The organism is Amycolatopsis heterodermiae (assembly GCF_034929455.1).
Classification (GTDB): domain Bacteria; phylum Actinomycetota; class Actinomycetes; order Mycobacteriales; family Pseudonocardiaceae; genus Amycolatopsis; species Amycolatopsis heterodermiae.
In genome coordinates this window covers 571,989-629,659 of record NZ_JAYFSI010000003.1, presented here as the reverse complement: position 1 = coordinate 629,659, position 57,671 = coordinate 571,989, and the positions used below count along the sequence as shown (strand labels likewise).

At 72.6% G+C, this 57,671-nt stretch carries 45 protein-coding genes (2 of these 45 cut by a window edge); 29 read left to right on the top strand and 16 right to left on the bottom strand.

The window, feature by feature from the left end; genetic code table 11:
* The 5 genes from VA596_RS18680 to VA596_RS18660 all read left to right on the top strand — a co-directional run.
* Window positions 1-1,276 carry the 3' portion of a glutaminase domain-containing protein gene (locus tag VA596_RS18680; protein WP_323328809.1) on the top strand. It extends 1,271 nt beyond the left edge of the window, so 1,276 of the gene's 2,547 nt are visible here — the last part of the coding sequence; its start codon lies off the left edge, out of view; its stop codon occupies window positions 1,274-1,276.
* Between the two features lie 449 nt (window positions 1,277-1,725).
* The gene (locus VA596_RS18675; RefSeq protein ID WP_323328808.1) at window positions 1,726-2,874 is read left to right on the top strand and encodes a type III PLP-dependent enzyme; all 1,149 of its coding nucleotides are present in this window, start codon (window positions 1,726-1,728) and stop codon (window positions 2,872-2,874) included.
* Window positions 2,867-3,226 (top strand): adenosylmethionine decarboxylase, encoded by a 360-nt coding sequence (speD, locus tag VA596_RS18670; protein WP_323328806.1) that lies wholly within the window; start codon window positions 2,867-2,869, stop codon window positions 3,224-3,226. The genes VA596_RS18675 and speD overlap by 8 nt, the downstream gene beginning before the upstream one ends.
* Window positions 3,226-4,095: a spermidine synthase gene (locus VA596_RS18665; protein ID WP_323328804.1), complete on the top strand. Its 870-nt coding sequence runs from the start codon at window positions 3,226-3,228 to the stop codon at window positions 4,093-4,095. Before speD ends, VA596_RS18665 begins: the two co-directional genes overlap by 1 nt.
* Window positions 4,096-4,279: 184 nt before the next feature.
* Window positions 4,280-4,906, top strand: a complete 627-nt coding sequence (locus VA596_RS18660) for a DUF4360 domain-containing protein (RefSeq protein WP_323328802.1) — start codon at window positions 4,280-4,282, stop codon at window positions 4,904-4,906.
* 62 nt (window positions 4,907-4,968) lie between these two features.
* On the opposite strand, the gene VA596_RS18655 is transcribed toward VA596_RS18660, so the two are convergent.
* Both VA596_RS18655 and VA596_RS18650 read right to left on the bottom strand, forming a co-directional pair.
* Window positions 4,969-5,406, bottom strand: a complete 438-nt coding sequence (locus tag VA596_RS18655; RefSeq protein WP_323328800.1) for a hypothetical protein — start codon at window positions 5,404-5,406, stop codon at window positions 4,969-4,971.
* Between the two features lie 320 nt (window positions 5,407-5,726).
* Window positions 5,727-6,170, bottom strand: a complete 444-nt coding sequence (locus VA596_RS18650) for a MarR family winged helix-turn-helix transcriptional regulator (RefSeq protein ID WP_323328799.1) — start codon at window positions 6,168-6,170, stop codon at window positions 5,727-5,729.
* Window positions 6,171-6,244: 74 nt separating this feature from the next.
* On the opposite strand from VA596_RS18650, the gene VA596_RS18645 reads away from it, so the two are divergent.
* Window positions 6,245-8,305, top strand: a complete 2,061-nt coding sequence (locus VA596_RS18645) for an MMPL family transporter (RefSeq protein WP_323328797.1) — start codon at window positions 6,245-6,247, stop codon at window positions 8,303-8,305.
* Between the two features lie 42 nt (window positions 8,306-8,347).
* Window positions 8,348-9,877, top strand: a complete 1,530-nt coding sequence (locus VA596_RS18640; RefSeq protein WP_323328795.1) for a carboxylesterase/lipase family protein — start codon at window positions 8,348-8,350, stop codon at window positions 9,875-9,877.
* On the opposite strand, the gene VA596_RS18635 is transcribed toward VA596_RS18640, so the two are convergent.
* Window positions 9,858-10,241 (bottom strand): MerR family transcriptional regulator, encoded by a 384-nt coding sequence (locus VA596_RS18635; protein ID WP_323328793.1) that lies wholly within the window; start codon window positions 10,239-10,241, stop codon window positions 9,858-9,860. The genes VA596_RS18640 and VA596_RS18635 overlap by 20 nt on opposite strands.
* Window positions 10,242-10,295: 54 nt before the next feature.
* Between VA596_RS18635 and VA596_RS18630 the strand changes: the two genes are divergently transcribed.
* Window positions 10,296-11,090: an MBL fold metallo-hydrolase gene (locus VA596_RS18630; RefSeq protein ID WP_323328791.1), complete on the top strand. Its 795-nt coding sequence runs from the start codon at window positions 10,296-10,298 to the stop codon at window positions 11,088-11,090.
* Here the strand turns inward: VA596_RS18630 and VA596_RS18625 are convergent.
* From VA596_RS18625 to VA596_RS18595, 7 genes are all read right to left on the bottom strand, one after another.
* Window positions 11,087-11,440, bottom strand: coding sequence for an STAS domain-containing protein (locus tag VA596_RS18625; RefSeq protein WP_323328789.1), 354 nt, complete (start codon window positions 11,438-11,440; stop codon window positions 11,087-11,089). The genes VA596_RS18630 and VA596_RS18625 overlap by 4 nt on opposite strands.
* Window positions 11,437-12,513: a cobalamin B12-binding domain-containing protein gene (locus tag VA596_RS18620; protein WP_323328787.1), complete on the bottom strand. Its 1,077-nt coding sequence runs from the start codon at window positions 12,511-12,513 to the stop codon at window positions 11,437-11,439. Before VA596_RS18620 ends, VA596_RS18625 begins: the two co-directional genes overlap by 4 nt.
* Window positions 12,510-14,138 (bottom strand): PP2C family protein-serine/threonine phosphatase, encoded by a 1,629-nt coding sequence (locus VA596_RS18615; protein WP_323328785.1) that lies wholly within the window; start codon window positions 14,136-14,138, stop codon window positions 12,510-12,512. Before VA596_RS18615 ends, VA596_RS18620 begins: the two co-directional genes overlap by 4 nt.
* Complete coding sequence (locus tag VA596_RS18610; protein WP_323328783.1) at window positions 14,131-14,520, bottom strand: ATP-binding protein; 390 nt, start codon at window positions 14,518-14,520, stop codon at window positions 14,131-14,133. The genes VA596_RS18615 and VA596_RS18610 overlap by 8 nt, the downstream gene beginning before the upstream one ends.
* A gap of 89 nt (window positions 14,521-14,609) precedes the next feature.
* Window positions 14,610-14,996: an STAS domain-containing protein gene (locus VA596_RS18605; protein WP_323328781.1), complete on the bottom strand. Its 387-nt coding sequence runs from the start codon at window positions 14,994-14,996 to the stop codon at window positions 14,610-14,612.
* Window positions 14,997-15,100: 104 nt separating this feature from the next.
* The gene (locus tag VA596_RS18600; RefSeq protein WP_323328779.1) at window positions 15,101-16,276 is read right to left on the bottom strand and encodes a VanZ family protein; all 1,176 of its coding nucleotides are present in this window, start codon (window positions 16,274-16,276) and stop codon (window positions 15,101-15,103) included.
* Window positions 16,277-16,351: 75 nt separating this feature from the next.
* Window positions 16,352-16,546 (bottom strand): antitoxin, encoded by a 195-nt coding sequence (locus VA596_RS18595; RefSeq protein WP_247052111.1) that lies wholly within the window; start codon window positions 16,544-16,546, stop codon window positions 16,352-16,354.
* Between the two features lie 205 nt (window positions 16,547-16,751).
* On the opposite strand from VA596_RS18595, the gene VA596_RS18590 reads away from it, so the two are divergent.
* From VA596_RS18590 to VA596_RS18580, 3 genes are all read left to right on the top strand, one after another.
* A complete protein-coding gene (locus VA596_RS18590) occupies window positions 16,752-17,150 on the top strand; it encodes a PPOX class F420-dependent oxidoreductase (protein WP_323328775.1) in 399 nt (132 codons plus the stop codon).
* A 118-nt stretch (window positions 17,151-17,268) separates the two neighbouring features.
* Window positions 17,269-18,978: an alkaline phosphatase family protein gene (locus tag VA596_RS18585; protein WP_323328772.1), complete on the top strand. Its 1,710-nt coding sequence runs from the start codon at window positions 17,269-17,271 to the stop codon at window positions 18,976-18,978.
* A gap of 190 nt (window positions 18,979-19,168) precedes the next feature.
* On the top strand, window positions 19,169-19,498 hold the full coding sequence (locus VA596_RS18580) for a hypothetical protein (protein ID WP_323328770.1): 330 nt from the start codon (window positions 19,169-19,171) through the stop codon (window positions 19,496-19,498).
* A 67-nt stretch (window positions 19,499-19,565) separates the two neighbouring features.
* Here VA596_RS18580 and VA596_RS18575 read toward each other — a convergent pair whose 3' ends face one another.
* Window positions 19,566-20,654, bottom strand: coding sequence for a mandelate racemase/muconate lactonizing enzyme family protein (locus tag VA596_RS18575; RefSeq protein ID WP_323328768.1), 1,089 nt, complete (start codon window positions 20,652-20,654; stop codon window positions 19,566-19,568).
* Between the two features lie 746 nt (window positions 20,655-21,400).
* Here VA596_RS18575 and VA596_RS18570 point away from each other — a divergent pair.
* Window positions 21,401-22,528 (top strand): S1 family peptidase, encoded by a 1,128-nt coding sequence (locus tag VA596_RS18570; protein ID WP_323328766.1) that lies wholly within the window; start codon window positions 21,401-21,403, stop codon window positions 22,526-22,528.
* 40 nt (window positions 22,529-22,568) lie between these two features.
* Window positions 22,569-23,072, top strand: a complete 504-nt coding sequence (gene tsaA, locus VA596_RS18565) for a tRNA (N6-threonylcarbamoyladenosine(37)-N6)-methyltransferase TrmO (RefSeq protein ID WP_323328764.1) — start codon at window positions 22,569-22,571, stop codon at window positions 23,070-23,072.
* On the opposite strand, the gene VA596_RS18560 is transcribed toward tsaA, so the two are convergent.
* On the bottom strand, window positions 23,069-23,659 hold the full coding sequence (locus VA596_RS18560) for a TetR/AcrR family transcriptional regulator (protein ID WP_323328762.1): 591 nt from the start codon (window positions 23,657-23,659) through the stop codon (window positions 23,069-23,071). The two genes, tsaA and VA596_RS18560, sit on opposite strands and share 4 nt — an antisense overlap.
* Window positions 23,660-23,663: 4 nt before the next feature.
* Entirely contained in the window at window positions 23,664-24,530 is an 867-nt protein-coding gene (locus VA596_RS18555; RefSeq protein WP_323328760.1) for an alpha/beta fold hydrolase, read from the bottom strand.
* Between the two features lie 155 nt (window positions 24,531-24,685).
* On the opposite strand from VA596_RS18555, the gene VA596_RS18550 reads away from it, so the two are divergent.
* On the top strand, window positions 24,686-25,510 hold the full coding sequence (locus tag VA596_RS18550) for a D-Ala-D-Ala carboxypeptidase family metallohydrolase (RefSeq protein ID WP_323328758.1): 825 nt from the start codon (window positions 24,686-24,688) through the stop codon (window positions 25,508-25,510).
* A 304-nt stretch (window positions 25,511-25,814) separates the two neighbouring features.
* Complete coding sequence (locus VA596_RS18545; RefSeq protein WP_323328756.1) at window positions 25,815-26,330, top strand: VOC family protein; 516 nt, start codon at window positions 25,815-25,817, stop codon at window positions 26,328-26,330.
* 1 nt (window position 26,331) lies between these two features.
* Here the strand turns inward: VA596_RS18545 and VA596_RS18540 are convergent, their stop codons facing one another.
* Entirely contained in the window at window positions 26,332-26,772 is a 441-nt protein-coding gene (locus VA596_RS18540) for a DoxX family protein (protein ID WP_323328755.1), read from the bottom strand.
* 245 nt (window positions 26,773-27,017) lie between these two features.
* Window positions 27,018-27,596, bottom strand: coding sequence for a hypothetical protein (locus VA596_RS18535; RefSeq protein WP_323328753.1), 579 nt, complete (start codon window positions 27,594-27,596; stop codon window positions 27,018-27,020).
* Window positions 27,597-27,724: 128 nt separating this feature from the next.
* Between VA596_RS18535 and VA596_RS18530 the strand changes: the two genes are divergently transcribed.
* From VA596_RS18530 to rimO, 14 genes are all read left to right on the top strand, one after another.
* Window positions 27,725-28,483 (top strand): ATP-binding protein, encoded by a 759-nt coding sequence (locus VA596_RS18530; protein WP_323328752.1) that lies wholly within the window; start codon window positions 27,725-27,727, stop codon window positions 28,481-28,483.
* A gap of 72 nt (window positions 28,484-28,555) precedes the next feature.
* Complete coding sequence (locus VA596_RS18525; protein WP_323328750.1) at window positions 28,556-29,824, top strand: PucR family transcriptional regulator; 1,269 nt, start codon at window positions 28,556-28,558, stop codon at window positions 29,822-29,824.
* Window positions 29,825-29,911: 87 nt separating this feature from the next.
* Window positions 29,912-30,163 carry a hypothetical protein gene (locus VA596_RS18520; protein ID WP_323328749.1) on the top strand — a complete coding sequence of 84 codons (252 nt, stop codon included), beginning with the start codon at window positions 29,912-29,914 and terminating at the stop codon, window positions 30,161-30,163.
* 405 nt (window positions 30,164-30,568) lie between these two features.
* Window positions 30,569-34,000: an AMP-binding protein gene (locus tag VA596_RS18515; RefSeq protein WP_323328748.1), complete on the top strand. Its 3,432-nt coding sequence runs from the start codon at window positions 30,569-30,571 to the stop codon at window positions 33,998-34,000.
* A 60-nt stretch (window positions 34,001-34,060) separates the two neighbouring features.
* Window positions 34,061-37,822 (top strand): amino acid adenylation domain-containing protein, encoded by a 3,762-nt coding sequence (locus VA596_RS18510; RefSeq protein ID WP_323328746.1) that lies wholly within the window; start codon window positions 34,061-34,063, stop codon window positions 37,820-37,822.
* Window positions 37,819-43,113 carry a type I polyketide synthase gene (locus VA596_RS18505; protein ID WP_323328744.1) on the top strand — a complete coding sequence of 1,765 codons (5,295 nt, stop codon included), beginning with the start codon at window positions 37,819-37,821 and terminating at the stop codon, window positions 43,111-43,113. Before VA596_RS18510 ends, VA596_RS18505 begins: the two co-directional genes overlap by 4 nt.
* Before the next feature lie 10 nt (window positions 43,114-43,123).
* A complete protein-coding gene (locus VA596_RS18500; RefSeq protein ID WP_323328742.1) occupies window positions 43,124-46,102 on the top strand; it encodes a non-ribosomal peptide synthetase in 2,979 nt (992 codons plus the stop codon).
* Entirely contained in the window at window positions 46,099-51,498 is a 5,400-nt protein-coding gene (locus VA596_RS18495) for a non-ribosomal peptide synthetase/MFS transporter (RefSeq protein ID WP_323328740.1), read from the top strand. Before VA596_RS18500 ends, VA596_RS18495 begins: the two co-directional genes overlap by 4 nt.
* Complete coding sequence (locus VA596_RS18490; protein WP_323328737.1) at window positions 51,495-52,757, top strand: ATP-grasp domain-containing protein; 1,263 nt, start codon at window positions 51,495-51,497, stop codon at window positions 52,755-52,757. Before VA596_RS18495 ends, VA596_RS18490 begins: the two co-directional genes overlap by 4 nt.
* A complete protein-coding gene (locus VA596_RS18485) occupies window positions 52,754-54,022 on the top strand; it encodes an ATP-grasp domain-containing protein (RefSeq protein ID WP_323328735.1) in 1,269 nt (422 codons plus the stop codon). The genes VA596_RS18490 and VA596_RS18485 overlap by 4 nt, the downstream gene beginning before the upstream one ends.
* On the top strand, window positions 54,019-54,957 hold the full coding sequence (locus VA596_RS18480; RefSeq protein WP_323328734.1) for a TauD/TfdA family dioxygenase: 939 nt from the start codon (window positions 54,019-54,021) through the stop codon (window positions 54,955-54,957). The genes VA596_RS18485 and VA596_RS18480 overlap by 4 nt, the downstream gene beginning before the upstream one ends.
* Entirely contained in the window at window positions 54,954-55,586 is a 633-nt protein-coding gene (locus VA596_RS18475) for an NAD(P)H-dependent oxidoreductase (protein ID WP_323328732.1), read from the top strand. The genes VA596_RS18480 and VA596_RS18475 overlap by 4 nt, the downstream gene beginning before the upstream one ends.
* Before the next feature lie 89 nt (window positions 55,587-55,675).
* The gene (locus tag VA596_RS18470) at window positions 55,676-55,987 is read left to right on the top strand and encodes a hypothetical protein (protein WP_323328730.1); all 312 of its coding nucleotides are present in this window, start codon (window positions 55,676-55,678) and stop codon (window positions 55,985-55,987) included.
* Window positions 55,988-55,989: 2 nt separating this feature from the next.
* Entirely contained in the window at window positions 55,990-57,345 is a 1,356-nt protein-coding gene (gene rimO, locus VA596_RS18465; RefSeq protein WP_410171895.1) for a 30S ribosomal protein S12 methylthiotransferase RimO, read from the top strand.
* A 1-nt stretch (window position 57,346) separates the two neighbouring features.
* Here the strand turns inward: rimO and VA596_RS18460 are convergent, their stop codons facing one another.
* Window positions 57,347-57,671, bottom strand: partial view of an Hsp70 family protein gene (locus VA596_RS18460; protein WP_323328728.1) — the end only. It continues 1,556 nt past the right edge of the window; the window shows 325 of its 1,881 coding nt (coding positions 1,557-1,881); the start codon falls outside the window, past its right edge; its stop codon occupies window positions 57,347-57,349.

The window sequence follows — 57,671 nt, the reverse complement described above, 5'->3', positions numbered from 1 at the left end:
GCCGCTGCTCGACTACCCCGAGCACGGCGGCTGGCCGATGCAGTTCGCCGAGCACGACGTCGGCACCCACTACCCGGACGCGACCGGGCACAACGACGGCAACGAGGAGAGCATGCCGGTCGAGGAGTCGGCCAACATGCTGATCATGGCCGCCGCGCTGGTGCAGCGGCTGCCGGCGGCGGAGGCGAGCGCGTTCGCCACCACCCACTACCGGATCCTGCGGCAGTGGGCCGAGTACCTCGTCGGCAACACCCTCGACCCGGGCTTCCAGAACCAGACCGACGACTTCACCGGGTTCATCGCGCACAGCGCCAACCTCGCGCTCAAGGGCATCATCGGCGTCGGCGCGATGGGCGTCATCGCGAGCGCCACCGGCAACACCGCCGACGCCCAGCGGTACCGGTCGGTCTCGCGCAGCTACGTCAGCCAGTGGGTGACGCTCGCGCAGGACACGTCCAACCAGCACCTGAAGCTCGCCTACGACCAGCCCGGCACGTGGAGCCTGAAGTACAACGGCTTCGCCGACCGCGTGCTCGGCCTCGACCTGGTCCCGGTCGGCGTCGCGGCGCAGGAAGCGGCCTGGTACCAGGCCCGCGCGACCGCCCACGGCGTGCTGCTCGACCCGCGCAACAACTACACGAAGGCCGACTGGGAGCTGTGGACGGCGGCCTGGCTCACCGACCAGCCGAACATCCGGAACACCCTGGTCGAGGGCGTCTACAGCTTCGCGAACACGACGCCGCAGCGCGTGCCGTTCACCGACTGGTACGTCGTCGCCGACGCCACCCAGCGCGGCTTCCAGGCCCGCCCGGTCGCCGGGGGCTACCTGGCCCTGCTGACCCGCCCGGCCGCGTCGACGACGGTCTGGCGCAAGCTCCAGAACCAGCGCTCGGGCAAGGTCCTCGCCGTGTCGAACATGTCCCTGGCCGACACCGCCGAGGTCACGCAGTGGTCGGACAACGGCAGCGCCGACCACCTCTGGGCAGTGGTCGACAACGGCGACGGCACGGTCCGGATCGTCAACCGCAACAGCGGCAAGATCCTCGCGGTGCACGACCAGAGCCTCGACAACGGCGCGCACGTGCAGCAGTACCAGGACAACGGCACCCCGGACCACAACTGGCGAATCGTCGACGCGGGGGGTGGCTGGTCGAAGATCGTCAACGTCCGCAGCGGCAAGGTCATGGCGGTGGACCAGCAGTCCACCGCAGACGGCGCACAGGTGACCCAGTGGGACGACAACGGCACCCCGGACCACCTGTGGCGCTTCGTCTGAGGGCGCGATGAGGTGCTGAGCGGGCGAGCGCTCCCCGGCGAGGTGTCTGGCGGGTCGATGAGGTGGAGGGGTCGGTGACCGAGCGCTGGGCCCGCCCGCGACGGGTCGTTTGAGGGCGCGGTGAGGTGTTGGGCGGGGGTATCCGGCAGGTCCGAGGGTGGATGAGGTCGGGCCCGAGGTCCGGCGGACGGCCGAGCCGCCTGTGGCGGTTGGTTTGGGGGCGCGAGGAGGTGCGGATGAGCGCGCGTGGCTGGCGGGTCAGTGAGGAGGAAGTGGCCGGGCCCGGGGACGGATCGCTGGGCCGGCTGTGGGGGTTGGGTTGAGGGCGCGGTGAGGTACTGTGCGCGCCCAGCGGGTTCACGAGGAGGTAAGTGGCCGGCCCGAGGTGCGGGATCGACCGCTGGGCCTCCTGTGGTGGTTCGGCTGGTGTCGTTTGCGAGACTGGCGCTGTGTGCGCCGACTTCAGCCGGGTTCGCCGGTTTCTCGATGAGCGGGATCCGCCTACCCCGTGCCTTGTCGTCGACACCGGCGTTGTGGCCGCGCGGGCGGCGGGGTTCCGTGCGGCGTTTCCCGGTGCGCTGATTCGGTATGCGGTCAAGGCCAACCCCGCCCCGCCGGTGCTTAATGCGCTCGTGGCGGCCGGGATCGGCTTTGACGTCGCTGGGCCTGCCGAGCTTGCGCGGTGCCTTGAGCGCGGCGCCGACCCGGTGGACCTTGCCTACGGCAACCCGATCAAGAAACCCCGTGACATCGCCTACGCGCACGAGTGCGGTGTCCGCGAGTTCACCTCCGACGCCGTGGACGACGTCGACAACCTGGCCCGCTACGCGCCGGGCGCGGCGGTGTCGATCCGCGTGGTGCTCGACGCGCCCGACTCCGTGACGCCGTTCGGCCGCAAGTTCGGCTGCGAGCCGGCCGAGGCTCTCGACCTCGTGCTGCACGCGGCCGGGGTGGGGCTGCGGCCCGGTATCGCCTTTCACGTCGGGTCGCAGCAGCCTGACCTCGCCGCGTGGGAGATCGGGATCGCCACGGCCGCCAAGCTGTTCGCCGAGGCCGCGGCCCAGGGCGTGCCGATGACGCGGCTCAACCTGGGTGGCGGCTTTGCGACGGCCCACCGCACCGACGTCCCGGCGCTGGACGCCTACGCGGCGACGATCGAGTCGGCTCTCGACACGCACTTCCCCGACGGGCGGCCCGAGCTGCTGCTCGAGCCGGGCCGGGTGCTCGTCGCCGACGCCGGGCTGCTGCGTACCGAGGTCGTCCTGGTCGCCCGCCGCGGTGAGCGGCGCTGGGTGTACCTCGACGTCGGCCGGTACAACGGGCTCGCCGAGGCCGAGAACGAGGCGATCACCTACCGGGTCGAGCCGGTCGAGCCGCACGACGGGCCTGCCGGGCCGGTGGTGCTCGCCGGGCCGACCTGTGACGGCGACGACGTGCTCTACCAGCGGACGCCGTACGAGCTGCCGCTGTCGCTGCGCGCCGGCGACCGGCTCGACCTGCCCGGGACCGGCGCCTACACGGCGTCCTACGCCTCGGTCGAGTTCAACGGGATCGAGCCGCTGCGCACCTACTGCCTGGGGAGGTGGGGAGATGCCTGAAATCGGCCGGTTCACCGGGCGGCACGTCCTGGCCGAGCTGCACGGCGTCGACCCGGGCCTGCTCGACGACGCCCCGAAGCTGGGGGAGCTGCTGCGCGCGGCGGTGACCGAGGCGGGCGCGACGGTCGTCGACGTCGTGGCCAAGAGCTTCGCGCCGCAGGGCGCCACCGTGATCGCGCTGCTTGCCGAATCCCACGCCTCGGTGCACACGTACCCCGAGCACGGGTCGCTGTTCGCCGACGTGTTCACCTGCGGCGAGCGCGCCGATCCCGAGCACGCGGTGCGGCTGCTGGCCAAGGCGCTGGACGCCGCATCGGTCCACCTGTCCGTCCTGCGCCGGGGAGAACCCTGATGACCGCGATCCACGAACCGCTCGGCCCCGGCCTCACCCGCGTGTGGGAGGTCGAAGACGTCCTGTTCCGCGCCCGCACGGCCTACCAGGACGTGCTGATCGGGCGCACCGCGCAGGGCGTTTCCCTGTTCTGCGACGGCGAGCGCCAGAGCACCGAGGCGAGCCAGCTGGTGTACCACGAGGCGCTGATGGTCCCGGCGCTCCTGCTCGCCGACCACGTGCGCCGGGTGCTCGTGATCGGCTCGAGCGAAGGCGTCGTCTGCGAATTGGCCCTGGACGCGGGTGCCGAGGTCGTCGACCACGTCGACATCGACGAACAGGCCGTGCGCGCCTGCGCCGAGCACCTGCCCTACGGCTACACGCCGGCCGCCCTCGCCGAAGCCGAGCGCGGTGACGGGCCGGTCCGGCTGTCCTATGAGGACGGCTGGGCGTTCCTTGCCGCCGCCGAAGAGCGCGGTGACACCTACGACGTCGTCGTGATCGACCTGCCGGACGAGAACGACGACGCCGAGGCGCAGCACAACCGCCTGTACGGCAAGGACTTCCTCGGACGCTGCGCGCGGCTGCTGGCGCCCGGCGGGGTGGTGACCTGCCAGGCGGGCTGCCCGACGTTGTGGCGCAACGAAACGCTGCTCGCGTCGTGGCGGCGGTTCCGCGAGGTGTTCGGAACCGTGCTGTACTTCGGGTCCGACGAGCACGAGTGGGCCTTCCTGTCCGGGCGGGCAGACCGCGTCGACGAGCCGGGCGCGCTGGTGGCGCGGCGGTTCGGGGAGCGGGGGAGCGGGGCCGTGACACTGGACGCCGAAACGTTGCTCGCGTCCGCGACACCGCCGTATTCGCTCCGGCGCAATACTGGTCCAGTCCAGTAGAACGCACCGATTCTTCGAATAATCAACTATTACTCCGTGATAATACGGGAAATCCATTTCCCGTACTGTCATCGGCCGTGTTACTCCGTTCAGTGGCCCTCGAACAGTTTGCGGTCGCGCTACGATCCCTTCCGCGAGCGATCATCGTGATCACAAGGCATCGTGGCCCATTTGGAGGAGCGTCATGCTCGGTATGTCGGTCGTCGCCGTAACAATTCTGTCCCTGCTCGCCGCACCCGCCGATTCGTCGGTGAATCCGGCGCCGACCGAAAAGATCACGCTCGACATCAAGACCATCAACGGCTCGGGCTGCCCGGCCGGCACGGCGACCGCGTCGGCGGACGTCGCCTCCGACAACACCTCCTTCACGGTGCGGTACTCGAACTTCACCGCCAAGGCCGGCGGCGGCGCCTCCGCTCTCGACGCCAGGAAGAACTGCCAGATCAACGTGCTCGTGCATGTGCCGCAAGGGTTCACGTACGCGATCGCGGAGGTGGACTACCGCGGGTTCGCGCACATCGAGAGCGGGGCGAGCGCGCTGGAGCAGGCGAACTACTACTTCGCCGGGACGTCACCGACCGCGCGGGTGCGCCACACCTTCCCCGGCCCCTTCCACGGCCAGTGGCACGCGACCGACACCACCGACGTCGCCGCGCTGGTGTTCGCGCCGTGCGGTGAGGACCGCAACCTCAACATCAACGCGGAACTGCGGGCGGACGCCGGAACGTCCACGGGGTCCACTTTCATCGAAATGGACTCCGAACACGCGAGTGTCGACACGGTTTACCACTTCGCCTGGAAGAACTGCTGAGGCGTATTCGGGGTGGCCCGCTCACCGGCACCCGGGTGCCGGTGAGCGGGCTTTTCGCCGGTTCAGACGTGGGTGACCAGCAGGGTCACTCCCGCTTCGCCGCCGCAGTCGACGAAAACGGGTCCGACGCCGTTCCCGATCCGTTCGGAAAGCGTGGCCTTGGCCTCGAATTCGTCCGGCCCGGACTTGACGATCCGGACGTTCTCCAGCACCGGGTGCTCGGGGAAGCCCCCGATCACGGACTTCAGGCCGGTGCCGCCCCCGCAGTTCCCGGTGATGGTCACCTCTTCGCCGCGCCGGGTGGTGGGGTTCGGGCTCACCTGCACGGTGGCGCGCGCCCCCTTCGGCGGCTGCTGCTGTGCTTCGGTCATGGATTTCCCCTCCGTGGTTCCCGGATCGGCCGACGCCCCGCCGGCGATCCCGATGCTGGTGGCCGTGACCAGCCCGGCCGCAAGGGCCAGGCCGGGCAGGGTGCGCTGCGGCTTCGTGGTGGTGCGCATGGTGATCTCCTCCCTCGACCCGGCGTCCACCGGATCTGTCCCGTAAGACAGCGAGGGCGGGCTCCGCGGTTCTCGGCGAGGTGTGGATCACTCGAAAGGGTGAACGGCGCGCACAGGTAAGGCCTGGCACTTCCGCAGGGAAAGTGCCAGGCCGCAAGGGAAAACGGTCAGTTGGCCGCCGGTGGTCGTTCGGTTTCCGCGGTGGGCACGAGGGTGCATCGTCGCTCGAACCGCTCCATCAGCACGGTTGCGATCAACAGGGCCACTGGGGTGCTCACCGCGATCCACATGCCTGAAGAGCTACCCAGCCGCGCGCGGTCTCAACCGCCCGCCGACAGACCATCGATCAATGAGAGCAGCCGCGCGCGGAAGGCGTCGTCGTCCCCGAGGCCACCGAGCAGGCCCGGGTCCTCGCGTTCGGCGCGCACCGCGCGGTCGAGCACCGCACGGCCGCTCGCGGTCATCCGCGTGACGTGACGGCGGCCGTCGGCCGGGTCCGGCGTGCGGGTGACGAAACCGGCCTTGGTGAGCCGGCCGAGGGTGCGGCTCATCGTCTGGTCGGTCACCTGGCAGCGCTGGGCCAGCGTCCGCTGGGGGAGCGGCCCGCCGCGCAGGGTGTGCAGCGCGATCAGGCCCGCGTGGGTGAGGTCCAGTCCGGCGAGCACGGCGACCCAGCGCTGCTCGACGAGCCGCGCGGCCACGGCCAGGAGCCGGCCGGTCGGCCACGTGCTCAGGTCCGGTTCGGGGGCTGTGCTCACCGTCACTCCGTGCCGTCGTGCAGAATGTTCAGCCTGCTGAACAATTGGGCGTGTTCGCGCTCGAAGGGACTTTAGCGACCATGAACGAGACCGCCCCACGCCGTCTTCGCTGGCTGATCCCGGCCCTCCTGGTGATCGCCTGGCTCGCGATCGGCGGGTTCGGCGGGCCGTTCGCCGGGAAGCTCAGCGAAGTCGCGAAGAACGACAACGCCGCCTTCCTGCCGTCCTCGGCCGAAGCCACCGAGGTGTCCGACGAGCAGAAGGCGTTCACGCCGCGCCAGGTGCTGCCCGCCACCGTCGTCGCCGAGCGCACGAGCGGCCTGACCAGCGAAGACCGCCGGTTCCTCGAGGCCAAGGCTCAGGAGCTGGGCACCGTGCAAGGCGTCGTGGGGCCGCTGGGGAAGCCCCAGAACGCCCCGCGCGACGACCAGGCCGTGCAGCTGGCCGTGCCGATCCTCGCCGACGGCAACCCCGCCGACGTCGTCAAAGAGGTCCGGGCCCGGCTCACCGGCGCGCCGGACGGCCTGACGGTGCTGGTCACCGGCCCGGCCGGGCAGATCGCCGACCTGGTCAAGGCGTTCGGCGGGATCGACGGCATCCTGCTGCTCGTCGCCGGGGGCGTGGTCGCCCTGATCCTCATCGTGGTCTACCGCAGCCCGCTGCTGCCGTTCCTGGTGCTGCTCTCGGCGGTGTTCGCGCTCGGGCTCGCCAGCCTCGTCGTCTACCTGCTGGCCAAGAACGACGTCCTCGCGCTCAACGGCCAGAGCCAGGGCATCCTCTCGATCCTCGTGTTCGGCGCGGCAACCGACTACGCCCTGCTGACGGTCGCGCGGTTCCGCGAGCAGCTGAGGGACACGCCGAGCCGGTTCGACGCGCTGAAGATCGCCTGGCGCGCCACGCTCGAGCCGATCGCCGCGTCGGCGGGCACCGTCGTGCTCGGCGTGCTGTGCCTGCTGTTCAGCGACCTCAACTCGAACAAGGGCCTCGGCCCGGTCGCGGCGATCGGCATCGGCGCCGCCCTGCTCGCGTCCACCACGTTCCTGCCCGCCGTGCTCGCGCTCTGCGGCCGTGGCGCGTTCTGGCCGTTCAAGCCCGCGCTCGGCTCGCCGCACCCGGAGACGGCCGGGATCTGGGGCCGGGTGGCCGGCCTGGTCGGCCGGCGGCCGCGCGCGGTCTGGGTGGTGACGGCGCTCGTGCTCGGCATCGGCGTCGCGTTCCTGCCGCAGCTCAAGGCGTCCGGCACCGCCCAGTCGGACGTCTTCCTCACCCAGGTCGAGTCCGGGACCGGGCAGGACGTCCTCGGCCGGCACTTCCCCGGCGGCCTCGGCGCGCCCGCGATCACCATCGCCGACGCCGGCGCGCTGCCGGCCGTGCTGGCGGCGTCCCAAGTGGACGGTGTGGCCCAGTCGCTCCCGTTGCCCGGTCCCGACGGGAAACCCAAGGTCGTGGGCGGCCGGGTGCAGATCCTGTCCGTGCTGAACGATCCGGCGGACTCCGAAGCCGCGGTGGCGACCGTCGGCCGGCTGCGTGACGCCGTCCACGCGGTGCCCGGTGCGGCCGCGAAGGTCGGCGGCCCGACGGCGATCCAGCTGGACACGCAGCAGACGTCGGTGCGCGACCGGGAGCTGATCATCCCGATCGTGCTGCTGGTGATCTTCCTCGTGCTGGCCCTGCTGCTGCGGTCCCTGCTCGCGCCGCTGCTGCTGATCGCGACGGTGGTGCTGTCGTTCGCCGCGACCATGGGCGTGTCCGCGCTGGTGTTCAACCACATCTTCGGCTTCCCGGGCGCGGACCCGGTGGTGCCGTTGTTCGGGTTCGTGTTCCTGGTGGCGCTGGGGATCGACTACAACATCTTCCTGATGACGCGCGTACGGGAAGAAGCGCTGACCCGTGGCACCCGCGACGGCACCTTGCGCGGGTTGTCGTTGACCGGCGGGGTGATCACGTCGGCCGGCGTCGTCCTGGCCGCGACGTTCTCGGCGCTGTCGGTGATCCCGATCCTGTTCCTCGCCCAGATCGCCTTCATCGTCGCGTTCGGCGTGCTGCTGGACACGTTCCTCGTGCGCTCGCTGCTGGTCCCGGCCCTCACCGTGGACGTCGGCCGCCGCATCTGGTGGCCGTCGAAGCTGGCCCGGCGGTAAATCGCTGGCGCGGGTTCCGGTCGAGCGAGGACCATCCCTGCGATGACCGCTGTCACGTCCCGCCCCGAGGTCCGCACGCCGGCCGGAACCCTGCGCGGCAGCAGGGAAGCCGGTCTCGCGGTCTTCCGGGGCATCCCGTTCGCCGAGCCGCCGGTCGGACCCTTACGGTTCGCCGCACCACAACCGGTGCGGAGCTGGGACGGCGTGCGGGAGGCCGTGTCGTACGGCCCGCCGCCCCCGCAGGCCGGGGCGTTCGGCATGGACGAACTCGCGCAGGACGCACCGGGCGACGACTGGCTGACGGTCAACGTCTGGTCGCCCGAACCCGGTCCCGCCGCCGGGCTGCCGGTCATGGTGTGGATCCAGGGCGGTGCCTACGGAATCGGCACGGCCAGCCTTCCGGAGTACGACGGCGCCCGCCTCGCGCGCGACGGCGGGGTCGTCGTGGTCACCTTCAACTACCGCGTCGGTATCGAGGGTTTCGCACAGCTCGAAGGGGCGCCGGCCAACCGTGGCCTGCTCGACCAGGTCGCCGCGCTGCGGTGGGTGCACGACAACATCCAGGCCTTCGGCGGCGACCCCAGCCGCGTGACCGTCTTCGGCGAGTCGGCGGGCGGCGGCTCGGTCGCGGCCCTGCTGGCGATGCCACGGGCGGCCGGGCTCTTCCGCCGGGCCATCGCGCAGAGCGTGCCGGGCACGTTCTTCTCCCCGGAACTCGCCGCCGACATCGCCGCTGCCTGCGCCGCCGAGCTGGGGCTGCGTCCTGCGGTGGCCGACCTGTCCGACGTCGACCCGGCCCTGCTGGCCGCCGCCGGGGACGCCGTCACCGCGGGGATCGGCGGGCGGACGGACGACTGGGGCCAGGCCGCGCACCGGTCGATCCCGTTCGCGCCCGTCGTCGACGGCGACGTCCTGCCGGGCACGCCCTGGCAGGCTCTCGCCGGCCGGGACGTCGAACTCCTCGCCGGCCACACCCGCGACGAACAGCGCCTGTTCACCGCGCTCGAAGGCATCCTCGGCCAGGTGACGCCGGAGCAGGCGGCGACTGCTCTGGAGGTGTTCGCGCCCGGCCCGGACGGCGCGCGCCGGTACCGGGAAGCCTTCCCGGACGCGAGCCCGGACCGGCTGTACGAGCTGGTCCACTCGGACTGGCTGTTCCGGATGCCGAGCCTGCACCTCGCCGAGGCGCACGTCGCGGCCGGCGGGCGCACCCACTTCTACGAGCTGACCTGGCCCGCACCGGGGATGGGTGGCGGGTTCGGTGCTTGCCACGGCCTCGACGTGCCGCTGGTCTTCGGCAACCTGGACCGGGGTCAGCCCGCTGCGCTGATCGGGCAGGACACCGCCGAAGCGGAAGTGCTGTCGGCCCGGATGCGCGCGGCGTGGACGGCGTTCGCCACCCACGGCGACCCCGGCTGGCCCGCGTACGACACCACCCGGCGCCTCACGCAGCTCTTCGACACCTCGCCGGCGGTCACCGCCTACCCGGAGGAGGCTTCCCGCCTGATCTGGCAGGACCACGCCTTTCCCACGCTGTCCCTATTGAATCGGCTCAGCCGATCGTCACCTTGAAGTCGGGGCAGTCGACCAGCGGCACGTGGTCGCAGTGCGCCGCGTGCCGCAGGCTGTCGCGCATCCGCGTGAGGCGGTCGATGGCGCCGTCGAGCTCGTCCGCCTTCGACGCCATCCGCTCGCGCAGCGCCGCGTCGCTCGGGGTCGCCACCAGGAACCGGGCGATCTCGGCGATCGTGAACCCGGCCCCGCGGGCGCAGGCGACGAGGTCGAGCCGCCGCAGGACGTCCGGGTGGTAGGTGCGCCGCAGGCCGTTGCGGCCCGCCGGTTCGACCAGCCCGCGCTTCTCGTAGAACCGCAACGCCGAGGGCGCCAGCCCGGCGCGTTCGGCGACCTCGGCGATGTCGAGCAGGGCTTCGGTCATCCGGACCTCCCAGGGGCTTGACTTGAATCGTACTTCAAGTCAGAGGCTGTTCCCATGAAGATCCACCACCTCAACTGCGGGTCCGTGCGGCAGATCGAAGCCCCCGGGCTCCCGGCCGCCCCGGCCGTCAACCACTGCCTGCTCGCGGAGACCGAGCGCGACGGCCTCGTCCTCGTCGAGACCGGACTCGGCCTCGACGACGTCCGTGATCCCGGGACCACCCTGGGCGCCGACTGGGTCACCATGGCCCAGCCCGCGCTCGCCGAAGACGAGACGGCGATCCGGCAGGTCGCCCGGCTCGGGTTCGACCCGGCCGACGTGCGGCACGTCGTCGTCACCCACCTCGACGTCGACCACTGCGGTGGCCTGCCCGACTTCCCCGGCGCCCGGGTGCACGTGCTGCGCGCGGAGCTGGACGCCGCGATCGCCGAAGCGCCGAGCTTCCGCTACCGGCCCGCGCACTGGGCGCACGGCCCGGACTGGGCGGCCTACGACGTGCCGGGCGCGGACGACTGGTTCGGCTTCGCGTCCGTGCCGCTGACCGGCCTGCCGCCGGAGATCCGGCTGGTGCCGCTCGGCGGGCACACCGCGGGCCACGCCGGGGTCGCGGTGCACGACGGCGCCCGCTGGCTGCTGCACTGCGGCGACGCCTACTACTACCACCGGGAGCTCGACCTCACGCCGGAGCCGCATCCCGTGCTCGACGTCGTCCAGACCCGCTCCGAAATCCACCACGACCTGCGGCTGGGGACACAGGCACGGCTGCGGGAACTCGTGCGGCGTCACGGTGACGAGGTGACGGTCTTCAGCGCCCACGACCCGTGGGAGCTGGCCGGGCTGCAGGCCTAGGAGTCGGCCCGCGCGCGGGAGGCCGGGGCCTCGCCGGTCAGGTACGTGAAGGTGCCGGTGAGGGCCAGCAGCCGGTCGAGAGCGGGCCGGCGGTTGTCCAGGTGCAGCCGGCGGCCGGCGTCGGTGACCAGGGCGTGCACCCGCAGCAGCGCGGACAGGCCGGAGGAGTCGCAGAACTCGAGACCGTCGCAGTCGAGCCGGACGTCCTCGACGCCGGGTGCGTCCGCCAGCCGGTCGCCGACCAGCCGGGGCAGCTGCGCGGCCGTCGTGTACTCGAGCTCGCCCTCGATCACGACCTGGGCGGTGCCGGCCTGCGGCGACGTCCAGGTGCAGGTCAGTGCGGTGCTCATGCGGACAGCCCCGATCCGGCGGCGTGGTCCGCCAAGTGCGTGCGCGCGGTGCCGAGCAGCCCGGTGGCCCGCGGGAAGTCGCGGAGTTCCGCCTCGAGCAGGTCGAGCGCGGGCACGAGCGACGCGGCCGGGACACCGCGCGCGGTGAGGATGTCGGCCGTCCAGGTCAGGAAGCCGGTGAACAGCTCGCCGTCACCGACGTAGAGGGCGGTCGCGAGGAACTCGACGATGTGCGCGATGTCCTCGGCCGTGTGCTGGCGCTGCAGGTCGGTGTAGGCCCGCATCGCCGGGATCCGCTCTTCCAGCCCGGCCAGGACGGCCTTCACGAGCTGGCCGGACGTGCGCGTGACCAGCGTGTACTCCTGGTCGGCCAGGTGCGGCAGGTCGTCGAGCGGCTGGTGCCCGGTCTGCGGCCGGGGGAGCGGCCGGGCCAGCCGGTCGGCGGCCGAGCGGGCGTCCGGGGCCCAGGCCTCGGCGCCGAGCAGCCGCGCGTACCGGCCGTCCGGCCCGAACGCGGCGCCGCCGGCGATCACCGGGGTGGCCGCGGCCTGGCACGCGGTGATCGTCGCGTGCGCCGTCGGCAGCCGGGTGGCGATCGAGCTGGACAGCGCGACCGCGTCCGGCCCGGTGCGGTGCAGGTGGGCGACCAGGTGCGGGGCCGGGACCTGCGCGCCCAGGTAGTCGACGTGGAACCCGCGCAGCCGCAGGACCTCGGCGAGCAGGCGGGCGGGCATCGCGTGCCACTCCCCGTCGACGCAGGCGACGGTGACCCGGCCGAGGTGCGGCTCGGGTCGCTTCAGGACGTAGCCGAAGGTGGCGATGACGCGGTCGTTGATCGCCGTCGCCGCGTGCTCCTGCGCGACGGTCAGCCGGTTGGCCGCCCACTCCTGGCCGACCTTCCGCTGCACCGCGCCGATCACGTCGAGCAGCACGCTCTCGGGGTCCAGGCCCTGGCCCAGCGCCTGGACCACGACGTCGCCCGCGGTGTACTCGTCGCCGGTGGTGACGGCGTCCCAGAGCCGGCCGGCGTTCTCGGCGATCCCGGCCGGGCCGGTGCGGGTCGAGGCGCTCACGCGGTGTACCTCCCGCGGCCGTGCCCGCCGACCGCGGCGAGGTGCTGCCCGCGCGGGGCGGTGATCGCCAGCACCGCCATGTCGTCGTGGTCGCCGCGCCCGATCCACTGCGACGCGACCATCTGCACCCGTTCGACGACGGCGTCGGCCGGCATGTTCGCGCACTCGGAGAGGATCCGCCGGAGCCGGTCCTCCCCGAACATGGTGTCGCCGAGCGGGCCGCCCTTGGCCTCGATGATGCCGTCGGTGAACATCAGGCAGGTCTCGCCGGGGTTAAGGGTCACGTCCGCGCTGACCGACTCGATCTCGGGCAGCACGCCGATCAGGCTGCCGCGGGTGTCGGCCTCCTCGACCCGGCCGTCCGCTCGGACGACGAGGGGTGGCGGGTGACCCGCGCAGGTGACGCGCAGCCGTACCGTGGCGCCCTCGCGGCGCGCGGAGGCCAGCACCAGCGTGACGTACCGGGTGTCGTGGCCGCCGGCGATGGTGCGGTTCAGCAGGCCGAGCAGCCGGTGGTGGTCGTCGGCCGTCGGCAGCAGCGCCCGCAGCGTCGTGCGGATCTTGCCGGTCAGCACGGCGGCGTCGAGGCCCTTGCCGCAGACGTCGCCGAGCACGGCCAGCGACTCCCCGCCGTCACCGTCGACCGCGGAGTGCACGTCGTAGAAGTCGCCGCCGATCCGCTCGCCGTCGAGGGCCGGGCGGTACCGGCCGGCGAACTCGACCCCGCCGAGCTGCTCGAGGGTCGGCGGGAGCAGCTCCCGCATCAGCGTGTCGGTGATGGACGCCTGCAGCGCGAACACCCGCGCCGCCGACATCGCCGCACCCGCCCGGGCGGCGAACAGGCGGGCGAAGAGCTCTTCCTGCTCGCTGAACGTGCGCCGGTCGCCGCCACGCAGCAGGACCAGGGCACCGGCGGGCACGCCGTGGCCGGGCAGCGGCGTCACGACGATGGAGCCGACCGGGCCGAACTCGCCCGGCAGCACCCAGCGAGGCGCGGAGTCCGGGTCGAGCCAGCGCGACGGCACGGGCGGGAAGCCCTGCAGCGCCTCGCCGAGCCCGGGCAGCTCGTCCGGGTCGATCTCCAGCCGGCCGCGTGTCGGCTCGCCGCCGCGCACGCAGGTGACGGCGGGGTAGAGCCCGCCCGTCGCGGGCGCCAGCACCAGCGCGGCGTCGGCCAGGTGCTCCGCGGCCAGCCGGGCGGCGACCTCCATGCAGCGTTCGAGGTTGAGCGAGCCCAGCAGCGCGGCGGAGGCCTCACTGAGGAACGCCGTCCGCTCCTGCTCGTGGGCCAGGGCGTCCTGGGCGGCACGGATGTCGGTCTCGTCGACCAGCCACCACGTCACGGCGTCGCCGTGCGGGACCGGGTGCGCGGCGATGAACCGCTCGCCGACCTCACCGCGGGTGATCTCGCTCGTGCGGCGCTCGTCCGCCTCGGCCAGCCAGTCCGCGACCGCGCCGGCCAGCGGGCGGCCGGGGGCCGCGTCCGGGAAGAGCAGGCGGGCGGCCTCGTTGAGGGCGCGGATCACGCCGGCGCCGTCGGCCACGATCGCCGCGGCGGGCGCGGCGTCCCAGCCCCGGTCGCCGGTGAGCGGGGTGGCGGGGGCGGTCTCGACGCGCTCAGCCATGGGCACCGGGATCGGTCGCCAGCTCGGCCCACAGGGTCTTGCCGCCGGGGCGGCGCAGCTGGCCCCAGGCCGCCGCGCAGCGCTCGACCAGCAGCAGCCCGCGGCCGCCCTGGTCGGACGGCGTCCGGCGCCGGGCCACCTCGCCGCCGGCGTCGTCGACCTCGATCCGCAGCTTGGCCACGCCGGGCAGCAGGCGCACGTGGTAGGGCGCGCGGCCGTGGCGCAGGGCGTTCGAGGTCAGCTCGTCGACCACCATGACCGCGGTGGTGACGACGCTCGCCGGGAAGCCGCCGAGGACGGACCGCACCCAGCCGCGGACCTTGGCCAGTTCGGTCAGCTCGGAGGTGATGCCGAGTTCGTGCCGGGCCGGACGCAAGGTCATGTCCGCCTCCTCCGTGCCGGGTCCCGCGGGGATGTCGTCTCCTCCGGGGTGCCCCGAACCGGGCTCACCCACACGGGTACTGGAGGTGGTCATGGCGCACCGTCCACCGCGGCGCGCGCCGCGTCGACCGTCGGGTGCAGCGGCATGACGTCGCCGAGGCCCAGCAGCTCGATCGGCCGGACGACGGCGTGGACGTCGCTCGCGACGGCCAGGCGGCCGCCCGCCTCCTTCAGCCGGGTGCCCAGGCGGAGCAGGATCTGCAGGCAGCTGGAGTCGCAGTACTCGACGCCGGTCATGTCCAGCACGACTCCGCGGGCTCCGGGCGCCGTCGGCAGCAGGTCCGCGAGTTTCGCCGAGACGGCCAGGTCGAACTCGCCACGCAGGACGAAGACGGTCACGTCCCCGGCCTCGTGCTCGTCCAGCGACCAGCCTTCACCGGAGGCGCGCTGCCGGGGCCGCGTTGCGTCGGTGGTCATGGGTTGTGCTCCAGGAGGGGACGGGGTCGACTGACGGCGGGCTGGCGGCTCAACCCGCTCAAGGAATCTACCAGCGCCTGCCGCCCCGGGCAGCGCAGTGCCCTTCACCGTCCTTTAAGGACCTCCTCCGTCCGGGCGGGTGCGGGGGCCGGTTCGGGCGGCAGGCCCGCAGGTGAGGGCACGATCGCGGCGTTCACGGTCCGGGTCAGCCGTTCGTAGGGTGCGCGGTGTTCGTCGTCGAGCAGCACGGCCAGCGGGGTCCACACCAGCACGACGAACACCGACGCGGCCAGCGCGAGGGGCAGGAGCAGCTGTTCGGGGTGGTTCGCGAGGTCCCAGCGGTCCAGGTCGAGCAGCATCCAGGTCAGCCAGAGCGGGGACAGCAGGACGCCGTTGCGGACCAGCAGCGAGATCGGCCCGGCGCGGCGACCGCTGCGCCGGGTGACCCGCAGGAGCATCGCCCGCTTGCCCGGCGTCGACCCGGTCACCGCGGGCAGCACCACGAACCAGACGATCGCGAGGATGACGACCGGCGTGTCGCGGTGGCGCATGTCCTCGCCGAACAGCGTCAGCAGGCCGAACAGGAAACCGAGCAGCGCGGCGAACCCCAGCAGGTCGGTGGCCAGCGCGAACAGCCGCCGGGTGAAGGTGACCTTCGTGGCGTAGCGGCGGCGGTCGTGCTCCGGTTCCAGCGCGGGCAGCACCCGGGCGAGCGGGCCGGCGATCAGCCAGCCGAGCGCGGCACCGGCGGTGTTGAGGATGAGGTCGTCGACGCTGAACAGGCGGTACGGGCACGGGTAGACGAACCACAGCCCGGTCAGCTGCGTCAGCTCGAACAGCAGGGAGAGGCCGAACCCGGCCAGGATCGTCGGCACCGCGCGCATCCGCTGGGCGTAGCGCAGGAACAGGCCGAGCGGGACCAGCATCACGACGTTGAGCGCGGTGGTCCAGACAGCGGGGTTGTGCAGGATCGCGCTCGGGCTCCAGTGGCCGCGGGCGCGCTGCGACACGACTTCGACGAAGTAGAACGGCCGCAGCTGGGGAGAACTCGCGTAGCTGTGCCCGGCGCAGAAGTTCGGGTTGTCGGGCAGCGGCAGCACGGTCTGCGTGGCGATCGCCAGGAGGTAGAAGACGAAGGTGTAGAAGACGACCGTCGTCCACCCGCCGGCACGCCCGCGGCGGCGGTAGCTGACGAACGCCGCCGGCAGCATGACGACCAGCGCGATGAGCGGGAAGAGGTAGAGGGCGGTCCGGACGGGGACGAGGTAGGTGGCGACCACGGAGCCGGTGGTACCCAGCCGAGGGCCGGACGAAGCGTGCTTCGCCCGGACGGCTGGGCAGTCACCGGCGTCGCGTCACTGCGGCGGTGCGTCCTGCTGGCCGCCGCCCTGCTTGTGCAGGAAGTCCTTCACCTTGTCCGAGCCCTGGTCGATCTTGTCGGCGTGCTCGCCGAACCGCCCCTTGGCGGCTTCCGCGGCCTTGTCGACACCCTGGTCGGCCTTGTCGGGGTTGTTGCCAAGGGCCTCTTTCGCCTTGTCGAAAAGACTCATCGTCAGAGCTCCATCCGGAATAGCGGGGCTTCGGTCGTGCCGAGCAAAACACCCGGCCGACCGGCCCGCAACCGAACGGCCGGTTTCCTTACCCCGTAGGGGGTATCGCGGCTCTTTCGCGGGTGAAAGACGGCGATCGTGGTTTGAGGTCACGGCCACCGGGTAGCGGCGATTCCTTTCGCGCCCGCGCCCGGTCGGAACGGATATGAACCGCATTTCCCTGACCGAAGCCGCCCGCGAGGTCCTCGACGGCCCGCACACCGCGGTGATCGCGACGTCCAACGCCGACGGCCGGCCGCAGTCGTCCGTCGTCTTCGTGAAACGGGACGGCGACCACGTCGTCTTCAGCACGATCGAGGGCCGCCTCAAGACCCGGAACATGCGCCGCGATCCTCGGGTCAGCCTGCTGGTCGCGAGTGCACCCGGCCGCTACGTCGAGATCCGGGGGAGCGTCGAGCTCACCGCCGATCCGGAAAAGGCGCTGCTGCACGAAATGTACCGCCGGTACATGGGCGGGCAGACACCACCCCCGGAACCCGGTGCGCGGCGGCTGATCGTCCGGATCGTCCCCGAAAGGGAGTACCTCTGGCCGCCCGCGGCCTGAGGTCGTGGCGGTGCGTGAACCGCGCACCGCCACGATCCGTATATCGGGTGAGGACCGCCGTCCCCGCCGCAGGGGCCCGGCGGCCGATCCCTGTGAACCCTTGATGTGAGGCCGCGCCATGATGGGAACCACCGGTCTGCCGCACCCGCGGCGTGCCCGCCGCCGCACCCCGGACGGAGGTGCGGCGCTGCCCGACTTCGGCCTGCCGCGGGCCGCCCGGCGGCACGCCGTCGCGGGCGTGGTGGTGACCACCTTGGCCGCGCTCCTGGTGCTCTTCGCGTTCCTCGCACCGGACGACCTCAACTCGTTCTCGCCCGAAGCCCTGGTCCGCGTGCCGGTGGAAGGCCTGATCATCGCCGCGTTCGTGCTGGTCCTGCCGCCGCGGCCGCGGCGCGTCGTCGCCGTGCTGGCCGGGCTGGTGCTGGGCCTGCTCATCGTCATGAAGGCGCTCGACACGGGCTTCTACGCGACGCTGGAGAAGCCGTTCGACCCCGTGTACGACTGGAGCTTCTTCAACGCCGGCGTCGAGTTCCTCGCCGGCGAGATCGGCGACGCGGCGGCGTACGCCGTGCTGGCCGGGGCGGTGCTGCTCGCGATCGCCGTCGTCGTCTTCACGGTGCTCGCCATGCTGCGGCTGACCCGGATCGCCGCCGGGCGCCGGACCGGGGCGTCGCGGGTGGTGGCCGTGCTGGGCGTGATCTGGATCGTCTGCTCGGTGTTCGGCGTCGAGATCGCGCCGGGCCAGCCCATCGCGGCCCAGAACGCCGCCGCGCTGGCCTACGACGACCTGCGCCAGGTGAGCACGGACCTGCGGGAACAGCGGCCGTTCGGCGAGCTGGCCGCGGACGACGCGTTCCGGAACACCCCCGGCGACCAGTTGCTCGCCGGGCTGCGCGGCAAGAACGTGGTGCTCACGTTCGTGGAGAGCTACGGCCGGATCGCCCTCGACGACCCGGGCTTCGCCCCGAAGATCGGCGCGACGCTCGACGAGGGCACCGCGCAGCTGCGCGCGGCGGGCATCGGCGCGAAGAGCGCGTTCCTGTCGTCCTCGACGTTCGGCGGCGGCAGCTGGCTCGCGCACTCCACCGTCGAGTCCGGCATGTGGATCGACAACCAGCAGCGCTACAACAACCTGCTCGACAGCGACCGGCTGACCCTCGGCGGCGCGTTCCAGAAGGCGGGCTGGAAGACCGTCTGGGACGTGCCCGCGCACACCAAGGACTGGCCGGAGGGCCAGCGGTTCTACCACCCCGACGCCTACTACGACTTCCGGAACATCGGCTACAAGGGCCCGGGTTACGCCTACGCCACGATGCCGGACCAGTACACGTTCTCCATGCTGCAGCGCAACGAACTCGCGAAGTCGGCCCAGAAGCCGGTGATGGCCGAGGTGGACCTCGTCTCCAGCCACGCGCCGTGGTCGCCGCGGCCCTGGCTGGTCGACTGGAACCAGGTCGGCGACGGCTCGGTTTTCGCGCCGCAGCCGGCGGCGGGGGAGGCGCCGGAGTCCGTCTGGAAGGACCCGGCGAAGATCCGCGACGCCTACCGGGACGCGACCGACTACTCGCTGAAGACGCTCATCTCGTTCGTGCAGCACTACGGCGACGACAACCTGGTGCTGGTCTTCCTCGGCGACCACCAGCCGCCGGTGGTGACCCCGCAGGGCGCGGTCCACGACGTGCCGATCACGATCGTGGCGAAGGACCCGAGGGTGCTGGACCGGATCTCCGGCTGGGGCTGGACGGACGGCCTGCACCCGGCCGCGCAGGCGCCGGTCTGGAAGATGGACTCCTTCCGCGACCGCTTCCTGACGGCGTTCGCCCACTGATCGCGGGGTTTGCGTGAGCCCTTGGGCGACGGCATCACTCTTTGCCGTTCGTCCGGAGGCCCGGGCTAGCCCGGATGGAGCAGTGTGGTGACGTTCCGCTGTGCGGGGTTCACTGGCCCGATGAATTGCCGGTAATTCTCACGCGCTTCTAGGCTCCTTATGTCGGGGTTCTCCGCGCTGAGGAGTGGTCATGCGAAGGAAATTGGCGGCACTCGCCGTCGCAGTTTTTTCCCTGTTCGGTCTGACGGTCGGGACCGCGGCCGCGGCCGGCGGCGATTTCGCACCACCCGGCTGCTTCGGAGAGCGTTACGGTGTGCTTTTCGGGCAGGGGGTTTCCGTCAGCTGCTTCCCCGGTGAGGGCTACGGGTACCGGGTGATCGCGCACTGCACGAACGGCAGCGCCTTCTGGTACGTGGTCGGCGATTTCGTGCCCTACGGATTCGGCCCGGCCACCGCGGAATGCACCGGCGCGCTGCTCGTCCCGGCCCGGGTGTTCGGCTACCAGGTCGACGAGATCTGATTTCCCGCGCGCTTCCGCCCGGCCACCCGAAAGGGCGACCGGGCGGAAGCGCGCGTCTTTCCGGCGGTCAGGAAACGCGCCGGTCGTCCATCGCGTCACGGTCCCAGTCGATTCCGAGGCCGGGTGATTCCGGCGGCACCGCGTGCCCGTTCTCGACGGTCATTTCGGTGCGCGTGATCGCGCGCAGCTGCGGGATGTGCTCGACGTAGCGGCCGTTCGGGACGGCCGCGGTCAGGCTCACGTGCAGTTCCATCAGGAAGTGCGGGCAGACCTCGACGTTGAAGGCTTCGGCCAGGTGGGCGACCTTGAGCCACGGCGTGATGCCGCCGACCCGGGCGACGTCGGGCTGCACGATCGAGGCGGCGCCGCGCTGCAGGTAGTCGCGGAACTGCGCGATCGAGTACAGCGACTCGCCGACGGCGACCGGCACGGGCGTCGACGCGGCGAGGCGGGCGTGCCCGGACACGTCGTCGGCCGGCAGCGGCTCCTCCAGCCAGAACAGGTCCAGCGGCGCGAACACCGCCGCCCGCCGGATCGCCTCGGCGGCCGTCATCGACTGGTTGGCGTCCACCATCAGGTCGAACCGCGGGCCGACGGCTTCGCGGACCGCGGCGAGCCGCTCGAAGTCCTCGCCGGCCGCAGGCTTGCCGACCTTGATCTTGACGCCGCCCCAGCCGGCGGTCTCGGCGGCCTTCGCGCCCGCGACGAGCTCCTCGGTGCTCAGGTGCAGCCAGCCGCCTTCGGTGTCGTAGAGCGGAACCCGCGCGCCGAACCCGCCGGCGACGCGCCACAGCGGCTCGCCCGCTCGGCGGCACTTGAGGTCCCACAGCGCGGTGTCGACGGCAGCCAGCGCGAGCGACGTGATCACGCCGACGGTGGTGGCCCGGGTGGCGGCGAACAGGTCCCGCCAGATCGCCTCGACCAGCCGCGCGTCGCGGCCGACGAGCCGGGGGAGCAGGTGGTCCCGCAGCAGGGCGACGACGGAGCTGCCACCGGTGCCGATCGTGTACGAGTAGCCGAGCCCGCTCCCGCCGTCATCGGTGCTCAGCTCGACGAAGACGGTCTCCTGGGACACGAACGCCTGCACGGCGTCGGTGCGGGCCTGCTCGACCGCGACATCGACGAGAAATGCTTCGGCCCGCGTGACGACAGCCACCGATCCCCCTGACGTCGAATCCTATAGGAAATAGGATTCTGGCGTGGTGCGGGTGACCCTGTCAACGGGCCTCAACGCGGGTCGGTGTCACGGAGTTGAGAGCAGCGGCGTCGCAACCGGCCCTCGTGCGGTGCTGGCACTGCGTCGTGGGGTGGCGGCCCTCGCGCTGTGCTGACGCTGCATCGTGGGGTGGCGGCCTAGCGCTGTGCTGGCACTGCGTCGCACTGCGGGGGCGGCGTGGGGGTGGCGGCCCTCGCGCTGCGGGGGCGGCGCGGGTCGGTACCGACGAGCAGGGATGGCGGCGTTGGCATTGCGTCGCGCTGTGGGGCCGGTGCCGCGCAAGCAAGGACAGTGGCCTCGTGCGTTGTCGCCAACTCGTGCTGTGAGGCCGCCGTCGGGCGACGGGAAGGCGTCCACGCGGGGGACTGTCATGCACCTCTGCTGCCCTGGCGACTCTGGTTTCGGCCGGTGCAAGCAAGTCTGTGCTGTACTTGGTTCAGACCTTTTACAACGTTGTAACGGAGGTTGCCCGCCGCACGGCGCGGACCGGTAAAACCGGTTCGCGTCGTTTCCGCGCGCGAAGAAAAGCCTTGCAGGGCAAACAATCCAGACGTTCAGTCCGTAGTGGACAGTCGTTCGCTCCTGCTAACTCCGGACAGAAAACCGGACAATTCTGGACCTGGCCCGGACCCGCCCGCACACTCGGCGGACAGTGTGTTTCTTTCCCCCGTCCCCGGAGGAGTCCCATGCGTCGAAGAATCGCCCTGGCTCTCGGCGGCGCCGCCGTCCTCACCGCCAGTCTCGCCAGCAGTGCCCTCACCCCCGCCGTCGCGCAGGCGTCACCCGGCCTGATCGCCGCCATGCAACGGGATTTCGGCCTGACCGCCGCCCAGGCCGAAACCCGGCTGGGGCAGGAGATGACCGCGTCGCGGGTGCTGCCGGACGCGCAGCGCGCCGCCGGTGCCGCGTTCGGCGGGGCCTGGTTCGACCCCGCGCTCGGCAAGCTCGTCGTCGGCGTGACCGACCCCGCCGCGGCCGCCGCCGTCCGGCAGGCCGGGGCCGAGCCGACGACCACCACCGTCAGCGCGGCGAAGCTCGACTCCGCGAAGGCTGCCATCGACGCTTCGGCGAAGGCGCACCCCGCGCCGGCCGGCGTCAGCGGCTGGCGGACCGACGTCCGCACCGGCAGCGTCGTGGTCACGCTGCGGCCCGGCGCGCAGGGCGCCGACGTCGACGCCTTCGTCGCGCAGGCCCGGAAAGCCGGTCCCGTCACCGTGACGTCGACGCCGAAGGCCGAGACGTTCTCGGCCGGGACCGTCGGCGGCGACCCGTACTACATCAACGGCAACACCCGCTGCTCGATCGGCTTCTCCGTCAACGGCGGGTTCGTCAGCGCCGGCCACTGCGGCGGCGCGGGCAGCTCGGTCGTCGGCTGGGACGGCTCGGCGATGGGCACGTTCGCCGGTTCTTCCTTCCCCGGCAACGACTATTCGTTCATCCGCATCGGCAACGGCTGGTGGACCGCGCCGGTCGTGCTCGGCTGGGGCACGGTCAGCGACGCGATCGTCCGCGGCTCCTGGGTCGCGCCGGTCGGCACCTCGGTGTGCCGCTCGGGTTCGACCACGCACTGGCACTGCGGTGTCGTGGAAGGGCTCAACGAGACCGTCAACTACTCCCAGGGCGCCGTCTACCAGGTGACCCGCACCAACGTCTGCGCCGAACCCGGCGACTCCGGCGGCTCCTTCATCACCGGTGACCAGGCGCAGGGCGTCACCTCCGGTGGCTGGGGCAACTGCAGCTCCGGCGGCGAGACGTGGTTCCAGCCGGTGAACGAGATCCTGCAGACCTTCGGCGTCGGGCTCGTCACGGGCTAGCAGCAGCACGACGCCGGTCGCGGGCACCTAGGCTGGGCCGATGACCCCGCCACCGCTGCCCGCGATCGGCGTCGTCCGCACCGCCCGGACGGAGCTGGAGCACACGCCCGTCCAGGCGGCCGCGAACCGCGCCGAGGAAGGCACGATCGAACTCGACGCACGCTTCGCCGAAGGACTGGCCGGGCTCGCCGGGTTCGACTACGCGTGGCTGCTCAGCTGGCTGGACCGGCCCGACCGGCCGGGCGGCCTCACGCAGGTGCCGTACCTGCTGCGCCGCGAAGGCCGCCGGATGGGCATTTTCGCCACCCGCGGCCCGCGCCGGCCGAACCCGATCGGGCTGAGCCTCGTCCGGCTGCTCGACGTCTCGGGCACCACGATCCGGTTCGCCGGCGTGGACCTGCTGGACGGCACGCCGGTGCTCGACCTCAAGCCGTACGTCACCCGGTTCGACCGGCCGCCCGGCGACCCGGCCTGCGGCTGGTTCGACGCCGTGGACGTCCCCGAAGGCGTCACCCCGGCGCGGCTCGCGGAGGAGCCCGGTTAGCTCTTGAGCAGGCTCGCGAACCACGCGCCGAGCACCTGCTGGACGTCGGCGCGGGTCCGCGCCGGGTCGTCCGCCGCGGCGATCATCCGGGCCGCTTCCATCACCGCGCTCAGCACCAGCTGCGCCAGCGCGGGGACCGGCAGCTTGACGATCAACCCGTCCGCGCGCGCCTGCTCCAGCACGCGGACGATCAGGCCGAGCCCGTACTCCGCCTCGATCTCGCGCCAGACGTCCCAGCCGAGCACGGCGGGCGCGTCGGTGAGGGAGATCCGGCGGACGTCCTCGCGCAGGCACGCGTCGAGGAACACGCCGAGGCCGAGCGCCATGCCGGTCAGCGGGCCCGTGCCCTGGGCGAACGCGGCGCCGACCTCGTCGGTCAGCTCGCGTTCCAGCTCCTCGACGACCGCGCGGAACAGGCCCTGCTTGTCGGCGTAGTGGTGGTACAGCGCGCCGCGGGTGACGCCCGCCGCGCGGGTGATCTCGTCCGCCGGCACGGCCTGGTAGCCGCGGGTGGCGAACAGCTCGCGCGCGGCGGCGACCAGGGCGGCCTTCGTGCCGGCGGAACGGTCCTGCTGGGTACGTCGCACCCGCCTAATCTGCCATGACACCCGCGAACTCGACGACGTGGCGGGCCAGCACGGCGGGCTGGTCCTCGGAGACGAACGTGTAGGAGTCCGCGATCTCGACGAGCTTCGCGTCGGGCAGCAGCGCGGCGAGCCGGTGGGCGAGGCCGATCGGGAACAGCTTGTCCTCGGCCGCCCAGGCGAGCAGCACCGGCCGGTCGAACGTCCGCAGCGCCTCGGCCGCGGCCAGCGTGTGCCGCGGGTGCACGTCCCGCAGCAGCTTGCGCAGGTCGCGCCGCACCCCGGCGGACTTCCGCAGCGGCGCGAGGTAGGCCTGCGCGACGTCGTCGGGCAGCGGCCGCTTGACCACCCAGCCGAACAGCATCGGCAGCGGGTAGAGCGCGCGGAAGCGCAGCAGCTGGCCGAGCACGGCCATCGAGCCGGGGATCCGCGCGATCACCGGCAGCGGCTTGAAGATCGGCGGGAAGAAGTACTCGAAGCAGTCGGACGGCGTGAGCACGACCCGCCCGACCCGCTCCGGGCGGCGACTGAGCAGGATCTGCGTGAGCGCGCCGCCGGTGTCGTTCGCGACCAGCGTGACGTCGCGCAGGTCCAGTGCCTCCAGGAAGTCCGCGATCACATCGGCGGCCCCGGTGGGGGAGAGGTCGGCGTCCGCGCGCATCGGGAGGTCGTGCGAGCCCAGCGGCAGATCCGGGGCCAGGCAACGGAACCCGGCCGCGGCGACGTCCGGCACGACCTTCCGCCACAGCTCCGCGTTCGTCAGCACACCGTGGACGAACACCACGGGGGCGCCGGCGCCCCGCTCGAAGTACCGCACCTCGCCGGCCGGCAGCCGGACCCGGTGCTCCCGACCCAAGGATTCGCTTCGCGTCATGCCGCCAGGTTACATACGTACAGCATGTATGTAAATGAGATGGCTCAGTGGCGGTGACCGCGCGTGAGCACCGTCAGGAATTCACGGGAACCGCGCCGGGGTTGGTGAGGCCGGGTGCGGGGCGGCTGGGGTGTTGGCGGTTGTTTGGGTGACGGGTGTCTGCTGCGGGCTCCCTCGCCGAGTACCCGGAGGCCTTGATGAGCCCGTCCCGCCCGCCCGCCGGTTTCGACCGCCGTTCCCTGCTCAAGGCCGCCGCCGGGACCGGGATCGCCCTGGCCGGCAGCGTCGTCGCGCTGGCGGCGTTCCCCGGGGTCGCCGCGGCCTACTCGTGGCCTTCCTCGCTGCGGTCCGGCTCGACCGGCGCCGCCGTCACGGAACTGCAGATCCGGATCGCGGGCTGGGCCGCCGACGGGCCCCGGCAGACCTACGTCGCCGTCGACGGCGACTTCGGCCCCGGGACCGAGGCCGCGCTGAAGCGGTTCCAGGCCGCCAACCACCTGACCGCGAACGGCATCGCCGACGCGGACGACTTCGCGGCCCTCAACGCCCTGGAATCCTCCGACGGATCGACGTCGCACTTCGAATTCAGCGAGTTCACGTCGAGCGACGGCACCGGATTCGGCGGCGGCAAGGTGGGCGCGGCGACGGTCAAGGAGAACGTCCGGCGGCTGATGTACAAGCTCGAAGCCCTGCGGGCGAAGGCGGGCAACCGGGCGATCACGATCTCGTCGGGGTTCCGCAGCGTCGCGCACAACCAGGCGATCGGCGGCGCGTCGAACAGCATGCACGTCTACGGCACGGCGGCGGACGTCTACGTCAGCGGCCTGAGCACGCGCCAGGTGTACGTCCTGGCCGAGGCCTGCGGGTTCTCCGGGCTGGAGCGCTACACGCTCTCGGACGCGCACCAGCACGTCGACAGCCGCATCGAGTACGCCTACGGCTCGCAGAGCTGGTGGTGGGAGAGCGGCACGGTCAGCTGAGGTGAAGGGTGATGCCCCCGGGCGAGGCTTCGGGGAAAGGTCGGATCCAGGGGCATCACCACCCGCGGGACAGCTGACACGATGTCCCGCGGTGCAACCACCCTACGAACCCCGGGGCCGTCCGACCAGGGCCTCGATGCGGTGTCGAAGGTTTGTCGCCCGGTCGGTCACCAGGCCCACGGAGAGTGGGTCTTTCGTGCTGATCGAGCGTCGCTCGCGCTCGCTTGACCGGCCGCTCGTTCGCGCCTAGCCTTAAGTTGAAACTTCAACCGATTCGCGCGCGCAGCACGGGCCAGGAGAGCCGATGTCGATCTTTCGCCTGAACCACGCCGTGTTGTACGTCCGGAACGTGGCCGAGAGCGTGGCGTTCTACCGGGACCTGCTCGGCTTCGACTACATCGAGGGCGGCGACGCGCACCGCGGCGCGGCCTTCCTGCGGGCCCCGGGCTCGACCAACGACCACGACCTCGGTCTGTTCGAGCTGGGTGCGCACGCCGCGGACTCGGGCGCCGGGCAGACGTCGGTCGGGCTCTACCACCTCGCGTGGGAGGTCGACACCCTCGGCGACCTCGACCGCATCGCCGGCCTGCTCGACGCGGCGGGCGCCCTGGTCGGCTCGTCCGACCACGGCACCACGAAGTCGTTGTACGCCAAGGATCCCAGTGGGATCGAGTTCGAGGTCGTCTGGATCATCCCGCGTGAGCTGCTGACCGACGCCGACCGCGACAAGAGCAAGGCCACCGGGCGGCTGGACCTGGCGCGCGAACTGGCGAAGTACGGTGCCGACGCCCGCAGTGGCGTCGGCATCTCCCGCCCCTGACTCAGGAAGCGAGCTCGTTCGCCCGGACGCGGTTGCGCGCCGGTGCCGAAGTCCGGTGCAGCGCACGAAGATTGCTCAACGCGAAGCGGCCCGGGCCGACGAACGCGACCGCCAGCAGCGCCCAGCAGAACAGGGTCGCGGCCTCGCCGCCGTTCTGGATCGGGAGCAGCCCGTCCGGCAGGTGCACCGTGAAGTAGGCGAACGCCATCGAGCCCGAGCCGAGCACCGCGGCGGCGCGCGTGCCGAGCCCGACGCAGACCAGCACGCCGCAGACGAGCTGGATCACCGCCGCCCACCAGCCCGGCCACGCCCCGACGGCGGCGGTCGTCTTCGCGCCGAAGACGCCGAACAGCGTTTTGGCGCCGTGGCAGGCGAACAGGAAGCCGATCACGATGCGGTAGAGCCCGACGACGTGCTCGCGGGCCGGGGCCAGACGGTGCATGGTTCCTCCGGGAGGCGGGTGCGGGCGGCATCCGGCGGGCCGGCGGTGGGGCCGGCCATTGCGGATTCGGTACGACCAGATATACCGGCCCGTCAGGATTCGCCACACCCCCCGAAAGTCGCGTCAGGACATCACTCACGAAAATGTGTTCCGCTGGCCGGGTTCGCCCGCATTACCGCGTCGGCACCTTGCGGGGCAAGGAAAATCCCGGAGTTCCGGCATGTGGCCAGTCTGGTCCAGACCAGTTAGGCGCGTGGTCCGCTCGGGGTTTCGAGAATGTTTCCGGCTCTTTTCGGAATCGTCCCGGACTGGGCCTGACGGATCAGTGCCGCGACCCGTTCGGCGTCCGGGATCGCCCACAGCTCGGGGGTGAACGGCACCCAGGCGCCCTGGTGCGGCGTCCCGAGCAGGCGCCACCTGACTCCGAGGGGCGTGCCGAACGTGACGGTCCCGGTCCCGGTGCCGTCGTCGCCGACCCGGGCCCGGGCCGGCTGCAGGCGATTGAGCCACACCCAGCGGAACTCCGCGCCGGTCGGCCACTGCGCCACGAAGACGATCCGCCGGTCGGTCACGAAGTACGTCTCGACGTCCAGGCGGGCCCGCCGGTTCCGCAGGCGCGGGCCCCAGGCCGCCCAGAACGCGAACACGGCAGCGGACAACAGGCTGAGGTACCGCCCGCTCATCCAGTCAACGACGACGAACCCGCCGACCAGGAGCACGGTGCCGAAGAGCAGCACGTAGTTTTCGTAGAGCCAGTGGCGGCGCACCACCGGCGCGCCCGCCCAGAGCACGCGTTCGCCGGCCTGCAACGGATACGGTTCCATGTCGTCCTCCCCAGACGTCGGGGAGTACACGCTCGAGGGCCGTGACCGGTTGCGTCCCGCCCGCGTTCGGCCCTTTGCGTGGTCCGGGGCGGGCACTAGCGTGACAACCATGCGGAGGAAGGGCGCCCGTGCTTGAAGGCATCGGGCTGGAACTGCGGAACCGGCAGGCGAGCGCGCTGGTCGTCGTGACCGGGCGGCTCGACATCACCGGCTACCCCTTCCTGCGCGACGGCCTCCTCAAGATCGCCGCGGAAAGCCCGCCGAGGCTCATCGCCGACATCGACGACCTCGTCCTCGAACGGCACTCGCCGAGCCTGTTCCCGTTCGTCGCGACCCGGCTCGAACGCTGGCCGGGCATCCCGTTCTCCCTGGTCACCCGCCAGCCCGCGCACGTCGAGGCGTTCGACGCGTTCGGACTGGACCGGTTCGTCCCGGTGCACGCCGACGTCGAAACCGCCGAGCGGGCGCTGCCCCACCCGATCCGCCGCCGCGCCGAGCGGACCCTCGCCCGCGGCGAACAGGGCGTCGCGCAGGCCCGGGCGTTCGTCAGCGCGCGGACCCGCGAATGGGGCGTCCCCGCGCTCGAATACGACGGCACGCTCATCGCGGCCGAGCTCACGGACAACGCTTCCCGGCACACGACGTCGCTCCCGGGCCTGCGGCTGGAGCTGCGTCAGGAGCTGCTGACGATCGCGGTGAGTGACGACGACCCGCGGCCCGCGGTGCTGGTGGAGCGGCCCGACCTGCTCGAGCCCGGCCTGGGCCTGCGGATCGTCGCGCAGACCGCGCGGGCCTGGGGGAGCAGCAAGCGGTGGACGGGCGGCAAGGTCGTCTGGGCCGTGTTGGCCACCCCGGAACGCCGCCGCTCGGGGACGCTCGGTCCCTGAGCTCCTCCGCGGATCTCGAATTGATCGACGCGCCACCTCGAAAGCATGATCGTCGCCCTCTAAGGTGGCTCCATGGTGGACGAAGAAGTCGTCTCGGAGCGCATCCGGCAGGTCGCCGCCACCCTGGCGGGCCGCGCGGGGGATCTCACCGGTGAGCTGGTGCAGCTCTACGCCGCCGAACTCCCGCAGCTGGTCCACGACGACGAGCGCATGGTGAGCCTGCTGACCGCGAGCGTCTACCAGAACATCGAGACCGGGCTGCAGATCTTCCAGCACAGCATCGACCCCTCCCACGTCGAGGCGCCGGCCGCCGCCCTGGAGTACGCGCGGCGCCTGGCGCAGCGGGGCACGCCGGTGTTCGACCTGATCCGGGCCTACGAGCTGGGGCAGGCGGCGATGCTCGACTTCGGGTTCCAGGAGTGCACCCGCCAGGTCGGCGAAGCGGAGCTGCTCGGGGAGATGATGCGGCGGCTGCTCAAGGTCGTGTTCGGGTTCGTCACCCGGGTGACCCGGCAGCTGGTCGCGGTCTACCAGGACGAACGCGACCGGTGGCTGCTCAACCGGAGCGCCGCGCGGGCGGCCAAGGTGCAGGACCTGCTGGGGGAGAACCGCGGCCCGCTCGACGCCGCTTCGGTCGACGCGGCCGAGACGGTCATCGGCTACCGCCTGCGCGGCACCCACGCCGGGATGATCCTCTGGCACACCGGCTCGGCGGACGACGTCCTGTCCGTGCTCGAGGCGGTCGCGGTCGCGGTGCTCGGCCGCGTCCAGGACCACGGCCGCCCGCTGTTCGTGCCGCGCGACGAAGCCAGCGCGTGGGTCTGGCTGCCGCTCGGCGCGGACGTCACGATCACCCGCGGCTGCCTCGACGAGGTGCTGGCGGCGGCCGGACCCGGCGTCCGGGTGACCGTCGGTGACCCCGCCACCGGCGTCGACGGCTTCCGCGACACCCACCACCAGGCCCTGCGGGTGCACGCGCTGGCCCTGGCGGCCGGTGAGCACTGCGACCGCGTCCTGACCTTCCGCGAGGTCGGCACGATGGCGCTGATGACGTCCGACCTCAACGCCGCCCGGCTGTGGGTGACCAGCACCCTCGGCCCGCTGAGTGCCGACGACGAGCACTGCGACCGCCTGCGCGAGACCCTGCTCGTGTTCCTCGCGACCGGCGGCAGCTACACCGCGGCGGCGGCCGAGCTGACGATGCACAAGAACTCCGTGCAGTACCGCGTCCGCAAGGCCCAGGAGCTGCTGCCGCGGGCGCTCGGGGTGAACCGCCTGGACGTCGAGCTCGCGCTGAGCCTGTGCCACCGGCTCGGCGCCGCCGTGCTGGCCGCGACCTGAGGTTTTGGTGCCCCGGACCACCAGCGGCGAAGATCGTTGGGTCCCCGGCACGAAGTCTTCGCCGGATCTTTCCCCTACCTTTCGATCATGGGTGAAAACGGTGGGATGCTCGCACTGGTGCGGCTACGCCGAGGCGTCGTCGGCGAGAGCAGACGCGTCTGTCACCTGATCCCCGTCCCGCCCGCCGGCGCGGTGCCCGAGTGCCTGACGGCGCTGTGCGGCGAGCCGATCCGCCCCGGCGAGGCCGAGGTGCTGGACGGCCTGCGCGGGATGCCGTGCCACGCGTGCCTGATGGCGCACACGCCCGCGAGCGGCGGGCTGCTGGCGAACGCGGGCTAGCAAGGGCCGGCACGGCTCTGGATCGATTTCGTGAAAATGCCACGCCGTACCGTGCGGACACTCCTTTTCCGCGGCGGGAGTCGGTGAATATCCGACCGCATGAATGACATTCCGTCGGCGTTGCAGGGAGTAGCCGTCCGGGTGTCCACTGTGGTCGGCAGTGCGGCGTAAGCCGACGTTCCGGACGCGCGGCGCTGTCGATCACGTGGGAAAACCCCACGTCGTGGCCCGGATCGATAGTCCATTCGGCCGAACTCTGCGGATTACGTATCCACAGCGGACGTCGTGAGCTTTAACCTTGCGTGATTCTTCACCATGAATCGCACTGGGGAGTGAGATGAAGTCGACGTCACCGCTTTGGCTGCCGCGCGCCCATTCACGGTCGGAACGGGCCCTCCTCGAGCGATGACGCAAGCCGGCTGCATCAGACGTTTCGAAGGAGTCGCCCGGCAGTCGCCCGACCGGATCGCCGTCGTCGAGCACGACGCGGTGGTGAGCTACGCCCGGCTGGCGGGGCTCGCCGGCGGGCACGCCGCACGGCTGCTCGACGCGGGCGTCCGGCCGGGCGACCGGGTCGGGCTCGTCACCGGGCACGGCACGCGGGCGATCGCCGCGATCCTCGGCACGCTCGCCGCCGGGTGCGTGTACGTCCCGCTGGACCCGACGTTCCCGCGTGACCGCCTCGCGCACCAGGTCGGCGCCGCCCGCGTGTCGGCCGTGCTGGCCGACGCCGAGCACGTCGAGCTCGCGGAGGCGTTGTGCCGCAACGGGTCCGCCCGGGTCGTCCCGGTCGGGTCGGAAACCGCGCCGCTGCCGGTCCCCGACCCGGACCCGGACACGCCCGCCTACGTGCTGTTCACCTCCGGCTCCACCGGGACGCCGAAGGCGTTCGCCCAGACCCACCGCAACCTCCTGCACGTGGTGGACAACCAGATCGCGAGCCTCGGCATCACCGCGGCGGACCGGCTGAGCCTGCTGGCGTCCTTCGGCTTCGACGCCGCGATCCCGGACCTGTACCCGGCGCTGCTGACCGGCGCCGCCGTCGTGCCGGTGGACCTGCGCGTCCACGGCGTCGCGCACGCCGCGCGCGAGCTGGCGCGGCACGAGGTGACGGTCTACCACTCGACACCGACGGTCTACCGCCACCTGCTGGACAGCTTCGAGGGCGACTTGCCGTCGGTCCGGACCGTGCTCCTGGGCGGCGAGCCCTCGACCTACGCCGACGTCCGCCGCGGCCGATTCGCCGACGGCTGCGTGTTCGTCAACGGCTACGGCGCGACCGAGGTGACCTTCGCCGCGCACCACCGCCTGACCCAGGCCGAGGTCGACCCGGACGCCACCGGCCCGCTGCCGATCGGGGTGGCGCTCCCGGGCTACGAGCTGACGGTGCTGGAAGGCGGCGAGCTGGAGGTCCGGAGCGAGTTCCTGGCCGAGGGGTACCTGGACCGCCCGAGCCCGGCGTTCGGCTTTTCTTCGGACGGGCTCCGCACGTACCGCACCGGCGACCTGGGCTCGGTCCTCCCGGACGGGAACCTGGTCTGCCTCGGCCGCCTGGACCGGCAGGTCAAGGTGCGCGGGTTCCGGGTCGAGCTGACGGAGGTCGAGGCGAAGCTCGCCGAATCACCCCAGGTGGCGGAGGCGCGAGCGATCGTCCGCGACGGCGAGCTGCTGGCGTACGTGGTCCCGGCGCCTGACGCCGACCCTGATCCGGCCGTCCTGCGGGCCGCGCTCGCCGAGGCCTTGCCCGCCTACGCCGTGCCCTCCGCGGTGGTCGTGGTGGCGGCGTTCCCGCTGACCGTCACCGGCAAGCTCGACGAGGAAGCGCTTCCGAACCCGCGGCCGTCCGCGCCTGCCGAGATCTCGCCGATGACCGAGGACGAACAGCGGGTCCACGCGATCTGGCGCGACGTCCTCGGCCACGCGGGCTTCGGCGTCACCGATGCCTTCTTCGACGTCGGCGGGCACTCCCTGCTGCTCGGCCGCGTCCAGCAGCGGCTCGCGGCGGCGTTCGAGACCGACGTCCCGCTGCTCGGCCTGCTGGAACACCCCACCGTCGCGGCGCAGGCGGCCTACCTCGGCGAGTCCACTTCGGACAGTCCGCGGGCGGCCGAGCCGTCGTCCGATCCCGACGGCAGCGACCTGATCGCCGTCGTCGGGGTCGCCTGCCGGTTCCCGGGTGCGCCCGACGCGCCCGCGTTCTGGTGGAACCTGTGCGCCGGGGTCGACTCGATCCACGACCACACCGACGACGAGCTGGCCGCCCTCGGCATCGGGCCCGGCCTGCGCGGCGACCCGGCGCACGTCCGTGCCGGTGGCCGCCTGGACGGGGTCGAGGACTTCGACGCGGAGTTCTTCGGCTTCACCGCCGACGAAGCCGCCCGCACCGACCCACAGCATCGGCTCTTCCTCGAGACGGCGTGGCGGGCTCTCGAGGACGCGGGCCGCGACCCGGCGCGGGAGACCGGCCCGGTCGGCGTCTTCACCTCCGCCGGCGTCAACCGCTACTTCCTCTTCCACCTCTTCGGGAACCCGGCGGTGACCGGCGACGTCGACCCGGACGACTGGGAGGGCCGGCTGCTCGGCCGCCAGCTCACCGACCACCTGCCCGGCCAGGTCGCCTACCGGCTCGGCCTGACCGGGCCCGCGCTCGCCGTCCAGAGTGCCTGCTCCAGCTCGCTGGCCGCAGTGGGCCTCGCCGCCCAGAGCCTCGCCGAATACCGCTGTGACCTGGCGCTCGCCGGGGGAGTGAGCGTCACCTGGCCGCGCTACCGCAGTGGCGGCCTCGCCTCGCCGGACGGCCGCTGCCGCGCGTTCGACGTCGCGGCCGAGGGTGCCGGGTTCGGTTCCGGCGCGGGGGTCGTGGTGCTGCGGCGGCTGGCCGACGCGCTCGCCGACCACGACCACATCCACGCCGTGCTGCCCGGCTGGGCGACGACCAACGACGGCCCCGACCGCGCGGGGTACGCCGTGCCGGGCGCCGCCGGGCAGGCCGCCGCGGTCGCCGAAGCCCTCGCCGTCGCCGAGGTCGACCCGGCCGAGGTCCGGCTGGTCGAGGCCCACGGCAGCGGCACACCCCTGGGCGACGCGATCGAGGTCGCCGCGCTGAACCGCGTCTACCGGGACGTCCCGCCCGGAACGTGCGCGCTCGGCTCGGTCAAGACGAACATCGGGCACCTCGACGCCGCCGCCGGGGTGGCCGGGCTGATCAAGACCGTGCTTGCGGTGCGTCACGGCGTGATCCCGCCGAACCTGCACTTCACCGCGCCGCACCCGGAGGTCGACCTCGCCGGCGGCCCCTGGTACGTCCCGGTGAAGGCCGCCGACTGGCCGGACGCGGAACGCCGGGTCGCCGGGGTCAGCTCGTTCGGGATGGGTGGCACCAACGTCCACGTCGTCGTCGAAGAGGCGCCGGCGGCCGGGCCGCGGGTCACCGCCGACGGCCCGTACGTGCTGCCGGTGTCCGCGCGGGACCGGAAAGCCTTGCGCGAAGCGCTTTCCCGGCTGCGCGACCGGCTCGCGGACGACCCGCCGCCCCTGGCCGACGTCGCCTACACCCTCGCCGTCGGACGCCGGGAGTTCGCGGCCCGCGCCGCCGTGGTCGCGACGACCGCCGCGGAGGCCGTCGAAGCCCTGGACGTCCTGCTGGCGGAGGGGACCGACGTCGCCGGGCCACCCGGTGCGGCGCACGAACTGGCCGTGCGCTGGGTGAGCGGCGGCGACGTCGACTGGGGCGCCCGGCACGACGGCGCGGAACCGGGCCGGGTGCCGCTGCCCGGCTATCCCTTCCAGCGCAGCAGGTTCTGGATCGACCCGCCGGTCACGGGTGACCACCCGTGACCGGCACCAGCCCGGCCGCCACCGCGGCCCCGGGCAGCACACCGAACTGGGGAGTTCACCGTGACCGACACGCTGCCCGTCGCGGGCACGCACGGCCCGCCACAGTCCTATCCGGACACCACGGTCGCCGGACTGATCCTGGAGCAGGCCCGGCGGACGCCGGACGCGCTCGCCGTGCGGCAGGGCGGAACGCGGCTCACCTACGCTGAGCTGGCCGCCGCCGCCTGGGGTGTCGCGGCCTTGCTGCGCGAACGCGGCGCGGGCGTCGAAACCCGGGTCGGCGTGTGCGCCCACCGGCGTCCCGCGCTCGTGGCGACGGTCCTCGGCGTCCTGCTCTCGGGCGGCTGTTACGTGCCGCTCGAACCGGGCGGCCCGCGGGCCCGGCTGACCGGGATCGCCGCCGACGCCGGTGTCACGCTCGTCATCGGCGACGCCGCCGTCGCGGAATTCGGCGCGGTGGAGGGGATCGAGGCCCTCGACGTCCCGCCGCCGGGTTCGCCGGGAAGCTGCCCGGCCACCCCGGACAGCACCGCCCACGTGCTGTACACGTCCGGCTCGACCGGGCGGCCGAAGGGCGTGCTGACCAGCCACCGCAACGTCGTCGCGTTCGTCACCGGCTTCGCCGGGCGCCTCGGTGTCGGCCCGGGCACGCGCACGCTCGGCATCTCCTCACTCGGCTTCGACGCGTTCACCATGGACGTCTTCGTGCCGCTGACCTGCGGTGGCTCGGTGCAGCTGGCCGGCTCGGCCGACCGGGCCGATCCCGAACGGCTGCGCCGGTTCGTCGTCGAGCACGACGTCGACTGGGGCTTCATCACGCCGACGTTGCTCGCCATGCTGGACCCGGCGGACGTGCCGGGCTGGCGGACCGTGGCGTGCGGCGGGGAGCCGGTGCCGGCCGAACTGGCCGCGCGCTGGCTGCCCGGCCGCCGGTTCTTCCACGTCTACGGCCCGACCGAGACGACCGTCGTCGTGGTCACCGACGAGGTGACCGGCGTGCTGGCCGACCCGCTGCCGCTGGGCACGCCGACGCCGAACCACCGTGCGCACGTGGTGGACGCCGACCTGCGGCCGGTCGCGCCGGGCGAGGTCGGCGAGCTGCTGATCGGCGGCCCGGGGGTGGCCGCCGGATACCTCGGCCGCCCGGAGCTGACCGAGCAGAAGTTCGTCGCGGACCCGTTCACGCCGGGCGAGCGGGTCTACCGCACCGGCGACCTGGCGCGGCAGCTGCCGGACGGCCGGCTGGAGTTCGCGGGCCGCGCCGACCGCCAGGTCAAGGTGCGCGGGCAGCGCATCGAGCTGGGCGAGGTGGAGGCCGCGCTGAGCACGCACCCACGGGTGGACGCGGTTGCGGTGGAGGCGGTCGCGGGTCCGGCCGGCACCCGGTTGGTCGCGTTCCTCACGCCGGCTTCGGTGTCGCCGGGGGTGGCGGTTGCCGGTTCGAGCGGCGCCGGGGCGATTGCGGATTCGGTGCCGACGGTCGCAGGTTCGAGCGGCGCTCATGCGAGTGCGGCGTCGGAGCCCTCGGATGGGGCAGTTGCCGGTTCGGGCGATGCTGGGGTGAGTGCGGCGTCGGTGTTGACAGGCGGGGTGGTTGCAGGTTCGAGCGGCGCTCGCGCGAGAGCGGCGTCGGTGTCGCCGGGCGTGGCGGTCGCCGGTGCGCGACCGATTGCCGCTTTGGCGCTGTCCGGCGCGGCTGCAACCGCGCTGCCTTCCGACGAGGACATCCGGGCGAATGACCGGCTCACCGAAGCCATGCGCCCGGCCGTGATCCACTGGCTCGACGCCCTCCCCGTCAACCCCGTGACCGGCAAGATCGACCGGCCCGCCCTGCGCGCCCTGGCCGAACGCCAGACCCCGGACGTGCTCGGCGAGCCGGAGACGCCCGTGGCCCAAGCCGTCGCGCAGGTATGGCGGAAGGTGCTCGGTGCCGGAGCGGGGCCTGACTTCTTCGCCTCCGGCGGTGACTCGATCGCCGCGATGCGGCTGGTTGCGGCTCTGCGCGCGGACCTGGCCGCCGACGTCGCCACCGAGGACGTCCTGGCCGGGCGGACCCTCGACGGTGTTGCCCGGCGGGTGGCCGCCGCCGCTCCGCTGACTGGGCCCGGACTGACCACCGGGCACGCACCCACGCTGTCCCCGCCGCAGCGGCGCCTGTGGTTCCTGGACCAGCTCGCGCCGGACGCCGCGCCCTACAACATAGCGATGGCCTTTCGGCTGTCCGGGCAGCTCGACAAGGCACAGCTGCGCGCCGCGCTGAGGGCGGTGGCCGAGCGGCACGACATCCTGCGCTGGCGGATCCGGCCCGTCGACGGCGTCCCGCAGGCCGAATGCCTTCCCGCGCAGGACATTCCGCTGCCGATCACCAGCCTGACCGAGCCGTTCCTCGACGACCGCCTCGCCGTCGACGCGGCGACCCCGGTGCACCTCGACCGCGAGCCGCCGTGGCGGGTGCGGCTCTACGAACTCGGGCCAGACGAGCACGTGCTCGGCTTCACGCTGCACCACGCCGTGTTCGACGGCTGGTCCCAGGACCTCCTGTGCGCCGACCTCTCCGCGGCTTACGCCGGTGAGCCGCAGCCGCCGCTCGTCGCGTCCTATGCGGACTACGCGGCGTGGCGCGCGGACCGTGACAGCCGCCGCGAGGCCGTCGACCTCGCGTGGTGGAAAGAACACCTCGCCGAGGCTCCGTCCACAGTGGACTTGCCGCGCGATCGGCCACGCCCGGCCGTGCAGACCTACCACGGCGCGAGCGTGCACCAGGTGTTCCCGGACGGCGCCCCCGACGCCGTCCGGGAGCTGGCCGCGCGGACCGGCACCACCCAGGCCGGGGTGCTGCTGGCCGCGTTCGGGCAGCTGCTGCACCGGCTCACCGGCGGCGACGACCACCTCGTCGCCACCGTCGTCGCCGACCGGCAGCTGCCCGAGACCCAGGACGTCGCCGGGTTCTTCGTGGACATCGTGCCGGTGCGGCTGCGGGCCGACGACGACGCGGACTTCGCCACCCACGCCCGGCGCGGCGGGGCCGAGCTGCTGGCCGCGACCGCGCACCCGGCGGCGTCGATCGAGCAGCTCGTCACCGCCCTCGGCGTGCCCCGCGATCCCGGCCGGGCGCCGCTGGTGCAGGTGATGGTGAACGTCCTGAACTTCAGCGAGCCGCGCCTGGAGCTGCCGGGCGTGCGGGCGGGCTGGCTGCCGGTCGCGAAGCCGGGGTCGCCGTTCGACCTGACCGTCTACGTCCTCGGCCACGGCGTCGAGCTGCTCTACAACCCGGACCTGTTCGACGCCGCCCGGATGACCGCGCTCGCCGCGGACTACGCGGACCTGCTCGCCGGCCTGGCCGCCGCGCCGGACGTGCCGGTCGGGACGTGCCTGCCCGAGACGCCGCGGCCTGCGGTGCGCACCGCGGCGCCGGGCGCGATGACCCGCGCGGAACCCGTGCCTGATCCGGTCGTCGTCGACGTCGCGGCGCTGGCCGCGACCGAGGCGGTGATCGCGCAGGCCTGGCGAGAGGTCCTCGGCGTCGCCAGCGTGGGTGTCACCGACAACTTCTTCGACGTCGGCGGCCACTCGCTCGCCCTGATGCAGGTGCACGCCCAGGTCACCGCGCGGCTCGGCCGCCGCATCCCGGTCGTCGAGCTGTTCAGCCACCCCACCGTCCGCGCGCTCGCCGCCCACCTCCACGCGGCGAGCGAGGCCAGGCCCGACACCGCGCTGGCCCGCGCCGCCGAGCGGGTCGCCGCCCGCCGGGGACGCACCCCGTCCAGAAGACCCCGCCGCCCGGCCGCCACGAACGGCCACGAACAGGAGCGCCACCAGTGACCCACGACCTTGAGAGCGGCGAACCCGCAGCCGAGCCGATCGCGATCGTCGGGATGGCCGCCCGCGTCCCCGGCGCCGGCGACCTCCGCCAGTTCTGGCGCAACCTCGTCGACGGCGTCGAGTCGATCAGGCCCGCCACCCCGGAGGAGCTGCTGGCCCGCGGCGCCGACCCGGAAACCCTCGAGGATCCCAGCTGGGTCAACGCCACCACGGTCGTCGACGGCTTCGACGAGTTCGACGCCGAGCTGTTCGGCATGACCAGCCGCGAAGCCGAGATCACCGACCCGCAGCACCGGGTGTTCCTCGAGGCCTGCCACTCCGCCCTCACCGACGGCGGGTACGACCCGGCCCGCTACCGCGGCGCGATCGGCGTCTACGGCGGTTCCGGCCGGACCGGGTACCTGATCGAGAACCTGCTGCGCAACGACCGGATCATGGCCTCGCAGCACGGCGGCATCGGCATGTCCACCGGCAACCAGCCGAGCTATCTGACGACGTCGGTGTCCTACAAGCTCAACCTGCGCGGCCCGAGCCTCGCGCTGCACACGGCGTGCTCGACGTCGCTGGTCGCCGTGCACCTGGCCTGCGAGGCGCTGCGCAACGGCGAATGCGAGATGGCGCTGGCCGGCGGCGTGAACCTGGAGATGCCGCACGGCATCGGCTACATGGGCGTCGACGGCTTCACCTCGCCCGACGGGCACGTCCGCGCGTTCGACGCCGAGGCCAACGGCACGGTCTGGAGCAGCGGCGTCGGCGTTGTGCTGGTCAAGCGGCTGGCGCAGGCCATCGAAGACGGCGACCACATCCGCGCGGTCGTGCTCGGCAACGCGATCAACAACGACGGCGCCACCAAGGTCGGCTTCTCGGCGCCGAGCGTCGCCGGCCAGACCGAGGCGATCGCCCAGGCCGTCGGCATGGCCGGGGTCGACCCGCGCACCATCGGGTACGTCGAGGCGCACGGCACCGGCACCGCGCTGGGCGACCCGATCGAGGTCACCTCACTGTCCACTGTGTACGGCCACGGCGTGCCGGACACGGCCTGGTGCGCGATCGGCTCGGTCAAGTCGAACATCGGGCACCTGTCCCAGGCCGCCGGGGTGGTGGCGCTGATCAAGACCGTGCTGGCCATGGAACACGGCCTGATCCCGCCGACCATCAACTACACCGAGCCCAACCCGGGCATCGACTTCCCGGCGAGCCCGTTCTACCCGGCGCGCACGGTGACGAAGTGGGAGGCGGGTGACGCCCCGCGCCGGGCCGGTGTCAGCTCGTTCGGCGTCGGCGGCACCAACGCCCACGTCGTGCTGGAGGAGGCGCCGGTCCCGCAGCGCCGCCGCCTGCCGCACCCGGCGCACCTGCTGCGCGTCTCGGCGAACACCCCGGACGCGCTCGCGGTCGCCGTCGAGCAGCTGGCCGACCGGCTGGCCGGGGACATCGACCTGGACCTCGCCGACGTCGCGCACACCCTCGCGGCCGGGCGCACCGAGTACGCACACCGCGCGGCCGTCGTCGCCCGCGATCCCGAGGACGCCGTCGACGGTCTCCGCGACGCACGTCGCCTGGTCACCGCCCGAGCGGACGAGCTGAAGGTCGCGTTCCTGTTCTCCGGCCAGGGTTCCCAGTACGCGGGGATGGGCGCGGAGCTGTACCGCAGCGAGCCGGTGTTCGCCGCGGCCGTCGACGAGTGCTGCACCCTCGCGGGCATCCCGGAACTCAAGGAGCTGATCCTCGAACGCGGCGGTGACACGAAACTGCGGGAGACGCGGTACACGCAGCCCGCGCTGTTCGTCGTCGAGTACGCCCTGGCCCGGCTGTGGCGCAGCTGGGGCGTCCGGCCCGGCGCGATGATCGGCCACTCGATCGGCGAGTACGTCGCCGCGACCGTGGCCGGGGTGTTCACCCTGGCCGACGTGCTGAAGCTGGTCGTCCGGCGTGGCGAGCTGATGCAGTCGATGCCGTCCGGCGCGATGCTCGCGATCCAGCTGGACGAGGACGCCGTGACGCAGCGGCTGCCCGAAGGCCTCTCGATCGCCGGGGTCAACGGGCCGGGGACCTGCGTCGTCGCGGGCCCGTCCGACGTCGTGGCCGACTTCGGCGCGCGGCTCAAGTCCAGTGGCGTGCAGTGCCGCGAGCTGGTGACGTCACACGCGTTCCACTCGCCGATGATGGACCCGATCCTGGCCGAGTTCACCGAAGCCGTCGCTGCGGTGCCGCGCTCGGCGCCGTCGCTGCCGTTCCTGTCCAACCTGACCGGTGACTGGATCACCGACGCCCAGGCCACCGACCCCGGTTACTGGGCCGCGCACCTGCGTCAGGCCGTCCGCTTCGGCGACTGCGTCCGGACGCTGTTCGCGGGCGGCGAGCGGTGGGCGCTCCTCGAGTGCGGCCCGGGCCACCAGCTGGCCGGGCTCGCCCGCGGCCAGGTGCCGAAGGGCCTGCCCGCGCCGCAGCCGAGCCTGCCGGGCCGCACCGACCGCGAGGGTGACGTCGAGACGCTGTACGCGGCCGCCGGTCTACTGTGGACACACGGGCTGGCCCTGGATTCCGTGACGTCCGGGCACCGCGTGCCGCTGCCGGGCTACCCCTACGCACGCAAGCGGTACTGGGTCGATCCCGACCCGGCTGGCACGGTCGCGGAGCCGGTGAAGCCGAGCGGGCCGTTGCCGCTCGAAGAGTGGTTCGCCGTGCCGTCGTGGCGGCAGGCCGGGCCGGAGGTGCGGCGCGAGCCGTTCGCGTCCTGCCTGGCGTTCGTCGACGACGACGTCCTGCCCGGCCTCCTGCGCGACGCCGGTGTCGCGGTCACCGAGGTCCGGCCGGGCGAGCGGTTCGCCGCGGTCGACGGCGGGTTCACCGTCCGGCCGGGGGAGCGCGCGGACTACGACGAACTGGTCGCCGCGCTCGGCACCCGGCCCGAACGGGTCGTGCACGCGTGGGCGCTGGGCGGCACCGAAACCGGGATGGCAGCGCAGGACCGAGGCTTCTTCAGCGTGCTCAGCCTGGTCCAGACCTGGGCCGAGCCGCTGCGGATCGACGTCCTGAGCGCCGGCACCACCGACGTCACCGGGACCGACCTGACCCGCCCCGAACACGCGACGCTCGCCGGGATCGCCCGCGTGCTGCCCCTGGAGCAGCCCGGCACGATCGTGCGCCGGATCGACGTCGAGACGCTGTCGCCCGAGGTCGTCGCCGAGCTGTCCGCGCCGGCGGACGCCCACGCCGAGGTCGCGCTGCGCCGCGGCCGCCGCTGGGTGCTCGACCACACGCAGCTCACGCTGCCCGAAGCCGAGACGCCGGTCCTGCGCGACGGCGGCCGTTACCTGATCACCGGCGGCACCGGCGGCATCGGCATCACCCTCGCCGAGGACTTCGCCCTGCGCGTCCGGGCGAAGGTGATCCTGTTGTCCCGCAACGGCTTGCCGCCGCGCGAGGAGTGGGACGCTCACCTGGCCGCGCACGACACCGACCGGCTCGGCCGCGCGATGCTCGCCGTCCGGCGGATGGAGACGGCCGGTGCGGTGGTGCACGTGCTCGCCGCCGACGTCACCGACCCCGCGCGGCTGCGCGAGGTCCGGGAGCTGGCCGAGCGCGAGTTCGGCGGGCTGGACGGGATCGTCCACGCGGCCGGGCTGCCCGGTGGCGGTGTCGCCGAGGTCAAGGAGCGGGCGTCCGCCGAGACGGTGCTCGCGCCGAAGATCGGCGGCACCCTCGCGCTGGCCGAGGTGTTCTCGGACCTGCCGATGGACTTCGTCGCGCTGTGCTCGTCGGTCACCTCGGTCTCGGGGGACTTCGGTCAGGTCGACTACTGCGCGGCCAACAACTTCCTCGACGCCTACGCCCGTGGTGACCACGGCTGGCTGGCCCGGGTCGTCGCGCACGACTGGGGTGGCTGGGACGAGGTCGGCATGGCGGCCGAAGTCGAAGCGCCGTCGTTGATCCGGTCGACGCGCGAGCAGGCCGACGGTCCGGTTTCGCACCCGGTGCTGACCACGCGCACCGCGGGCGGCGTCCACGGGCTCGTCTCGGCAGCCGGGCACTGGCTGCTCGACGAGCACCGGATCGCGGGTGTGCCGGTGGTGCCCGGGACCGGGCACCTGGAGACCGTCCGCGCCGCCGTCGAGGCGGCGCTGCCGAAGCCGGCCGACGGCCACGTCGTCGAGCTGCGGGACGTCGTCTTCCTGGAGCCGTTCTCGGTGCCGGAAGGCGCGGTCGCCGAGTACCGCGTCGGTTTCGACGGTGACGCCTTCACCGTGACGAGCCGCGTGGCGGGCGTGACCAAGACGCACGTCCGGGGTTCCGCAGGCTGGGTTCCGGCGCCGAGCGTGTCCACAGTGGACCTGGACGCGATCCGGGGCCGGACCGCGGTGCTCGACGACGGCCACGGCTTCGGCACCGGCCGGACCAGCATGGTCACCTTCGGCCCGCGCTGGGCCGCGCTGCGGACCCACCACCTGGGCGAACACGAGGAACTGGCGTCGATCGTCGCGCCGGACGCGGCGGCCGGCGACACCGGCTGGGGCCTGCACCCGGCGCTGCTCGACATCGCGACGGCGTTCGGCCGCGGCCGGGGCAGCGGTACCTACCTGCCGATGAGCTACGGCCGGGTGGTCGTGCACGACGTCCTCCCGGCGAGCTTCCACAGCCACCTGCGCTACCGGGATTCCGGTGGTGACCAGGTGATCTCCGCCGACCTGACGCTGTGCGCCGACGACGGGCGCGTGGTGGCCGAGATCGAGGACTTCGTCCTGCGCCAGGTCGACGAGAACGCCGTCAGCGGTGGCCTGGCGTCGAAGCCTCCTGCGGTCGCGGCGACGTCAGCCGGGATCCGGCCGGTCGACGGCGCCGAGGCGTTCCTGCGGGCCCTGACCCCGGGGCTCGGCGGCCAGGTCGTCATCAGCACCCGCCCGGTGCGGGACCTCTTCGAGCGTCGCGTGACGGCCGAAGCGCTGGTGGAGAACGAAGAGGTCGTGGAAGTCGCCGCCCCGCTGGCCCAGGACGACTACGTCGCCCCGCGCACCGACCTCGAAGCCGAGATCGCCCGGCAGTGGGCCGAAGTTCTCGGCGTCGAGCGCATCGGCGTCCACGACGACTTCTTCGCCCTCGGCGGCAACTCCCTGGTCGCCATCCAGCTCATCGCCCAGGTCCGCAAGACCACCGGCGCCCGGCTGGCGATGAAGACGCTGTTCGAATCCTCCACGGTGGCCACCCTCGTCGAGCGGATCGAGGAGCTGCGCGCCGACGCGGCACCCGTCGAAGAACCCGCCGCCACCACCATCCCCAAGCTCGAGCGCTGAAGCAGGAGACATGACCGACACGAAGGAATGGACGTTCCCGGCCTCGTTCGGGCAGGAGCGGATCTGGCTGTCCAACCAGCTCGACCCCGCCTCGCCGGTGTACAACCTGCCGTGCCAGGTGCGGCAGGACCTGCCGCTCACCGAGTCGCAGTGGCGGGCCGCGATCGGCGTGGTCGTCGGACGGCACGAGGCCCTGCGCACCGCGTTCCGGATGGCGGACGGTGTGCTCGTGCAGGTCGTGCACGAGCACGTCCCGATCGAGCCGGAGGTGCACGACCTGCGTGACCTCCCGGCCGACGCGCGGGAGGCAAAGGCGGCCGAGCTGGCCCAGGAGATCGCCCGCCGCCCGATCCCTCTGGACGCCGCGCCGCCGTGGCGGGCCCAGCTGTGCCGCCTCGCCGACTCGGACTGGCTGCTCACCTTCGTCGTGCACCACACGGTGTTCGACGCCGGTTCGGTGTCGGTGCTGGGCAGCGAGCTGAACGAGGCCTGCGACGCCGTCGCCGAAGGCCGGCTGCCCAAGCTGCCCGAGCTGGCCATCCAGTATCCGGACTACTCGGCGTGGCAGCGCGGGCAGCTGCCGCTGGTGCGTGCCCAGCTGGACTACTGGCGCGAGCGGCTGGCCGGGCTCCCGCCGGTGCACAGCCTGCCCACCGACCGGCCGCGCCCGGCGGAGTTCGGGTTCGACGGCGACCAGGTCGACTTCGACCTGCCCGCCGGGCTGCTCGAAAAGGCCGGTGTGGTCGGCCGCGAGCTGTCCGCCTCGCCGTTCATGGTGCTGCTGGCCGGGTACACCGCGCTGCTGTCGCGGCTGTCCGGGCAGGACGACGTCGTGGTCGGGGTGCCGGTCGCCGGACGTGACCTGCCGGAGCTGGCGCCGCTGATCGGGATGTTCGTCAACCAGCTCGCCATCCGCGTCGACCTCGGCGGCGACCCGTCGTTCGCCGACCTGGTCGGGCGGGTCCGCACGGCGGTGCTGGACGCGATCGAGCACGGCCGGGTGCCGTTCCAGCTGGTCGCCGACGCGGTCCGCCCGGAGCGTGACCCGGCGGTGCAGGCGCTTTACCAGATCGGCTTCAACTTCATCCCGGACTCGGGCATCGAGCCGGTGCGGTACGCCACGGCCAAGGACGACGTCGCGATCGACCTGACCGCGGTCGACGGCCGCCTGCTCTACCGCACGGACCTGTTCGACCGGGCCACGGCGGAGTCCATGGTGGACCGGTTCCTGGGCCTGCTCTCCGCGGCCGTCGAGGACCCCGCGACGCCGGTGGCGGACCTCCCGCTGCTCTCGGACGCCGAGCGTGCTCAGGTGCTCGAGTGGGGTGAGACGTCCACTTCGGACGCTCCGCTGTTCGTCACCCGCTTCGAAGAGCAGGTGACGCAGACCCCGGATGCGCTGGCGGTCGAACTGGGCGGTGTGCGGCTCACGTACGCCGAGCTGAACGCGCGGGCCAACCGCGTCGCGCACCGGATCGGTGCCGGTGGCGTGGTCGGCGTGTGCGCGCCCAACTCGGCCGACCTGGTCGTGGGCATCGTGGGTGCGCTGAAGAGCGGCGCCGCCTACGTTCCCCTCGACCCGGCCAACCCGGCGCAGCGACAGGCCCTGGTCCTGGCCGACGCCGGGGCCCGCGTCGTGCTCACCAGCGGCGTCACCCTCGACGCCGAGACCCTGGACCTGGGCGACCCGGCCGTGTGGGAGGACTCGTCCACGGAGAACCCGCCCGCGGCGGACGGCATCGCCTACGTCATCTACACGTCCGGTTCGACGGGCCGCCCCAAGGGCGTGCAGGTCGGGCACCGTGCGCTCGCCACCTACCTGGCCTGGGCACGCGAGGCGTACCCGAGCCTGAGCGGCCGTGCGCTGCTGCACACGTCGGCGTCGTTCGATCTCACCGTGACGACGCTGCTCGGCCCGCTCACCGCCGGTGGGTCCCTTGTGGACTCCGGGCGGCCGGACTTCGTCAAGGCGACGCCGACCCACCTGGCCGTGCTGCCCGAGGAGTCGTACCCGACCGGGGACCTGGTGCTCGGCGGCGAGGCGCTCATGGGCGAGGTCGTGCGCGGGTTCGCCGCGACCGTCACCAACGAGTACGGGCCGACCGAGGCGACCGTCGGCTGCGTCGCCCACCGGCTCGACGGCCCGGTCGACGGGCCGGTGCCGATCGGCCGCCCGATCTCCGGCACCCGCGTGTACGTCCTCGACGACCGCCTGCGGCCGGTCCCGCCGGGCGTCGCGGGCCAGCTCTTCCTGGCCGGCGCGCAGCTCGCCGACGGCTACCTCGGCCTGCCCGAGCTGACCGCGGAACGCTTCCCGGACGGCCCGTTCGGCCGGATGTACGCCACCGGCGACCTCGCCCGCTGGCGCCGCGACGGCGTGCTCGAGTACCTCGGCCGCACCGACGACCAGGTCAAGCTGCGCGGCTACCGCATCGAGCCCGGTGAGGTCGAAGCCGCGCTCCGCGAGCTGCCGGACGTCCGCGACGCCGCTGTTGCGGTCCGCGAAGGCACCCTCGTCGGGTACGTCGTCGGCACCGCCGAAGGCGCGGCGGACGCACTCCGCAAGAGCCTGCCCGAGTACCTGGTGCCGACGCTCTTCGTGACGCTGGACGCGCTGCCGGTCGCGGCCAGCGGCAAGCTCGACCGCGCCGCGCTGCCCGATCCCCAGCTCGGCGCGGAGACGGAGTACGTCGCCCCGAGCACCGCGGCCGAGGAACTGGTCGCCGAGGTGCTCGGTGAACTCCTGGGCGTCGAGAAGCTCGGCGTGCACGACGACTTCTTCGCCCACGGTGGCAACTCGCTCCTGGCCATCCGCGCGATGGCCCGGATCCGCAAGCAGGTCGGCGTGGAACTGCCGGTGCGTGGCCTCTTCTCGTTCACCACGGTGGCGGGCCTCGCCGCCGAGGTCGAACGGCGCCTGGAAGAAGATCTCGACCAGCTCAGCGACGAAGAGGTCCAGGCCCAGCTGGCCGAAAGCGAGCAGGCGTGACGACGATCGACGAGACCAGCAGCGCCGCCGCGCGCCGGGCCCTGCTGGAACGGCGGCTGCGCCGGCGCGCCGAACCGGCCGCGACCATCACGCCGCGTCCGGACGGCGACCCGGTTCCGCTGTCCTACCAGCAGGAACGCGTCTGGTTCATGGAGCAGTTCGCGCCCGGGACCACGTCGTACAACATCCCGATCCCGCTCCGCCTCACCGGCCGCCTCGACGTCGTCACGCTGCAGGCGGCACTCGACGCCCTCCCGGTCCGGCACGAGGCTCTGCGGATGCGGTTCCCGGCGGGGGAGGACGGGCAGCCGTCCGTCCGCCTGGACCCGGTCGCCACCGTGCCGCTGTCCCTTGTGGACGCTTTCGATGAGGACGCAGCGCGGGCCGCGGTCGACGCCGCGGCCGCCGAGCCGTTCGACCTGGTCGACGGCCCGTTGCTGCGTGCCACGCTCGTCCGGATCAGCGACGACGAGCACCTCCTAGCCGTGTGCACGCACCACATCGTCGGCGACGGCTGGTCGGTCGACCTGCTGCTGCGCGACCTCGCCGCGCACTACCACGGCACCGCCGGCGGCCTGCCCGCGCTGTCGATCGGCTACGGCGACTTCGCGCATTGGCAACGCCGGACGCTCACCGGCACCGAACTCGACCGCCAGCTCGACCACTGGCAGGACACCCTCCGCGGCGTCGAACCCCTGGAGCTGCCGACCGACCGGCCGCGCCCGGCGACCCAGACGTTCGACGGCGCCATCCACGAGTTCTTCGTCGAGCAGGACCTCGCCCGGGCGCTTGGGGAGCTGAGCCGCGAACACGGCGTCACGCTCTTCATGACGCTCCTCGCCGCCTACCAGTTGCTGCTCTCGCGGTACTCCGGTCAAGAGGACTTCGCCGTCGGATCGTCCTCGGCCGGGCGCGGGCTGCCCGAGCTGGAGGGCGTGGTCGGCATGTTCATCAACATGCTGCCGCTGCGCGCCCAGCTGGCCGGCGACCCGAGCTTCACCGAGCTGCTGGACCGCACCCGGCGGCACGTGCTCGACGCGTTCGACCACGCCGACGTCCCGTTCGAACGCCTGGTCAACGCGCTGGGCGTACCCCGGGACGTCAGCCGCTCGCCGGTGTTCCAGGCGATGTTCGCACTGCAGAACTACGAGATGGGCCGGATGGCCGCGGCCGGGACGTCCGAAGTGGACTTCCGCTGGCTGCCGATGGACCTGCCCGCCACCCGGTTCGACTTCGAGTTCCACGCGATCGAGATCGAGTCCGGTCTGATCGGCAAGTTCGTCCACAACACGGCGTTGTTCGACGCGGTGACCGTCGCCGGGATGGCCGACCGCTTGGTGACGCTGCTGCGCTCGGTCGTCGCCGATCCGGCGCGCGCAGTGTCCGAATTGGATCTCCTGGGCGATCAGCGGGACCTGGTGCTGAACCGCTGGAACGACACCGAGGGGGAGATCCCGCCGGGCACACTGCACTCGCTCGTCGAAGCCCAGGTCGCGCGCACCCCGGACGCGGCCGCGGTCACCTTCCGCGGCGAGTCCCTGTCCTACCGTGAGCTGGACGCACGTGCCAACCGCGTCGCGCACCGGCTGCGTGAGCTGGGGGTCGGCCCGGGCACGCTGGTCGGCGTCTTCGCGAACCGGTCGTTCGAGCTGGTCACCGGCCTGCTCGGCGTGCTGAAAGCGGGTGGCGCGTACGTCCCGCTCGACCCGGAGTACCCGGCCGACCGGCTCGCGTTCATGCTGGAAGACGCGGCTGCGCCGGTGGTGCTCACCCAGGCCGCGCTGCGCGACACCCTGCCGCCGGGCGACGCGACCGTCGTCGTCCTCGACGACCTGACCGGTCCTGAGTCCACACTGGACACCCTGGTCGGGCCGGACGACCCGGCGTACGTCATCTACACCTCGGGCTCCACCGGCCGGCCGAAGGGCGTGCCGAACGGCCACCGCGGCATCGTCAACCGCCTCGACTGGATGCAACGCGCCTACGGCCTCGACGGCACGGACGCCGTGCTGCAGAAGACCCCTGCCAGCTTCGACGTCTCGGTGTGGGAGTTCTTCTGGCCGCTCAGCACCGGCGCCCGCCTGGTCCTGGCCGAGCCGGGCGGCCACAAGGACGCGGCCTATCTGCGCGAGCTGCTGGTTTCCGAGCGCATCACGACCGCCCACTTCGTCCCGTCGATGCTGACCCTGTTCCTCGCGGAGCCGAAGATCGACTCGGTCACGTCGTTGCGGCGCGTGGTCTGCAGCGGTGAGGAACTCCCCCTGGTCACGGCCCGGGAGTTCACCACCCGGCTGCCGCACTGCGCACTCCACAATCTCTACGGCCCGACCGAAGCCGCGATCGACGTCACCGCCTGGCACTGCACCCCGGAGGCGCTGGCCGAGGTCGCGTCGGTGCCGATCGGTGCGCCGATCCGCAACCTGCGGATCTACGTCCTCGACCGGCGCGGAAACCCGTGCCCGGTCGGCGTCCCCGGCGAACTGCACATCGCGGGCGCCGGCCTGGCGCTCGGCTACCACAACCGGCCCGAGCTGACGGCCGAGAAGTTCGTCCCCGATCCGTTCCACAGTGGACGGATGTACCGCACCGGCGACCTCGCCTCCTGGCGCCCGGACGGCACGATCGCCTTCCTCGGCCGCATCGACCACCAGGTCAAGCTCCGCGGCCTGCGCATCGAACTCGGCGAGATCGAGACGGCCCTGCGCGAGCAGGACGGCGTCCGCGACGCGGTGGTCCTCGTCCGCGAGGACACCCCGGGCGACAAACGCCTGGTCGGCTACGTCGTCGGCGACGCGGACGCGGGGACCCTGCGGACGGCGTTGAAACTCACCCTGCCCGACTACATGGTCCCGCCGTCGTTCGTCACCCTCGACGAACTTCCGTTGACCCCCAACGGGAAGCTCGACCGCAAGGCGCTGCCCGCTCCGGTAGCGAGCCGGGACGCGAGCACGGAACTCGTCGCCCCGTCGTCGCCCCTGGAAGTCCTCCTCGCAGACATCTGGCGGGACGTCCTCAAGGTCGACGAGCTGGGCGTCGGCGACGACTTCTTCGACCTCGGCGGCCACTCGATGCTCGCCACCCAGGTCGTCGCGCGGATCGCGAAGGCCGGGCACCAAGCGGGCGTGATGGACCTGTTCCAGCACCGGACCATCCGCGAGCTGGCGGCGTTCCTCGACGGCGACCGCGACGACTCCGGGCACCTGCTGTACGAGCTGACCAAGCCCGTCAAGCAGCGGACGCTCACCTACGTCTGCTTCCCGTACGGCGGTGGCAGCGCGATCGTCTACCAGCCCCTCGCGGACGCCCTGCCCGACGGGTATTCGCTGTACTCGGTGGCGATCCCCGGTCACGACGTCGGCCTGACCGAGGAGGCCGTACCGTTCGACGAGCTGGTCGAGCGGCTGGCCGACGAGGTCCTCGAGCGGATCGACGGACCCCTCGCCATCTACGGCCACTGCGGCGTCGGCAACGCCCTCGCCGTCGGCGTCGCCCGCCGGCTGGAGGAACGCGGACGCGAGCTGGAGGTCGTCCACATCGGCGCGATCTTCCCGTTCGCGCGGATCAAGGGCGCGGTCGGCACGCTGCGCACGAAGCTGGAGAAGCTGCGCAGCAACCGGTACTACGCGGACTGGCTCAAGGGCATGGGCGTCGACACCGAGGAGCTCGACCCGGACCAGGCCGACCGGATCATCAGCAACATGCGCGCCGACAGCCGCGCCGCCGAGGAGTACTTCAGCGGCCTGCTCGACGCCCGGGTCGCCAAGCTGCGCGCGCCGATCATCTCGGTCGTCGGCTCGGAGGACCCGGTCACCGACTACTACGCCGAGCGCTACCGCGAGTGGGAGTTCCTCACCGACCACACCGCGCTCGTCGTACTCGACCAGGCCGGGCACTTCTTCCTCCGCTACCGCGCGGACGAGCTGGCCGAGATCATCACCCGCGTCCACCCCGCGCTCGATGATCCCGGCAACCTGCACGTCTCGAAGCGAGGTGACGACGCGGGCTGGGCGGTGCACGACACGCACACGTCCACAGTGGACGATAAGCCCGCGGTGCCGCCGAGCATGGCCCGGTTCGTCACGGTCACCGTCGGCCAGCTCGTCTCCTCGACCGGCTCGGCGCTGACGTCGTTCGCCGTGCCGATCTGGCTCTACACGCGCACCGGCTCGGTCACCGACCTCGGCCTCCTGTGGGCGTTGGCCCTGATGTGCGGCGTGCTGATCCTGCCGGTCGCGGGCGCCCTGGTCGACCGCGGCGACCGCCGCAAGATCATGATCGCGGCCAGCGCGGTCGCCGGGCTCATCCAGCTGGCGTTGGCGTTACTGCTGGTCGCGGACAACCTGCAGCTCTGGTTCATCTACGTGCTGATCCCGCTCGGGTCGGTCGCGGGGTCGCTGCAGCGGATCGCGTACCAGTCGTCGGTCGCCCAGCTCGTGCCCAAGCAGTACCTCGGCCACGCGATGGGCCTCGCACAGCTGTCCAACGGCTTCGCGCAGCTGCTCATGCCGGTGATCGCCGCCGGCCTGCTCGCCGCGATCCAGCTGTCCGGGATCCTGGTCCTCGACATGGTGAGCTACGTCTTCGCCATCGTCAGCCTGCTGTTCGTCCGGTTCCCCGACCTGCTCGGCTGGCGCCCGCGCGAACCGCTCCTGACGGCCATCGCGGGCGGGCTGAAGTACTCGTGGAACCACCGCGGGTTCCGCACCATGCTGCTGTACTTCGCGCTGGCCAACGTCTTCCTGGCGCCCGCGCTGGTGCTCGTCTCGCCGCTGGTGCTGTCCTTCGGCACCGTCACCGACGTCGCCCAGGTCGCGCTGGCCGAGGCCGTCGGCGCCGTGGCCGGCGGCATCGGGATGGCGCTGTGGGGTGGGCCGCGCAAGCGGCGGATGGTCGGTGTGCTCGTCGGCAACGTCGGCATCGCGGTCGGCAGCCTGGTGATGGGCCTGCGGCCGTCGCTGATCGTGGTCGCCGCCGGGGTGTTCCTGCTGGCCGCGGCGATGGCCGTGTCCCAGGGCATCTACGCGACGCTCGTGCAGGTCAAGGTGCCGCAGCGCTACCACGGCCGGGTGTTCGCGATCAACCAGACGATCACCTGGTCCACCCTGCCGATCGGCTTCGCCGTGCTGGCCCCGCTGGCCGTCGGCTGGTTCACGCCGCTGCTGGCTCCGGGTGGCGCGCTGGCCGGGTCGGTCGGCTCGGTGCTCGGCACCGGCGAAGGCCGGGGCGTCGGGCTGGCGTACGTCGTCTACGCGCTGGTCCTGCTGGTGATCAACGTCGGCGGGTTCGCGGTGAAGCTGCTGCGCCGGTTCGACACCGAGGTCCCCGACTCGCTGCCGGACGACCTGGTCGGCGCGCAGGTGCGTGAGCGCAAGCTCGCCGGGAAGGGGGCCGCGTGAGCATCGCCGTCCTGATCAGGGAGGCCCGCGGGCACTGGGTCGGCGAGGTCGCCGCCGCGGTGCACGCGGCCGGCCACCGCGCTGTCCTGCTCGCCCCGCCGGTGGACGCGGGGGAGCGGGCGTCGCTCGCCGCCGTCGTGGACGACGTCGTGGCCGTGGACGACGTCTACGACGCCGAAGCCGTCGCCGCCAAGATCCGCGAGATCACCACAGCTCCGGCGGCGGTGATCACCGGCTCCGACGGCGCGATCGAGAGCACGGCGCGGGTCGCCGAGCTGCTCGGGGTCGCGCGCTGCCCGGCCTCGGCGTTCACGCGAGCCGCCAGCAAGTACGCCGTCCGAGAGGCCCTCGCCTCGGCCGGGCTGCCTGGACCGGGGTTCGCGCTGATTTCGTCGGCGTCCGACGCCGCTGAGGTTGCCGAGCGGGTGGGCCTACCGGCGATCGTCAAGCCGGTCAACGGCGCGGGCAGCAACCTCGTCCGCACGGTGTCCACAGTGGACGAACTGGCCGCCGCGTACGAGCTGCTGGCGTCCCGGCTGCCCGAGTCCGCCGACCCGCGCTACCACCGCCCGCTGGGCACGCTGGACCCGGCGACGACGTTCCTCGTCGAAGCATTCCTGCAAGGCCCGGAGTACGCGGTCGACGTCCTGATCCGCGACGGCGTCCCCGAGCCGGTCGAGATCCTCGACAAGCCGCTGATCGACGAGCGCAAGTTCGAACTGGTCCTGTCCTGCCCACCGGCCGGGCTCACCGACGAACGGGCCGCGCTGGTCGGCGAGGCCGCGTCCGCCGCGGTGACAGCGCTGGGCCTGGACAACACCGTGGCGCACGTCGAGATCATCGACGACGAGCGGCGCGGCCCGACGATCGTCGAGGTCAACGCGGGCCGCCCGGCGGGCTCGATCATGCCGCTGCTGGCCAAGCTCCGGACCGGCGTCGACGTCTTCGCCGAACTGACCGCCCTGGCCCTCGGCGCGCCGCCGCCCGCGCGGGAACCGGCGAAACTGCCGATCCCGCTGGGCATGCTGATCCTCTACGCCGCCGGCTCCGGCACGCTGACCGGCATCGGCGGACTCGACGACGTCGCTGCGCTGCCCGAGGTGGTCGACGTCGTCACCACCGTCTCACCCGGCCAGGTGCTCACCGACGAGCAGGAGACGTACGCGGTGAACCTCGTCGTCGCCGGGTTCGCCGACCACGAAGACCTCGTCGCCCTGCACGCCGAGGCGAGCAAGCTGATCCGGCTGGAGGTCTCGTGAAGACCGCGTTCGTCGTCCGCGAGACCCGCGGGCACTGGATCCACGACGTCGTGGCGGCCGTGCGCCGGGAGGGCTTCCGGGCCGAACTGGTCACCGAAGCCCTCGACGACGCCGAGCGCGCCGAGCTGACGTCGATCGTGGACGGGTTCGTGGTCGTCGACGACGTCCGCGACGCGCCGGCGGTCGCCGAGGCGATCCGGGCGCGCGACCCGGAGCCCGGGGGAGTGCTCACCGCCGCCGAGGGCATCATCGCGAGCACCGCCCGGGTGGCCGAACTGCTCGGTGTCGCCCGCTGCCCGGCCGACGTCTTCGTCGTGGCGCACAACAAGTTCGCCGTCCGGAAGGCGCTGGCCGAAGCGGGGCTGCCGGGTCCGCCGTGCGCGCTGTTCGCCGATCCGGCCGACGCCGCGAAGGTGGCCGAGGTGGTCGGTCTCCCGGCGATCGTCAAGCCGGTCAACGGCGCGGCGAGCACCCTCGTCCGCCTGGTGTCCACAGTGGACGAACTGGCCGCGGCCTACGACCTGCTCGCGACGCGGCTCCCGCAGTCACCGGACTCCCGCTACCACCGGACCCTGCCCGGGTCGATCGACCCGCTGCGGGTGTTCCTGGTCGAAGGCCTGCTCCAAGGTCCCGAGTACGCGGTGGACGTGCTGATCCGCGACGGCGTCGTGGAGCCCGTCGGGATCGTGGACAAGACGCTGATCGACGAGCGCAAGTTCGAGCTGGGCATGGTCTGCCCGCCACTCGACCTGCCGGAAGAACGCGCGGCGGCGATCAAGGCCGCCGTGACCGACGCCGTTCGCGCGCTGGGCCTCGACTGCACCTGCGCGCACGTCGAGATCATCGACGACGCGCAGCGCGGCCCGACCGTCGTCGAGGTCAACGCCGGCCGCCCGGCCGGGGGCGCGCAGCCCGCCCTGCTCAAGCTGGCCACCGGCATCGACGTCACCGCCGAGGCCGTCTCGCTCGCCCTCGGCACGCCGCCGCCCGCGCGCGGGGCCGGCCTGCCGGTGCCGGTGGGCTACCTGGTCGTCTACGCAGACGGCGCCGGGCGGCTGGTGCGCGTCACTGGGACCGGTGAGGTCGCCGACCTGCCCGAAGTCCTCGAGGTCGTCACCATCGTCTCGCCCGGCCAGGTGCTCACCGGCGACCAGGAGGTCTACGCCGTCAACATCCTCGCCGCCGGGTTCGCCGACGCCGAGGACCTGGCCGCGCTGCACGCGGAGGCCACCAAGCTGATCCGATTCGAACTGGAGGAGTCATGACCGCCGATCTCGCGGCGCCGCTGGGGCAGCTCGAAGGCAACGAGCACACCCGCATCGCCGTCCACCAGGTCCCCGACCTCGCGTGGGTCGAGGCGCACCTGCCGCGGCTGCAGGCGCACCTGCGTGACCACGGCGCGATCCTGCTGCGTGGCCTGCCGGTCGACCTCGACCTGTTCAACCGGGTCACCGAGACGATCGGCGGCGCGCTGCTCACCTACACCGAACGCTCGACGCCGCGCTCGGCGGTGGCCGGGAACATCTACACCTCGACGGAGTACCCGCCCGCCGAGTCGATCCCGATGCACAACGAGAACTCCTACTCGGCGAACTGGCCGGCCCGGCTGTTCTTCCTCTGCGACACCGCGGCGGCGACCGGCGGGGCCACGCCGATCGCCGACAGCCGGGCGATGTTCCGGCGGCTGCCGGAAGACCTGCGTGCGCGGTTCGCGGGCGGCGTCGCCTACACGCGGGCGTTCCGCGAGGGCCTCGGGCTCACCTGGCAGGAGGCGTTCCAGACCGACGACCGCGCGGTCGTCGAGGAGTACTGCGCCCGCAACGGCCAGACCCTCGAATGGACCGACGAGGGCCTGCGCACCCGGCACGTCCGGCCGTCCTTCGTGGACGAACCGCACACCGGCGAGACCGTGTGGTTCAACCAGGCGAACCTCTTCCACGTCTCCAGCCTCGGCGAGGAGGTCAGCGAGGCGCTGCTGGAGCTGTACCCGGAGGCCGACCTGCCGCGCAACGCCTACTTCGCCGACGGCAGCCCGATCCTCGACGCGGACCTGGCGACGATCCGCGAGGTCTACGACGAGGTGAGCTACGCCTTCCCGTGGCAACCTGGTGACGTGATGGTGATCAACAACATGCTGCACGCCCACGGCCGCGAGCCGTTCACCGGCAAGCGCCGCATCCTCGTCGCGATGACCGGATGACCGGCACCGCGTCCCGGCCGGTGGTGGTCCTGCTGGCCCACCCCCGGCCGGGCAGCTTCAACCACGCGCTCGCCGAACGGGTGCGGGCCACGCTGGAGCGGGCCGGGCGGCCGGTGCGGTTCCACGACCTGTACGCCGAGGGCTTCGACCCGGTGCTCACCGCGGAGGAGGCCTACACCAGCGGCACGCGCGCCGAGGATTTCCTCGCCGCCGAACCGGACCCGCTGGTGCGGCGGCACCGCGAGGAAGTACGCGACGCCGCCGGGCTCGTCGCGATTCACCCGAACTGGTGGGGCAAACCGCCGGCGATCCTCAGCGGCTGGCTTGACCGGATCCTGGTCCCCGGCGTCGCCTACCGCCTCGACGACGCGGGGGGCGCCCCCGAATCGCTGCTCGCCCTGGAGCACCTGTTGGTCGTCAACACCTCCGACACCCCCGAGGACCGCGAACGGGCCCTCTTCGGCGACCCGCTCGACGCGATCTGGCGCCGCTGCCTCGCGCCCTACCTCGGCGAACCGGAGGTGACGCGGCTCGTGCTGCGGGTGGTCGCGGACGCCGGCGCGGACGACCGCGCGAAGTGGCTCGACGACGTCGAAGGCGAGGTCACGCACTTGTTCGGTGGCCGCTGACCGGTACCGGACAATTCCCGTGAAGTCCTTGAGCGGGTTTCGCGGGGCGTGCGACTCTCGGGCCGTCCGGCACTCACCGAGGGGGAACCATGAGCATGCTCGAGCGTCTGGCCGAAGAACGCCGTCTCCGCCGGGAGAGCACCCCGGAGGCACCGGCCGGGCAGCAGTGGGGCCGGTGCGTCAGCGTCCAGGCGGCCGGTGACCGGCGCCGCCGGATCGCCCGCGTGCTGCTGGCCAGCGGCCTGGTCGTCACCGCCTACCTCCCGCTGAACGTCGCCGTGCCCGCGGTCGACGCGCCGGTCCTGGTGCAGACCCGGGCGATCGGCGACCGGCCCCCGGGTGACTCCGTCATGGCCGCGGTCAGCGACCAGCCGTCGCACGGCGGGATCGTGGTGTCCTGACGGTGCGCACCGTCTCCCTGGTCACCTTGGGCTGCGCGCGCAACGAGGTCGACTCCGACGAGCTGGCCGCGCGCCTGGACGCCTCGGGCTGGCGGCTCGCCGAGCCCGGCGCCGCAGCCGACGTCGTCGTGGTGAACACCTGCGGCTTCATCGAAGCGGCGAAGAAGGAGTCCATCGACACGGTCCTCGCCGCCTCCGGCAAGGGCGCGAAGGTCGTCGCCGTCGGCTGCATGGCCGAGCGCTACGGCCGCGAGCTCGCCGACGCGCTGCCCGAAGCCGACGCCGTGCTCTCCTTCGACGACTACCCGGAGATCGGCGACCGCATCCGGGACGTCCTCGACGGGCGCGCGCATCCCGCGCACACCCCGCAGGACCGCCGGCTGCTGCTCCCGATCACGCCGGTGCAACGGCCCGCGGTGGCCGCGCCCGTGCCCGGCCACGGCCCGGCGAGCGGACCGCGGCCGTTGCGCCACCGGCTGGGCGGCGGTCCGGTCGCCCCGCTGAAGCTGGCGTCGGGCTGCGACCGGCGTTGCACCTTCTGCGCCATCCCGAGCTTCCGCGGCGCGTTCGTGTCCCGGCCGCCCGCCGAAATCCTCGCCGAGGCCGAGTGGCTCGCCGGCCACGGCGTCCGGGAAGTCGTGCTGGTGAGCGAGAACTCGACGTCCTACGGCAAGGACCTGGGCGACCTGCAGGCGCTGGAGAAGCTGCTGCCGCGGCTCGCCGCCGTCGTCGGCCGGGTGCGCGTGAACTACCTGCAGCCGGCCGAACTGCGCCCGAGCCTGCTCGAGACGCTCGCCGGGACGCCCGGGGTCGCGCCGTACTTCGACCTGTCGTTCCAGCACGCCAGCGGCCCGGTCCTGCGGCGGATGCGCCGTTTCGGGGACCGGGAACGGTTCCTGCAGCTCCTGGAGAAGATCCGCGCGGCCGCCCCGGAGGCGGGTGTGCGCTCCAACTTCATCGCGGGGTTCCCCGGCGAGACCGACGCCGAATTCGCCGAGGTGAAGCGCTTTCTCGAGGAGGCGAGGCTGGACGTCGCCGGCGTGTTCGGCTACTCGGACGAGGACGGCACCGAGGCCGTTGCCTTGCCGGGCAAGGTGCCCGCCGAAGTGGTCGCGCAGCGCGTCGAGGAACTGTCGCTGCTGGCGGCGAAAACCGGGGCCCGGCGCGCGGAAGAGCGGGTCGGCACGGTCGTCGAGGTGCTGGCCGGGCCCGCCGGGCACGGCTGGGCCGCGCACCAGGGCCCCGAGGTCGACGGCGTCGTCACCTTCACCGGAACCCGGCCCGAGGCGGGCGAGCTGGTCCGGGCCGAGGTCGTCCGCGCCGACGGCGCCGACCTCGAAGCGCGGCTCCTCGCGTAGGTCAGCCGACGCGGTCGGCGAGCTGGGCGTTGTTGTAGACGGTCACCGCGTCGCAGGCCGGGCTGACCGACGAGGCCGAGGCGCCGGTGACGACCAGGGCGATCGGGTACTGGTTGTACTGCCACACGCAGCTGTACCGGGCCCGGCCCTGCTCGTCGGTCCACGCGCCGGAGATCCTCGAGCCCACGATCGTCGGGTCGCCGGTGATCGTGAAATTGCGCTTCGGGGTACCGATCGCGTTCTCGTAGGTGCCGACGATGGCCTGGTCGGCCCGCGCGCTGTCGGTCGTCCACAGGACCTTGTAGAAGATGTCCCCGCTGGGGCAG

What these genes read in the sequence shown, in the direction of transcription:
- speD (WP_323328806.1), top strand. Translation starts at nt 2,867, where the DNA reads ATGCCTGAAATCGGCCGGTTCACCGGGCGGCACGTCCTGGCCGAGCTG.
- VA596_RS18665 (WP_323328804.1), top strand. Translation starts at nt 3,226, where the DNA reads ATGACCGCGATCCACGAACCGCTCGGCCCCGGCCTCACCCGCGTGTGG.
- VA596_RS18660 (WP_323328802.1), top strand. Translation starts at nt 4,280, where the DNA reads ATGCTCGGTATGTCGGTCGTCGCCGTAACAATTCTGTCCCTGCTCGCC.
- VA596_RS18655 (WP_323328800.1), bottom strand. Translation starts at nt 5,406, where the DNA reads ATGCGCACCACCACGAAGCCGCAGCGCACCCTGCCCGGCCTGGCCCTT.
- VA596_RS18645 (WP_323328797.1), top strand. Translation starts at nt 6,245, where the DNA reads ATGAACGAGACCGCCCCACGCCGTCTTCGCTGGCTGATCCCGGCCCTC.
- VA596_RS18640 (WP_323328795.1), top strand. Translation starts at nt 8,348, where the DNA reads ATGACCGCTGTCACGTCCCGCCCCGAGGTCCGCACGCCGGCCGGAACC.
- VA596_RS18635 (WP_323328793.1), bottom strand. Translation starts at nt 10,241, where the DNA reads ATGACCGAAGCCCTGCTCGACATCGCCGAGGTCGCCGAACGCGCCGGG.
- VA596_RS18630 (WP_323328791.1), top strand. Translation starts at nt 10,296, where the DNA reads ATGAAGATCCACCACCTCAACTGCGGGTCCGTGCGGCAGATCGAAGCC.
- VA596_RS18625 (WP_323328789.1), bottom strand. Translation starts at nt 11,440, where the DNA reads ATGAGCACCGCACTGACCTGCACCTGGACGTCGCCGCAGGCCGGCACC.
- VA596_RS18615 (WP_323328785.1), bottom strand. Translation starts at nt 14,138, where the DNA reads ATGGCTGAGCGCGTCGAGACCGCCCCCGCCACCCCGCTCACCGGCGAC.
- VA596_RS18610 (WP_323328783.1), bottom strand. Translation starts at nt 14,520, where the DNA reads ATGACCTTGCGTCCGGCCCGGCACGAACTCGGCATCACCTCCGAGCTG.
- VA596_RS18605 (WP_323328781.1), bottom strand. Translation starts at nt 14,996, where the DNA reads ATGACCACCGACGCAACGCGGCCCCGGCAGCGCGCCTCCGGTGAAGGC.
- VA596_RS18595 (WP_247052111.1), bottom strand. Translation starts at nt 16,546, where the DNA reads ATGAGTCTTTTCGACAAGGCGAAAGAGGCCCTTGGCAACAACCCCGAC.
- VA596_RS18590 (WP_323328775.1), top strand. Translation starts at nt 16,752, where the DNA reads ATGAACCGCATTTCCCTGACCGAAGCCGCCCGCGAGGTCCTCGACGGC.
- VA596_RS18585 (WP_323328772.1), top strand. Translation starts at nt 17,269, where the DNA reads ATGATGGGAACCACCGGTCTGCCGCACCCGCGGCGTGCCCGCCGCCGC.
- VA596_RS18580 (WP_323328770.1), top strand. Translation starts at nt 19,169, where the DNA reads ATGCGAAGGAAATTGGCGGCACTCGCCGTCGCAGTTTTTTCCCTGTTC.
- VA596_RS18570 (WP_323328766.1), top strand. Translation starts at nt 21,401, where the DNA reads ATGCGTCGAAGAATCGCCCTGGCTCTCGGCGGCGCCGCCGTCCTCACC.
- tsaA (WP_323328764.1), top strand. Translation starts at nt 22,569, where the DNA reads ATGACCCCGCCACCGCTGCCCGCGATCGGCGTCGTCCGCACCGCCCGG.
- VA596_RS18555 (WP_323328760.1), bottom strand. Translation starts at nt 24,530, where the DNA reads ATGACGCGAAGCGAATCCTTGGGTCGGGAGCACCGGGTCCGGCTGCCG.
- VA596_RS18545 (WP_323328756.1), top strand. Translation starts at nt 25,815, where the DNA reads ATGTCGATCTTTCGCCTGAACCACGCCGTGTTGTACGTCCGGAACGTG.
- VA596_RS18540 (WP_323328755.1), bottom strand. Translation starts at nt 26,772, where the DNA reads ATGCACCGTCTGGCCCCGGCCCGCGAGCACGTCGTCGGGCTCTACCGC.
- VA596_RS18535 (WP_323328753.1), bottom strand. Translation starts at nt 27,596, where the DNA reads ATGGAACCGTATCCGTTGCAGGCCGGCGAACGCGTGCTCTGGGCGGGC.
- VA596_RS18525 (WP_323328750.1), top strand. Translation starts at nt 28,556, where the DNA reads ATGGTGGACGAAGAAGTCGTCTCGGAGCGCATCCGGCAGGTCGCCGCC.
- VA596_RS18520 (WP_323328749.1), top strand. Translation starts at nt 29,912, where the DNA reads ATGGGTGAAAACGGTGGGATGCTCGCACTGGTGCGGCTACGCCGAGGC.
- VA596_RS18515 (WP_323328748.1), top strand. Translation starts at nt 30,569, where the DNA reads ATGACGCAAGCCGGCTGCATCAGACGTTTCGAAGGAGTCGCCCGGCAG.
- VA596_RS18500 (WP_323328742.1), top strand. Translation starts at nt 43,124, where the DNA reads ATGACCGACACGAAGGAATGGACGTTCCCGGCCTCGTTCGGGCAGGAG.
- VA596_RS18480 (WP_323328734.1), top strand. Translation starts at nt 54,019, where the DNA reads ATGACCGCCGATCTCGCGGCGCCGCTGGGGCAGCTCGAAGGCAACGAG.
- VA596_RS18475 (WP_323328732.1), top strand. Translation starts at nt 54,954, where the DNA reads ATGACCGGCACCGCGTCCCGGCCGGTGGTGGTCCTGCTGGCCCACCCC.
- VA596_RS18470 (WP_323328730.1), top strand. Translation starts at nt 55,676, where the DNA reads ATGAGCATGCTCGAGCGTCTGGCCGAAGAACGCCGTCTCCGCCGGGAG.